42 protein-coding genes, 15 tRNA genes and 3 rRNA genes (2 of these 60 cut by a window edge) are annotated in these 57,671 nt (G+C 44.3%); 17 read left to right on the top strand and 43 right to left on the bottom strand.

The window, feature by feature from the left end; all coding sequences use genetic code 11:
* The 9 genes from NST34_RS04340 to NST34_RS04300 form a co-directional block, all read right to left on the bottom strand.
* Nucleotides 1-1,235 carry the 5' portion of a class I SAM-dependent methyltransferase gene (locus NST34_RS04340; protein ID WP_341127242.1) on the bottom strand. Its footprint begins 835 nt before the window's first position, so 1,235 of the gene's 2,070 nt are visible here — the first part of the coding sequence; the start codon lies at nucleotides 1,233-1,235; the stop codon falls past the left edge of the window.
* 127 nt (nucleotides 1,236-1,362) lie between these two features.
* Nucleotides 1,363-2,238 carry a radical SAM/SPASM domain-containing protein gene (locus NST34_RS04335; RefSeq protein WP_341127241.1) on the bottom strand — a complete coding sequence of 292 codons (876 nt, stop codon included), beginning with the start codon at nucleotides 2,236-2,238 and terminating at the stop codon, nucleotides 1,363-1,365.
* Nucleotides 2,239-2,257: 19 nt separating this feature from the next.
* Nucleotides 2,258-3,244, bottom strand: coding sequence for a Gfo/Idh/MocA family protein (locus tag NST34_RS04330; protein ID WP_076299094.1), 987 nt, complete (start codon nucleotides 3,242-3,244; stop codon nucleotides 2,258-2,260).
* Between the two features lie 261 nt (nucleotides 3,245-3,505).
* Nucleotides 3,506-4,894, bottom strand: coding sequence for a threonine synthase (gene thrC, locus NST34_RS04325; protein WP_042185043.1), 1,389 nt, complete (start codon nucleotides 4,892-4,894; stop codon nucleotides 3,506-3,508).
* A 103-nt stretch (nucleotides 4,895-4,997) separates the two neighbouring features.
* Entirely contained in the window at nucleotides 4,998-5,501 is a 504-nt protein-coding gene (locus NST34_RS04320; protein WP_076283838.1) for a CYTH domain-containing protein, read from the bottom strand.
* Nucleotides 5,502-5,731: 230 nt separating this feature from the next.
* A complete protein-coding gene (locus NST34_RS04315; RefSeq protein ID WP_341127240.1) occupies nucleotides 5,732-6,718 on the bottom strand; it encodes a phosphotransferase in 987 nt (328 codons plus the stop codon).
* Between the two features lie 76 nt (nucleotides 6,719-6,794).
* Nucleotides 6,795-7,343, bottom strand: a complete 549-nt coding sequence (locus NST34_RS04310; protein ID WP_149646405.1) for a GNAT family N-acetyltransferase — start codon at nucleotides 7,341-7,343, stop codon at nucleotides 6,795-6,797.
* Between the two features lie 90 nt (nucleotides 7,344-7,433).
* Entirely contained in the window at nucleotides 7,434-8,408 is a 975-nt protein-coding gene (locus NST34_RS04305) for a phosphotransferase enzyme family protein (protein WP_076299090.1), read from the bottom strand.
* A 180-nt stretch (nucleotides 8,409-8,588) separates the two neighbouring features.
* The gene (locus tag NST34_RS04300) at nucleotides 8,589-10,640 is read right to left on the bottom strand and encodes a beta-galactosidase (RefSeq protein ID WP_341127239.1); all 2,052 of its coding nucleotides are present in this window, start codon (nucleotides 10,638-10,640) and stop codon (nucleotides 8,589-8,591) included.
* A gap of 170 nt (nucleotides 10,641-10,810) precedes the next feature.
* Between NST34_RS04300 and NST34_RS04295 the strand changes: the two genes are divergently transcribed.
* A complete protein-coding gene (locus NST34_RS04295) occupies nucleotides 10,811-11,644 on the top strand; it encodes a helix-turn-helix transcriptional regulator (RefSeq protein WP_076283833.1) in 834 nt (277 codons plus the stop codon).
* 70 nt (nucleotides 11,645-11,714) lie between these two features.
* Here NST34_RS04295 and NST34_RS04290 read toward each other — a convergent pair whose 3' ends face one another.
* Both NST34_RS04290 and NST34_RS04285 read right to left on the bottom strand, forming a co-directional pair.
* The gene (locus NST34_RS04290; protein WP_076284135.1) at nucleotides 11,715-12,680 is read right to left on the bottom strand and encodes an alpha/beta fold hydrolase; all 966 of its coding nucleotides are present in this window, start codon (nucleotides 12,678-12,680) and stop codon (nucleotides 11,715-11,717) included.
* A gap of 227 nt (nucleotides 12,681-12,907) precedes the next feature.
* Nucleotides 12,908-15,460 (bottom strand): beta-mannosidase, encoded by a 2,553-nt coding sequence (locus tag NST34_RS04285; protein WP_341127238.1) that lies wholly within the window; start codon nucleotides 15,458-15,460, stop codon nucleotides 12,908-12,910.
* A gap of 320 nt (nucleotides 15,461-15,780) precedes the next feature.
* On the opposite strand from NST34_RS04285, the gene NST34_RS04280 reads away from it, so the two are divergent.
* The 6 genes from NST34_RS04280 to NST34_RS04255 all read left to right on the top strand — a co-directional run bounded on the left by NST34_RS04280 (nucleotide 15,781) and on the right by NST34_RS04255 (nucleotide 23,105).
* On the top strand, nucleotides 15,781-17,133 hold the full coding sequence (locus NST34_RS04280) for an ABC transporter substrate-binding protein (RefSeq protein ID WP_341127237.1): 1,353 nt from the start codon (nucleotides 15,781-15,783) through the stop codon (nucleotides 17,131-17,133).
* Nucleotides 17,134-17,240: 107 nt separating this feature from the next.
* Nucleotides 17,241-18,134, top strand: coding sequence for a carbohydrate ABC transporter permease (locus NST34_RS04275; protein ID WP_042185025.1), 894 nt, complete (start codon nucleotides 17,241-17,243; stop codon nucleotides 18,132-18,134).
* A 2-nt stretch (nucleotides 18,135-18,136) separates the two neighbouring features.
* Nucleotides 18,137-18,970 (top strand): carbohydrate ABC transporter permease, encoded by an 834-nt coding sequence (locus tag NST34_RS04270; protein WP_076283830.1) that lies wholly within the window; start codon nucleotides 18,137-18,139, stop codon nucleotides 18,968-18,970.
* Between the two features lie 30 nt (nucleotides 18,971-19,000).
* Nucleotides 19,001-20,854, top strand: a complete 1,854-nt coding sequence (locus NST34_RS04265; protein ID WP_341127236.1) for a sensor histidine kinase — start codon at nucleotides 19,001-19,003, stop codon at nucleotides 20,852-20,854.
* Nucleotides 20,855-22,354, top strand: coding sequence for a response regulator transcription factor (locus NST34_RS04260; protein ID WP_341127235.1), 1,500 nt, complete (start codon nucleotides 20,855-20,857; stop codon nucleotides 22,352-22,354).
* Nucleotides 22,326-23,105, top strand: coding sequence for a spermidine synthase (locus NST34_RS04255; RefSeq protein ID WP_081393042.1), 780 nt, complete (start codon nucleotides 22,326-22,328; stop codon nucleotides 23,103-23,105). Before NST34_RS04260 ends, NST34_RS04255 begins: the two co-directional genes overlap by 29 nt.
* An 83-nt stretch (nucleotides 23,106-23,188) precedes the next feature.
* Here the strand turns inward: NST34_RS04255 and NST34_RS04250 are convergent, their stop codons facing one another.
* From NST34_RS04250 to NST34_RS04230, 5 genes are all read right to left on the bottom strand, one after another.
* Complete coding sequence (locus NST34_RS04250) at nucleotides 23,189-24,076, bottom strand: sugar phosphate isomerase/epimerase family protein (protein WP_076283826.1); 888 nt, start codon at nucleotides 24,074-24,076, stop codon at nucleotides 23,189-23,191.
* 38 nt (nucleotides 24,077-24,114) lie between these two features.
* A complete protein-coding gene (locus NST34_RS04245; RefSeq protein WP_149646394.1) occupies nucleotides 24,115-25,143 on the bottom strand; it encodes a LacI family DNA-binding transcriptional regulator in 1,029 nt (342 codons plus the stop codon).
* Between the two features lie 68 nt (nucleotides 25,144-25,211).
* Entirely contained in the window at nucleotides 25,212-26,786 is a 1,575-nt protein-coding gene (locus tag NST34_RS04240; RefSeq protein WP_341127234.1) for a DUF3502 domain-containing protein, read from the bottom strand.
* Between the two features lie 75 nt (nucleotides 26,787-26,861).
* Nucleotides 26,862-27,758: a carbohydrate ABC transporter permease gene (locus tag NST34_RS04235; RefSeq protein WP_197071264.1), complete on the bottom strand. Its 897-nt coding sequence runs from the start codon at nucleotides 27,756-27,758 to the stop codon at nucleotides 26,862-26,864.
* Nucleotides 27,759-27,786: 28 nt separating this feature from the next.
* Entirely contained in the window at nucleotides 27,787-28,722 is a 936-nt protein-coding gene (locus tag NST34_RS04230; protein ID WP_231573385.1) for an ABC transporter permease, read from the bottom strand.
* 535 nt (nucleotides 28,723-29,257) lie between these two features.
* On the opposite strand from NST34_RS04230, the gene bglX reads away from it, so the two are divergent.
* The 4 genes from bglX (at nucleotide 29,258) to NST34_RS04210 (ending at nucleotide 34,266) form a co-directional block, all read left to right on the top strand.
* A complete protein-coding gene (gene bglX / locus NST34_RS04225; protein ID WP_341127233.1) occupies nucleotides 29,258-31,417 on the top strand; it encodes a beta-glucosidase BglX in 2,160 nt (719 codons plus the stop codon).
* Between the two features lie 30 nt (nucleotides 31,418-31,447).
* Nucleotides 31,448-32,416 (top strand): metallophosphoesterase family protein, encoded by a 969-nt coding sequence (locus NST34_RS04220; RefSeq protein ID WP_341127232.1) that lies wholly within the window; start codon nucleotides 31,448-31,450, stop codon nucleotides 32,414-32,416.
* A gap of 194 nt (nucleotides 32,417-32,610) precedes the next feature.
* Nucleotides 32,611-33,363, top strand: coding sequence for a 3'-5' exonuclease (locus NST34_RS04215; RefSeq protein ID WP_341127231.1), 753 nt, complete (start codon nucleotides 32,611-32,613; stop codon nucleotides 33,361-33,363).
* 111 nt (nucleotides 33,364-33,474) lie between these two features.
* A complete protein-coding gene (locus NST34_RS04210; protein ID WP_341127230.1) occupies nucleotides 33,475-34,266 on the top strand; it encodes a MerR family transcriptional regulator in 792 nt (263 codons plus the stop codon).
* 81 nt (nucleotides 34,267-34,347) lie between these two features.
* Here the strand turns inward: NST34_RS04210 and aroD are convergent, their stop codons facing one another.
* Nucleotides 34,348-35,112 carry a type I 3-dehydroquinate dehydratase gene (gene aroD / locus NST34_RS04205; RefSeq protein WP_341127229.1) on the bottom strand — a complete coding sequence of 255 codons (765 nt, stop codon included), beginning with the start codon at nucleotides 35,110-35,112 and terminating at the stop codon, nucleotides 34,348-34,350.
* Between the two features lie 45 nt (nucleotides 35,113-35,157).
* Complete coding sequence (gene rbsK, locus NST34_RS04200; protein ID WP_341129504.1) at nucleotides 35,158-36,072, bottom strand: ribokinase; 915 nt, start codon at nucleotides 36,070-36,072, stop codon at nucleotides 35,158-35,160.
* Nucleotides 36,073-36,349: 277 nt separating this feature from the next.
* Between rbsK and glgP the strand changes: the two genes are divergently transcribed.
* Nucleotides 36,350-37,966 (top strand): alpha-glucan family phosphorylase, encoded by a 1,617-nt coding sequence (gene glgP, locus NST34_RS04195; protein WP_341127228.1) that lies wholly within the window; start codon nucleotides 36,350-36,352, stop codon nucleotides 37,964-37,966.
* Nucleotides 37,967-38,215: 249 nt separating this feature from the next.
* The gene (gene katA, locus NST34_RS04190) at nucleotides 38,216-39,673 is read left to right on the top strand and encodes a catalase KatA (RefSeq protein WP_341127227.1); all 1,458 of its coding nucleotides are present in this window, start codon (nucleotides 38,216-38,218) and stop codon (nucleotides 39,671-39,673) included.
* Nucleotides 39,674-39,829: 156 nt separating this feature from the next.
* Here katA and NST34_RS04185 read toward each other — a convergent pair whose 3' ends face one another.
* Nucleotides 39,830-40,024 carry a sporulation protein Cse60 gene (locus NST34_RS04185; protein ID WP_042184993.1) on the bottom strand — a complete coding sequence of 65 codons (195 nt, stop codon included), beginning with the start codon at nucleotides 40,022-40,024 and terminating at the stop codon, nucleotides 39,830-39,832.
* A 394-nt stretch (nucleotides 40,025-40,418) separates the two neighbouring features.
* Here NST34_RS04185 and NST34_RS04180 point away from each other — a divergent pair, with 394 nt between their 5' ends.
* Nucleotides 40,419-40,874 carry a GreA/GreB family elongation factor gene (locus NST34_RS04180; RefSeq protein WP_060625163.1) on the top strand — a complete coding sequence of 152 codons (456 nt, stop codon included), beginning with the start codon at nucleotides 40,419-40,421 and terminating at the stop codon, nucleotides 40,872-40,874.
* A gap of 101 nt (nucleotides 40,875-40,975) precedes the next feature.
* Here the strand turns inward: NST34_RS04180 and NST34_RS04175 are convergent, their stop codons facing one another.
* From NST34_RS04175 to NST34_RS04080, 20 genes are all read right to left on the bottom strand, one after another.
* Nucleotides 40,976-41,440 carry a YdeI/OmpD-associated family protein gene (locus NST34_RS04175; RefSeq protein ID WP_341127226.1) on the bottom strand — a complete coding sequence of 155 codons (465 nt, stop codon included), beginning with the start codon at nucleotides 41,438-41,440 and terminating at the stop codon, nucleotides 40,976-40,978.
* A 103-nt stretch (nucleotides 41,441-41,543) separates the two neighbouring features.
* Nucleotides 41,544-41,614 (bottom strand) — tRNA-Gly (locus tag NST34_RS04170).
* Nucleotides 41,615-41,626: 12 nt separating this feature from the next.
* Nucleotides 41,627-41,700 (bottom strand) — tRNA-Pro (locus NST34_RS04165).
* Nucleotides 41,701-41,730: 30 nt separating this feature from the next.
* Nucleotides 41,731-41,807 (bottom strand) — tRNA-Arg (locus NST34_RS04160).
* A gap of 8 nt (nucleotides 41,808-41,815) precedes the next feature.
* A tRNA-Gly gene (locus NST34_RS04155) sits at nucleotides 41,816-41,890 on the bottom strand.
* Nucleotides 41,891-41,896: 6 nt separating this feature from the next.
* Nucleotides 41,897-41,980: transfer RNA gene (locus NST34_RS04150), tRNA-Leu, on the bottom strand.
* Nucleotides 41,981-41,995: 15 nt separating this feature from the next.
* A tRNA-Lys gene (locus tag NST34_RS04145) sits at nucleotides 41,996-42,071 on the bottom strand.
* 7 nt (nucleotides 42,072-42,078) lie between these two features.
* Nucleotides 42,079-42,153 (bottom strand) — tRNA-Gln (locus NST34_RS04140).
* Between the two features lie 16 nt (nucleotides 42,154-42,169).
* Nucleotides 42,170-42,247, bottom strand: a tRNA-Asp gene (locus NST34_RS04135).
* A 25-nt stretch (nucleotides 42,248-42,272) separates the two neighbouring features.
* Nucleotides 42,273-42,349: transfer RNA gene (locus tag NST34_RS04130), tRNA-Met, on the bottom strand.
* Between the two features lie 72 nt (nucleotides 42,350-42,421).
* A tRNA-Met gene (locus tag NST34_RS04125) sits at nucleotides 42,422-42,498 on the bottom strand.
* A gap of 17 nt (nucleotides 42,499-42,515) precedes the next feature.
* A tRNA-Val gene (locus tag NST34_RS04120) sits at nucleotides 42,516-42,591 on the bottom strand.
* Nucleotides 42,592-42,597: 6 nt separating this feature from the next.
* Nucleotides 42,598-42,669: transfer RNA gene (locus NST34_RS04115), tRNA-Glu, on the bottom strand.
* A 16-nt stretch (nucleotides 42,670-42,685) separates the two neighbouring features.
* Nucleotides 42,686-42,778 (bottom strand) — tRNA-Ser (locus NST34_RS04110).
* 5 nt (nucleotides 42,779-42,783) lie between these two features.
* Nucleotides 42,784-42,859: transfer RNA gene (locus NST34_RS04105), tRNA-Asn, on the bottom strand.
* A 3-nt stretch (nucleotides 42,860-42,862) separates the two neighbouring features.
* Nucleotides 42,863-42,939 (bottom strand) — tRNA-Ile (locus NST34_RS04100).
* A gap of 58 nt (nucleotides 42,940-42,997) precedes the next feature.
* A 5S ribosomal RNA gene (rrf, locus tag NST34_RS04095) occupies nucleotides 42,998-43,114 on the bottom strand.
* 73 nt (nucleotides 43,115-43,187) lie between these two features.
* Nucleotides 43,188-46,116, bottom strand: a 23S ribosomal RNA gene (locus NST34_RS04090).
* A 231-nt stretch (nucleotides 46,117-46,347) separates the two neighbouring features.
* Nucleotides 46,348-47,905: ribosomal RNA gene (locus NST34_RS04085) — 16S ribosomal RNA — on the bottom strand.
* The 16S, 23S and 5S rRNA genes sit together here with 15 tRNA genes alongside, the layout of an rRNA operon.
* A 472-nt stretch (nucleotides 47,906-48,377) precedes the next feature.
* On the bottom strand, nucleotides 48,378-52,706 hold the full coding sequence (locus tag NST34_RS04080; RefSeq protein ID WP_341127225.1) for an S-layer homology domain-containing protein: 4,329 nt from the start codon (nucleotides 52,704-52,706) through the stop codon (nucleotides 48,378-48,380).
* Between the two features lie 167 nt (nucleotides 52,707-52,873).
* Here NST34_RS04080 and NST34_RS04075 point away from each other — a divergent pair, with 167 nt between their 5' ends.
* A complete protein-coding gene (locus NST34_RS04075) occupies nucleotides 52,874-52,999 on the top strand; it encodes a DUF4023 domain-containing protein (RefSeq protein ID WP_052404154.1) in 126 nt (41 codons plus the stop codon).
* 112 nt (nucleotides 53,000-53,111) lie between these two features.
* Here the strand turns inward: NST34_RS04075 and NST34_RS04070 are convergent, their stop codons facing one another.
* Entirely contained in the window at nucleotides 53,112-53,816 is a 705-nt protein-coding gene (locus tag NST34_RS04070; RefSeq protein WP_339244981.1) for a hypothetical protein, read from the bottom strand.
* Between the two features lie 187 nt (nucleotides 53,817-54,003).
* The gene (locus tag NST34_RS04065) at nucleotides 54,004-54,525 is read right to left on the bottom strand and encodes a GNAT family N-acetyltransferase (RefSeq protein ID WP_076300319.1); all 522 of its coding nucleotides are present in this window, start codon (nucleotides 54,523-54,525) and stop codon (nucleotides 54,004-54,006) included.
* Nucleotides 54,526-54,689: 164 nt separating this feature from the next.
* Here NST34_RS04065 and mbcS point away from each other — a divergent pair, with 164 nt between their 5' ends.
* Complete coding sequence (gene mbcS / locus NST34_RS04060) at nucleotides 54,690-56,285, top strand: acyl-CoA synthetase MbcS (protein ID WP_341129503.1); 1,596 nt, start codon at nucleotides 54,690-54,692, stop codon at nucleotides 56,283-56,285.
* A gap of 80 nt (nucleotides 56,286-56,365) precedes the next feature.
* On the opposite strand, the gene NST34_RS04055 is transcribed toward mbcS, so the two are convergent.
* The gene (locus tag NST34_RS04055; RefSeq protein WP_341127224.1) at nucleotides 56,366-56,944 is read right to left on the bottom strand and encodes a hypothetical protein; all 579 of its coding nucleotides are present in this window, start codon (nucleotides 56,942-56,944) and stop codon (nucleotides 56,366-56,368) included.
* An 11-nt stretch (nucleotides 56,945-56,955) separates the two neighbouring features.
* Nucleotides 56,956-57,396 carry a HEAT repeat domain-containing protein gene (locus tag NST34_RS04050; RefSeq protein WP_340974174.1) on the bottom strand — a complete coding sequence of 147 codons (441 nt, stop codon included), beginning with the start codon at nucleotides 57,394-57,396 and terminating at the stop codon, nucleotides 56,956-56,958.
* Between the two features lie 227 nt (nucleotides 57,397-57,623).
* On the opposite strand from NST34_RS04050, the gene NST34_RS04045 reads away from it, so the two are divergent.
* Nucleotides 57,624-57,671, top strand: the beginning of a protein-coding gene (locus tag NST34_RS04045) for a DUF4358 domain-containing protein (RefSeq protein ID WP_042184975.1). Its footprint extends 441 nt past the window's final position; the window shows 48 of its 489 coding nt (coding positions 1-48); its start codon is at nucleotides 57,624-57,626; its stop codon lies beyond the right edge, outside the window.

Genomic DNA, 57,671 nt, shown 5'->3' with positions numbered 1-57,671 from the left:
AAGTAGGTATCTTCATTATGAAAACGGTCGAAGGCGTCCCTGCGTAGCTCGAACAAGTCGAATAACAGCAATACAGCACGTTCATACAAGGGCGATTTTTCAGCTTCCATACAGAATTCGATCAGCTTCTCTGCCGCTGCCGAGAATTGAAACTGAAAAAACACCGTGTCTGGCAGATGTTCCTTAGCGTATGGACGAAGCATTAGATGAGGATTCTCATCAGGTAAAGTCCCTTTTTCGATATCCTCCCATCTAAGCTCCGATAAATATTTTTCTATAATCCGCTTCTTATAAACATTGATCTTCTTAACACCCTTGTAGTCATAGTAAATACTGTTCATAACCTGCTCGAAGCTGATATGACGTAGGGGTTCATTCTGAGCCCTTTGAGCTGCAAGCAACATCACCTTCAGAAATTGCTCCAACGAGAAAGTCTGCATTGCAGATTCCACATACCAGAAGATAGTGTTACTTAAAGACTCCAACCGTTCCGCATGGAAGCCTTCCTGTGTCAGCTTTGCCCACTCCGTAGTGAAATCCTCTCCTCTAGAGATCGGACCTAGCCGCATTCTGCGCAGTCTTTCTTTCATCGGCATTGGACTAGCAAGTTCACCGGATGCAATCAGAGTGATAAGCTGTTTCACTTCATGCTCTACATTCAGCCATAGCTCGGGAGATACAGCTCCGATGATGCAATGATTGAGTACGGTTAGCAAACGTTCAAGTTCCTCGGCAGTCAGTAACTGTTCCTCCACAAGATCACGAAGCGGCTTATTTACTTCCGGAGGCACCTCCCCACGGATTTGCTGTCCTATCAGTCCATGGGTTTCAATAAGCCGATGAACCAGTGCGCTTTTGTCAGAGACCGTACCGCTCAAATGTTTCCCGTATAACTGCGCGGAGCCAATGTTATGTACAAAACAGTTAATGCCTTCCTCCTGCCAAAGTAACCGCTCCTTCAATGTGCCACCCTTAGCTGCTTCTGACCAGATTAATGTTTCTTCCACAAGCTCTTTGATCCAAATCGAACGGGGAAGCTGGTCTAGCAGCTGCAAACTGCGTTCCACATAATCCAGCACGGGATTCTTGCGGTCCAACTCCTCCAGAGATTCCACACGCTCCAAATTTACAATCTGCTCCTCGGCTTGGACAATAAGCTTCAGCCAGAGGTTATCCTCCAAATGATCTTGTATTCCTTCACGGTATAAGGTGATAGCTTCCAACGATTTCAGCATATACTCCTCCTTCGCTCCAAAGTGGAGACTATATAGACTTATTATTATATATACACTCCCGTTAATTAAAAAACAGAACCAGGATTCATGAAATTGCCATGTCCCGATTCTGTTTATATTCCAATCCTCAAGTTCCGAACCGTTGCCGATATCCGCACTTGCGGCACAGCTCTTCTACTGCCTCTCTACGAGAGAACCCGTAAAACAGATTGTTCGCTCGCTCACCCTCTACGATTTCTGAGAATGGAGTCTCATGAATGTTGCCGAGGTTAATGAGTCCTTCACCATCCAGACAGCACGGTACAACGGTACCATCCACAAGGATTGCCGCTTGGCTGCGTAGTGCATGACAGAACCCTTTTCCGTCATCTTCCGGCTCGTTCAGTGCAGGCCAACGGAACTCATGGTCCTGATTGAGATATACCCGTGGGGCAACCTTGACGCCGCTGCCAGGTACAACCTTTTCTTCGATCTTGAAATCAAGGTTAAAGGCTTCCTCCAGCACAGCAAGAGTCTCACGGTTCCGATTCTTCTCCAGATTGGTCAGATTATCCTCCGTCAAATTCCACAGCCGGAAGGAAATAATGACCCCTTGCGCGGAGGCTTCCCGTACAAAAGAAATAATCTCCGACAAATACCCTTCGCGGTTCTCAGATCCTTCATGCCCATCAAAGCTATGCAGAGAGAAGTTCATCTGTCGAAGTGCAGGTTTGCCGAGAATCTTAGGGCCAGCCTTATGAATTAACGTACCATTGGTAGTAATATTGACCTTGAACCCTTTGGCATGTGCCGCATCCAGCAGCTCACCAATCTTGGGATGCAGCAATGGCTCACCTTTTACGTGAAGGTAAATATGATTACTATGTGGCTTAATTTCATCTAATATCGTATTAAAAGTATCGAGCTTCATAAAGTTCTTCGTTCGGGCGGTTGGTGGACAAAAGCTGCAGGCTAGGTTGCAGACGCTTGTTATCTCAATGTATACCTTTTTAAAAGTCTTCAAGTGCTGCTCCCCATTCTATTTATAGATCTGCGGCATAGCGGAGGCCGATCTGTGCTCTGGCTTCCTCCATAACTTCTGCTACTGCCAAGGAATTGGCATGTGTATTAACTCTGCTTTCCCGTTCACCATTCTTAATTAAGTTGATAAATTCCTCAACCTCATAATACATAGACTCGAATACCTGAGGCTGCGTAAGCTCCTCGACGGTTCCGTCGCGATAATGAATCTTTACTTGGTAAGGTTGGTTGATCTTATCGATCACCATTGTACCACTTTCCCCTTGAATCTCAGCTGGCAAATAGGAATCAGCGATCTTGGAATGCATCACAACTGCATCCATATCATCATATTGCATGACAATACTTCCTTCTCCATCCACTCCAGAAGAGAGCATTAGACCCACAGCCTTTACAGACTTCGGTTTCCCGAATAACACTACCATAGGATACAAGCAGTAAACACCAAGATCCATCAACGAGCCATTAGAGAAGGCTGGGTTAAAAGCATTTAATACCGTTCCCTGTCTATAGGCGTCATATCTCGATGAGTATTGACAATAGCTTGCAAAATAACGACGTACTTGGCCAATCTTATACAAATTGTCTCTGATCACTCCGAAATTCGGCATGAAGGTCGATTTCATTGCTTCTACCAACAACACATCATTGTTCTGAGCGGCTTCAATCATTGCTCTAAGCTCCGCACTATTTGAGGCAGCTGGTTTCTCACAGAGCACATGTTTGCCATGATTTAAGCACATAATCGCCTGCTCAGCATGCATGGAGTTCGGGCTTGCAATGTAAATAGCATCGACATCTTTACTGGAAACCATATCTTCCAAATTCGTATAAATTGTAGCTCCAGCATATTTTGCAGCAAAGGCCTGACCTTTCTCCATTGTGCGGGAGTACACGGCTGTCAGGATAAAGTCCTCATTCTCCAAGCCGGCTTGCACGAAGCGGTCTGTAATAAAGTTTGTTCCAATGACCCCGAAACGAATTGTCATGATAATCCCGTCCTTTTTAGTTCTTACTAAAGCTCTATATGCTATTTTCTCACTCTCAGGGTAGTCATGTCTACTTTTCAGGACAAATTTCCGACAAATTCCGATAGATCCACCTTGTGAAAAAAAGCACCACTCCTTCATCTTTTGTCGATATCAAACTATTCATAGTAAACAGCGACATTATTTGTCGAAAGATGCAGTAAAGAGGCTCCCATTCTTAACTTAAGAACAGGAGCCTGCTGAGCCATATGGATTTACAACTTATTTATAAAAAGCCTGCAATTGACGCACAATTTCATCCTTGTCATGATCCACTACGGTTTGGTGCTGTGGCATCTCGAACAACGCTTTAATTTGTGCCGGGAATTCCTGCTTAATGTCAATCAGAGTAATCGCCTCATCAAACTTAGCTGGATGTGCGGTCGCAAAAGTAATCCCTATCTCATCCGAGCCATTAAAAGCTTCGTAAGCTGCGATTCCACATGCAGTATGCGGATCAAGTAGGTAGCTATATTCTTTTTGATATTTAGCAATTGTATTCAAGCATTGATCATTCTTCACGCCAAGCGCTGCAAAATCCTTCTGCACCTGCTGAAGCGCCTCGCCTTCAACCGTAATCTTGCCCTCGGTTTGCAGCTTGGACATATACGCGGATAGTTTCTCGGAATCCTCGCCTACCAAATAATATAGATAACGCTCAAAATTGCTCGCCACTTGGATATCCATCGAAGGACTGTATGTGCTTGTGAAGCTGCCCGGTTTGTATTCACCCGTGTTCACGAAACGCTCCAAGATGTTATTTTCATTCGTAGCAATAATCAGCTTGTTAATTGGTAATCCCATTTGCTTCGCCAAATATCCGGAGAAAATATTACCGAAGTTGCCGGAAGGCACGCTGATGTTAATCTTCTTCTCGCTGCTGCCATCGACATGCAGATACGCATAGAAATAATAGACAGTCTGCGCCAGAATACGTACAAAGTTAATGGAGTTGATCGCACGCAGATGATAGCGACTCTTAAAGTCGAGATCCGCGAACAGATCCTTAATCACCTTCTGGCAATCATCAAAGTTACCATGAACAGACAGGTTCAGTACATTACTGTCATCAACCGTAGTCATCTGCAGCTCCTGCACTTTACTAACCTTACCATGCGGATGAAGAATACAGATCTTGATTCCTTCTTTGCCGCGGACACCCTGAATCGCAGCCGCCCCAGTATCCCCCGAGGTTGCTCCGAGGATGTGGATGATCTTGTTCTGCTTTTTCGAAATATACGAGTACAGCTCACCCATAAACTGCAGTGCTACATCTTTAAAGGCAAAAGTAGGGCCATGGAACAATTCCAGTACATACAGGGAATCATTCACTTGGTGAATAGGCGTTACTTCCGGCGTGCGGAAATTGCCATAACTAGTATTGACCATTTCCTGCAAATCTTCTAAAGGAATCTCATCATTAGTGTAATAGGCGAAAATCTTCAGGAACAATTCCTGGTAGCTAAGACTTCTCCACTCTTCTAAAGTAGCTGCTGAAACGACAGGAATCTCGGAAGGAACCATCAATCCGCCGTCATCGGCAAGTCCCATCAACACCGTATCGATAAAGCCTTTAGGTTCCACATTGCCTCTTGTGCTTATATACTTCATGCTCATCCTCCTGAACCCCTCTATATACTATATATAAATATAAGTTTCACTTAATCGTTGCCTGTTTTCCCTATATACTACCACGTTTACGCGCTAAAGTCCGTTAATTCTTTGTCTTATTTTGCAGCTCTTTCCAGACGGTTTTGTTGCTGTACTGCCGTTCCGTGCTGACATCCTTGCCGAACCATTCTGGCGCCTTGAAGCTTTCCGCTTCCTCCAAAGATTCAAATTCAACCTCCAGAACGGACAATTTCAACTGAGAATAGACGTCGATCTCAACCGTTGTGCCATTCCACACCGCCGTAATCCGCTCTTTGACCAAGGCTACCGCATTAACCGCTTCAATCATCTGATTATATAAACCCTCCGAGATAAAATATTCGATCTCTTCGCGTTTGATCCCTTTGCCATCCTTAAACGTGTGTGTATACGTTACCTCACCTGAGTCCAGATCCGTAATTTTACGCACACGCAGCTCTTGTCCGCCGTCTATCGCCAGATACGTCTGATCGATATTATGCCGGGTCACAATCTTCAATTCGCCTTCTTGAATAAGCTGCTCCGGAAATTCCGGCAGCAGAAACTTGCGTTCGATCTCCAAAGCCATGATGTTTCGCTCCTCTTCGTGCCATTTATTTTATATTAATAATCATCATAGGGGTGAGACAAACCCAAGTCAATGTAGATTATGGGGAAAAAGGTCTTGTTCTTATCGAATTACCTCAATAATAGAAACAGCGGCAGTCATGGACGTGGAGACAAAGCCCTAGACTGTCGCTGTTTAGTTGAGCTATAGTTACCCGTTAGCTTAACGAATAGTGGTTAATTTTACGCTGTCTAAAGATTTCCTAACAAAGCGGACATATTTTTTTGATTTTCCGCAAGCCAAATCATTTCCTTCGCAAAGCGAGCTGGCGGTACACTATGTTGATCCATGTTAGCATTAATCCACCATGTGCTTTCCATATACCACAACAACTGTAATGAATGTGTTAAATAGCCCTCTACCACGTCGCGTTCCTCACTGTACCCTTCCATAAACGCCGAAGCCAGGGAGACATCTAAATTATCATCTAAGGCACATGACATCACAGCACGAGCTACATCAAGCTGCGGATAGTCATATTTTAGTCGATCAAAATCTAGAATTGCAGATAATCCGTTATCATTAAATAAAAGATTATCTACCCAAAGGTCACGATGTGCCCATCCTGTTTGAAGTAATTCGAGTAGTTCTATATTCATTTCTTCAGTAGCTTTAAATTGAGTTTCTATATCAGCAAGCAGCTGAGGTTTACCAAGTCCCTTAGTCTTTTCCCAAACGGAGTTCCAATGTGCTAAACGCTCCTCACGACTTGGAGGAATAAATTTCGGTCTATTTTTAATGCCAAGTGTCCCGTCATTTAACAGTCGATGCATTTTCCCTGTTGCTCGACCTAAATCGTATATTTGATGGACATTGATTTTACCTGGTGAAATTAGTTTTCCCTGGCAATACTCCATCACCAGGAAGCGTTCTCCATTATCAGATTCAAGCAAAATATTTTCACTCTGTGATAGCACTTTGGGGCACGCTAGATCTTGGTCATACAATCTAATCTGTTGAGAGAGTGCTAACAATATCTCCTCTGACTTATATAATTTATATCTTTCTTTATTGTATTGTTTAAGTAACAATTCCCCTGCATCCGTCGTAACTTTCCACTTTAAGTTTAACCAGCCTCGTTTTATCGAAGTAGTTTCAATTACATTCAAACCGAATAAACGATGAAATGTTTTTAGTAGGTCATCCAAGATCATTTCCTCTGTTAATATTGTCTCCATCTGGTCAACTCCTATATTTATAGTGTATAAGTTTTTATTCCTTATGGAGACCTATATAACCTCTGGGATTAAATAATCAATCTGTTATTAATTTTGAATACATATTGAGATCTATAAACTTCCCGTTTACTCTTTCATACCTTCTTAAGGTTCCCTCAAACATAAAGTTCAGCTTTCGCAAGACTTTTACTGAATTCACGTTTTCGGGTTCCACTTTTGCTTCGATTCGATTCAGCTTCAAAGTTGAGAATGCGTAATCTAACAAAGCACTTATAGCTTCTGAAGCATAGCCTCTTCCCCAAAATGCTCTAGCAATGTCATATCCAATCTCCGCTTTCTCATTTTCAAAGTCTAAGGAATTAAAACCACAAGAACCTATGATTTCATTGGATTCCATTTCAATTATAGAGAAACGAATAGCTTTGTTATCTAGAGAAAATTCATCAAGAAGTTTTATCATATCTTTTGCCTGATTTTCATCAGTAAAACTATCAATATTCATGAACTTGGTAACCTCTGGATCAGACCAAATTTTAAACAAACTTGGCGAATCCGATACCTTCATTTTTCTTAAATGTAATCGTTCTGTGTGTAACTCTGTAGTTAACATTATTTTTACCTCCATTAAATTTTAATAGTTGGTTTAAAAATAATGATCTCTGCGCATAGTTCAGTCCCTTCATTTTTCATTCCCCATTAGAATATCACACCATCGTTAAAACGAATAATATACCTCTTTTCCCTCAAGAAAATCGAGGCATAGGGTACTGCATATTTTGGAGGCATGCTCTTTTATCCAACCGTTCCTCTCAGAGTCATGAATAAAAAATACGTAACTAATAAAAATATCCATAAATATTTGTCCTTCAATGTACCGAATCTCATCAAGCGAAAAGCTTGATTTAGAAGCATAACCCTCCAAAAGCGTTTTGCGCAGCTCACTTTTCAACATGGAAGATGCAGAGCCCAAATCAAACAGGTAGTAACCATAACCAAATAAACAATAATCTATTAAGATAGGATTTTGTTCTGACACAACGACATTGCCCAGTTGAAAATCAGCATGAATGAATCCCCATGAGTTGTCCCTAGCGTCTAGCTCTGCTAATTGTTCTTTTACTACGAGTAGAACGCTACTAATAACTTCGTAATCCTCCTGATTAAGGGCTCCTTTGTCTGTTCCCTCTCCAAGTTCTATTAAAGTTTCATCAATCTTTGTGACATTGTATACAGGTCTATGTAACTCCAAGGGCATTAGCGTTCGTGAGAATTCATGTAAACTAGCAAGATTTCTACCTAATCTATAAACAATCTGTTCAATGTTATCTTCATCTTGGGTTAGCGTCGAGCCTTCGATCCATTCTAAAAGAGTGGCCAAACTAGTACCAAATTGCTCCGAACTATATTCAGTAACCAGTTCCCCTTTTTGATTTAGAACAGGTCTTTGAACTTTTAGTATGTTCTTCTGATCGATTTCTCGCAGAAAAAACATTTCTGCCTGTAATCCATCTCGGGTATGTTGTAAGCCTGAGAACCCTTCAGATATTGGTTTATGTATACGTAACAAATAATTCTTGTTATCCGTTTTGTCGGTCACTTTAAATGTAATATTCTCATTATGTCTAATGAATTCAATGATGGGATCGATGAACGAATACTGCAGCAATACTTTCTCAGCTTCAATGATCATAAGACTTCCCTCCTTCAAATCTAGAATATTCTTTATATTGTACCTGTTGCTCGTTGTATTTTGTTGGAATTAATAACTATATTTAAAAAGTATCCTTTTGAATATCTTCTATAAAAAAATAGAGTTACATATTAGTTCTCTAATACGCAACTCCATTAATATCATTATTTATTCATAGCGTTAATATAATATCAATACACCAAAGCCTTCCATAGTAACCTCACCCGATAACGTTGTCCCGCTCAGTAAATCCATTTTGGTCTCATGAAGATGGATCGCGACAGGAGCTTCACTATAATTAAGCAAAAAAGTATAACTGGAAGAAGTCCCGTTACGAACTTGCAGCTCTACATCTTCAGGGAGCACCAGCCAATCTACTGGCGACTGCAGGCTGACTTGATCTATGATTATGGACGCTGCTTGTTCATTAAAGACTGCTCCGTAATACCAAACCTCGCCTTTGCCGCGACGATTTCTTGTAACCGCCGTTTTTCCCGCATAATAGTCCGAGGCATAGACCGCCATGACTTCGACCGAATCATCCTCAATCCGGAGAATATCATTAAAATCATCTGCCCCAGTAACCCCTTCTGCCGCACCCGACCAGCTAATCGTCGTTGGCTGACGACTACCTTTAACCATTGTGAATTCTTCGACTGTGATCCCGCATAGATCTCTAGCAGCACCTGGGAAAGGACGCATATAGCATTGGCCGCGTTCATCCTTATAGCCGGTTCTGCATCCGAAGATCAGTTTTCCACCTTGCTGAACGTATTCATCCAGAAGCGACGCTGTCTCATCTGTCATAATTGCCGGGTGAGGATAGATAAGCACATCGTACCGTGCGAGCTCTTCCAGCGTCGTTTTTTTGCGTAAATAGAGTACGTCATTCGGGATATGCTTCCGCTGGAGTGCCTTGTACCACTCCTTATTGCTCTTCCACATAAATGGACCATGCCACACATCATACTCTCCATCCCACTCATTAGCATAATCACGAACAATAGCAACGTTAGCCTGATTACGGGTGCCGATAAGTGCTTGCCCTGCCCCCGCCAGCTCTTGACCAATCTGTCCCGCTTCCCGTACTCTTCGGTTCGGCTGGTTATGGTAGTCGTTAATGCCATGCCAATAAATTTCATTGCCCATCGTGGCTGTCCGCCAGCGGAAATACAGCACCATATCTGCGCCATGAGCGATCGATTGATAGGTCCATAACCGCATCTGTCCCGGCTTCGGAGATGGCATATCCATCCGGTTCACCCAGCCACCCGGTCCCGACTGCTGCTCCATAATACAGAAATTAGGGGAAATAGAACGGACAACAGATAATGAAAGTCCCCAGCCTCTGTCATTCAGCGGACTCCGCTCATTCGGATCATAAAAAATAGTCGAGAACTGCGGATAGGAATCATAGCTGAAGAAATCCAGTAATTCATCCGTCAATTCATGGCTGTCGAGATGCCCGAACAGACCGTTCGTTGTTACCCACTGCTTAGGTGCAAGTTTACGGATGATGTCCGCTTGGTTTTCGGCAAAAGAAATCGTATTATCCGATATAAACCGCTTTTCATCCAAAGCCTGATGGGGATTGGGCTGCTTGGGTGACGGGGTAGGACGCGGAAGATACACCTGAGACCAATCACTATAACTCTGATTCCAAAAAACAGCCCCCCAAGCCTCGTTTAGCCGCTCAAGCGTGACATATTTCTGCTGCAGCCATTCCCGGAAAGCCTTATGGTCACTCTCTGAATAAAATTCACTGATCTCACAGTTGAGCTCATTATCAATTTGCCAACCGACCACACCTGGATGATTGCCATAATGTTCAGCCATCTGTTCCGTAATCCTAGCACACAGCTCACGGTATTTGGGGCTACTGTAATTATAATGACGGCGCATGCCATGCTGAAGGGTAACACCTTCATACGTCACGTTTAATACTTCTGGATACTTATGGGTCAGCCAAGCTGGAGGTGTTGCCGTCGGCGTACCGAGCACAACCTGAAGACCATGTTTATGAGCTAAATCAATCGCCCGATCAAAGAGCCCGAACTGAAATTCACCCTGGACTGGTTCAAAAATAGACCAAGCAAACTCCCCGATCCGAATGATTGTAAAGCCTAGTTCTCGCATCCGGCGATAATCGTCCTCCCACATACTTTCCGGCCAGTGTTCCGGATAATAACAGACGCCAAGCTCGAATTTTTCTGTTGCGACAGGTTTCTTCATGATTACCTCCAAAGTATTAAAAATATGCTTTCAGTATTTCATAATTCTATTGTAGTATCAGTATTAATAAGGCTTATATAACAAAATATTGCGATCATATAACTATCTTGCGTTAATTACCTTAATCCAACTAGCGCTCTGATGCGCGACAGAAATGAGTGCCATATAACATGAAGAAACAATGGTATTTGCCGACGCCAGCTTTTTCAAAATATGTCTGTTATCCTGAATTTTTGGGACATTACAGTCACTTTCCACAGCATACCGAGAGAAGAAGTGAAGGATTCCTGGGAAGCTATAACCTGCATTTAATCTTTGGTGGGGAGGGTTATGTCTTCCATGAGGGCGAACGTATTCCGATGAGCAGAGGACGAGGGTTTCTTTACCCTAAAGGGGCCTACCAGCAGTACGGCTCTGATCCCGGAGAGCCTTGGGATGTTCGTTGGGTTCATTTTAGCACTCAAATTGTACTCCCCTTATTAGAAGAAGTGGACCAGTCTAGTGCATACCTGTTCACTTTTGATTTGGACGCTAAGCTGGACGAGCTATTCGAGGAAATGTACTTGCTGAGCGCTTCCTATGTAACACGTAGTGAGCCAAGGCTATCCGCGCTTCTGTATGAGCTTCTAGTGAAATTGCTACAGAATTCCGAACCGCTTCACGGCTCAGTACCGCACGAGGTCAGGCAGTCTATCCGCAGTGCCGCAGATATCATTCATGTCGAATGTGCCCGTCCTTGGTCACTGGAGTCGATGGCAAGACTAACCGGGTATAGCAGCTATCATTTTCTACGGCTGTTCCGAATGGTTATGGGCAAAACACCAAACCGTTATTTAACGGATTGTCGACTGGCCAGAGCCAAGCTTCTACTGGTTTCTACTGGACTCTCCATTGCTCAGGTTGCGACTCAGTCCGGTTTTGCCCAGTCCAGCTATTTCATTAAAGTGTTCAGAACGTTCGAGGGGATGTCCCCCGTAAAGTACCGTCAGGCTTTTGGATCATAATTCCTTAAACGAGAAAAAACCGAACGACAATCAGAGAAAACCCTGAAGTTCGTTCGGCTCAAACAGTCATTTACTTAGCTTCTTCCATAAATACTCTGAAGTTTTCTACGATCTCTTTTGCTTTAGTACGATATAAATAATGTCCTTCTTCAAATGTCAGCACTTTTCCATGTACAGAGTCTTTTACTTGCTTTTCATGCTCTGGTATCCATCTATCCGTTGCTGGTTGATTCGCTTGTATAAAGAAAATAAGAGGAAGATTTTTAGGAAATGTTAAGCTTTCAGCTGATTTAAAATTAGAATACATCATTCCAGCTTCATTTAATTGGGTGGGATTAAATATGTTTTTGCGATTGATCAGTCTCATTTGTTCTTTTGTTTTATCATCAAATGGTAGTTCAGCAATTGGGTCAGCACTAAATTTCATTTGCAATCTGATTAAACCTGATTTTTTGAGCAGATTTATAGTTCTTAATTCCGAAGCTTCGATCTTCCTCTCGCTTATCGATGGAACACTACTATCAAGCCCGACAAATGCACTCACTTCATTTTCATACTTGTTAACATAATCTAGTCCATATATGCCTGAAATAGAGTGGCCCATTAGAATATAACGGTCAATATTAAGAGCCTGTAAAGCTTCATGAATTTCACTTACAATATTCTCCGTGCTGCGCTCCTTTTTGGTCAGATCACTTAATCCATACCCAAAAGGCTCAATCATGACAACTTTGTAAAACGGCGACAGTTCATCTATTAATGCTTTAAAATCAAGAGCTGGCGCTGCTGTGCCATAACCCGGTAGTAGCACGACTGTTTCTTCACCTTTTCCTTGAATATAAACATTCATGTTTTTCCCATCTACGGGTACTAACTGACCATAGGGTTCTATTTTATTTTGTTCCGATTTATTGCTGATCAAATTAACTGTATAGACAATAGCGAGAAAAAGCACGATTGCGATGATTATTGCTCCTACTACTTTAAGTAGTATGTTTAGTATTTTACTTGTTCTCGTGCCCGCCTTCATTTTCATTCTTTCTTTTATTTCCACTCGTATCTTCTCCTGTCATCAGCTGTGTTTTGGACTAGCATAACTAACTGCTAAGCTAAGATTAACCAATGAAGATGTACTCTCTATGACGTTAACATGAACGGAGTATGAATAGGAAAAACAACATTTATACCAGCACACAAAAAAACAAACCAAGAGCCGAGCTCATGGCTTGTTTCCTTTTGAAAAAAATTATCTCTCCTTAAGATTTACAGTAAATCTTCGCTCACAAAATCAACCATCGATTGAACCTTCAGTCCCTTAGGAGCTCCTGGAATCCAGTCCCTTCCATCGTTCCCGCGTTCCGAGAACGTTATCGTCTTGGGCTGCCCTGGGAGAAGATCAAAGTAATTGTCAGAGAATATTCCTTCATCTTCTGAGGTCAGGTATACGCCTCTAGCTAATACATCGCTTGTCACAGTGAAGCTTAGACCTCCGCTATCTGGAGTTTCCATTATGTTAATTACTGAACGCTGCAACCGAATTTCTTTTTCCGGGATAAAATAGTGCACCTTACGATCTATCATCTCGCCATTAGCCTGCAAGCTGATCTCAAGCAATACATCGTTCGATCCATGACCTTCTAACAGTTCCGTCACTGGAGACGAGAATACGATAGCCGCTGAATCGGCTCCCAGCTCAACGGGATGTGTCCACTCACGCAGTACCGAACCGTTAAACTGATACAATTTAAGCCCCAAATCAGCGGTGACTGCTGTTCTTAAATCAGATACGACATGAACGTCAATCCGCTCACGGTCTGTACCGTCAATAGACAACAGAACATCTTGAAAGCTTGAGCGCACGGTATATTGCAATGCTTTCCAGCGTCCGTTGTAATCCATCCCCGCCCAAGAGGCGACCGGCCAGCAATCATTCATCTGCCAGTATAAAGTGCCCATACAGTAAGGTTTATTTCTTCTGTGACTTTCAATCGCGATTCGAATCGCTTCGGCCTGCAGAATTTGACTCATATACAGAAATGCTTTAAAATCCTTCGGCTGCGGCAGATACATATCCATGTATTCCTTGATCAGCAGGTTTCCGCGTCCATTCTTCTGATGCGCCAGCATCACCTCTGAGGTAAGCTCCAAATCCTGCTCTTCAGCATAGCTCATTACGGTCTTTAGTTCCGGGAACGACTGGAATCCGTATTCACTCATAAAGCGGCCAACCTTGGTATTATAATTCTCAAAAGGCTCAATCCCGTGCCACACGCCCCAGTAATGCACATCCCCATCGCCCACAATCCGCGTCGCGTGTTGATTCATATCTCCAGTCAAATTCCGCATCGGTGAAGACGGCCAATAGTCCACACCTGGATGGAACGCGGCTACAGCCTCCGGTAGAATCCGGTGGAATATTTCCTCATAATCAGCCCACATTGTAGCTCTTTGCTCCGCGCTGAGTTTTTCTTTCCAGCCCCAGCCCATATTTTCCTCGAACTGTGACCAGGCCGAATCAATCTCGTTATTGCCACACCATAAGGCGATGCAGGGATGATTGCGCAATCTTTTGACGTTATACTCAGCCTCTTTCTTCACATTCGCAAGAAACGCTTCATCCCCCGGATACATGCTGCAAGCGAACATGAAGTCCTGCCAGACCAACAGCCCGTATTCATCACAGAGCTTGTAAAATATCTCCTCTTCATAAAAACCGCCACCCCACACTCGCAGCATATTCATGTTTGATTCTGCGGCCGTGGCAATTTCATGCCGATACCGCTCTTCGGTAACTTCTGTGATGAAGCTGTCATTCGGAATATGATTGGCACCTTTGGCGAAGACCGACACACCATTCAGTACAAAAGAAAATGAAGCCCCTTTCGCATCATGCTCCCGAATCAATTGAATGCTGCGGAGACCGGTTCTTACACTTTTGCTAACTTCAACTTCCTTACCTTTCACCAAATCCGCTTGGAATGTATATAAATGAGGCTCGCCCAGCCCTCTACACCACCAGAGCTGCGGCTGATCTACCACGATATCCATCTCTATTTGTTGCTTGCCACTCTTTAAGGAAACCGCTTGCATCGACTCTAAACCATCAGCACTCATTCGCAGCATTCCCTGCCATGCCGCAGGAGCATCTACTTCAATAATTGCGGTTAATTGAGCCTCTTCCTTTGTGATCACATTTTGGCGGATATAGAGATCTATGATTTGAACTGAATCACGTCCCTTAAGGGCCGCTTTACGCCATATTCCACTAGTCAAGAAACGCGGACCCCAATCCCAGCCGTAATGATAAGGTGCTTTGCGGGCAAAAACACTAATCCGCTGTTCCTCTAGTCCCCCAAGCTCGGATTGATCATTCGGTGCAGGTAACGCATACCCCAGCCTCTCTAGCTTAGGTAGATCCTCTTTAACTACAGAGCGGAATCTCACTAGTATATGGTTTTCACCAATCTTCAACTGATCTTTAACATCCACTCTCCACGCCAAAAACATATTGTCTGCAGCGAGCACATGTACATTATTCACATACACGTCTGCATATGTATCAAGACCTTCAAAAATCAGTTCTGTGCAAGTAAGCTCCAACCACTCTTCACCAAGCTGCAAAGTGGTTTGATATTCCCAATCCTTCTTATCAATCCACTGTAGGTTATGTTCATTTGTTCCATAGAAGGGATCTTCAATCTTTCCGTTCTTCAGTAAATCCGTGTGGACCGTGCCTGGCACAGTAGCCGGAAGCCACTCCTCGTCACCACAGCTTCTAAATTCCCACTTCGCAAGATTCATCTCTAGATGTTTCATAATATCCTCCTAATTGCTAAAAGTTTTGTAGAGCATATGCTTCTCCAAGTGACTTCGTACAAAACTCACTTCGAAAGCGTCTGCTTAAGTTTTGTAAGCCTATTCATCTTTCAAAATAACATACCTCTTCTAGCATTTCATTGAATCCACTTGTTATTCTTGGTATTTTGTTATCCATTCGTTAGGTATACACTAATTATAATCGTTCAAACAAAACAAATAAAGACAATAAATAATAATACAATACATTTCTAAACGCTTTATTTAAAGCTATAATGTTCATGTAAACGCTAACAAAATAATGAAAAGGGGATTAAGTTATGAGAAATAAGTTATTTTCGTTATCTTTTGTTATGGTTATGATTTTATCATCAACGCTTGCTGGCTGCGGCTCGAACAATGGCAACAGCACCAATAACGGGGCTTCTGCAACCGATAAGCCCGCAGCGACTAACACAGAGACTACCGGCGGTGACACGACAAGCAACGCAACAGCCGAACCTGCAGCAGGAGCTGACATTAGCGGCAAAATCACCTTCCTGACTAACAGAACAGACATGATTGGCAAAGAATACGATGAATATTTAAAGCGCTTTAATGAAAAATACCCGAACGTTAAAGTCGAATTCGAGGCTTCCCAGACCGACTATAATCAACAGGCTAAAGTCAGAATGGCCAGCGGCGAGCTTCCTGACGTTATGTTCATTCCTACCATTCCTAACTCCGACTTACCAAAATACTTCGCTTCACTGGATGATCTCGGCCTGAACGATCAAATCACTTTTAAAGACTTCAAATCCTTTGATGGCAAGCTGTACGGAATTACCACAGGGAACTCTACATCCGGGATTGTTTATAACAAAAAAGCATTTACGGATGCTGGCATCACAGAAACCCCTAAGACTTGGGATGAATTCCTGACTGCCTGCGAAAAGCTGAAAGCAAAAGGTGTCATTCCACTGTCCTCTAACTTCAAAGATAAATGGCCACTGGGTACATGGGCTTATGATACTCCGCGCCTAATTGCAGGCAACCCCGACTTCCCTAATGAGAAGCTGAACTCTGAAACACCATTTACCATGGACAACGGCTATGGTAAAGCCTTTAACCTGCTCAAGGAGCTCAACGAAAAAGGGTATCTGGAAAAAGACATCAACTCCACCAACTGGGAGCAATCGAAAAAAGACATCGCTTCTGGTAAGTTCGCCATGTACTATCTCGGCAACTGGGTCATTAACCAAGTTATTGGAGTAGGAGCTCCTTCAGACGATGTTGGCTTCTTCCCGTTCCCTTATGACAATTCAGGTAAACCATCCGCTACTCTTAGCCCTGACTTCTTCTATGCTGTTGCTAAAAACAGCAAAAATTTAGAAGCTGCCAAAGCTTTCGTAAAATGGATGATTGAGGATTCCGGCTATGAGGACTTCGCGGGCTTTATCTCCCCACTAAAAGGAAAAGAATCTAATCTGGCTCAGCTAAAAGAATTCCAAGCTACCGGAGTAGAGTTAGTAGAAGGAACTGTTGACGATGCGAAGGTTACTGAAATCGGCAACAAGGCACAATTAGATCTCCCTGCTGTTGTACAGGAATTTGTGCTTGCCAAAGATCCGCAAACTGTATTAGACAAATGGAATAAAGCCTGGGCTAAAGCTAAGAAAGATCTCGGCTATTAATACAAACTTTTGACCAGAAGTACAACACGGTGCAAAATGGATTATCGCCCTTACGGATAGTCCATTTTGCCTTTCCATACCAAGCTTTTATGAAAGAAGGGCTAGCGATGTTCGGAACACTTTCCTATAACAAACAAAAAATGATAATCATCGTATCATTCCTTACGATCCCATTGTTGCTCCTTGCGACATTCACGTATTATCCAGCGCTTAAGCTGATCTATTACAGTTTCACCAATTGGGATGGCTATAGCCCTGAGAAACCATGGGTCGGACTTGCTAATTACCGCGAGGTCTTCTCTAATCCTGATATTTTCAAAGTATTTACACATAACTTTGCTTACTTCGCTATGGGAATTGTTCAGAACATAGTCGCCATTTATTTTGCGGTTGTTCTGAATAGTAAGCTCAAAGGGAAAAACGCATTCCGAATCTTACTTTTCCTTCCTTACATCATGAACGGAGTTGCTGTTGCTTTTATGTTTGGTTATGTCTTTGATACTACTAACGGATCTCTGAATATGTTCCTGAATAGCATCGGTCTAACCGGACTAGGACAGACCAGCTGGCTTGGAACAGAAGGACTGGTCAACTATTCTCTGGCATCCACAGGATTTTGGCGTTTCATGGGTTATAACATGGTCATCTACATCGCCTCCTTGCAGGCCATACCAAACGATATCTATGAGGCTTCAAAGATTGATGGTGCTGGACCTTTCCAAACCCTTTGGAGAATTACTTTACCGAATATGAAGCCAGTCATTCAGCTTAACTTATTTCTTACCGTCACAGGAGCACTGGAAGTCTTTGATCTCCCATTCGTATTGACCAAGGGTGGTCCTGCAGGCGCCAGCGAAACTTACGTACAGAAAGTTGTAGACACTGCATTTGCTTACAACAACTATGGTCTCGCTTCTGCCATGAGTATTATCTTGCTCTTCTTTGTCGTCATCGTACTATTAGTACAGCAACTAGTTCTTAGCCGGGGAGGAGACAAATAGACATGACAAACTCCAAATTCCACTTTACAGATGTTATTAAATACTTCTCGCTAATCATCGGCGTATTTGTCGTGCTTTTCCCTCCTTATGTAGTTATCGTAAATGCCTTCAAATCGACTGATGAATTTAACAGTAGTAGCTCCATGGCACTGCCAAAAAGCTTTTTTAATTTCGATAATTTCATTGCGGTGTTCCAACGTGGAGGTTTACTTAACGGATTTGGTAACGTATTAATTATTATAGCTATTACTTTAATTCTGAACATTCTATTTGGAACTATGGTAGCATTTGTACTGGGACGCTTCTCTTTTAAATTAAAACCTGTTGTCTTTGGTGCTTATCTAATAGCTACTATCATTCCTAGCATCACGACGCAAGTAGCCACTTTTGGTATCATCAAAAGCATGGGGCTTTATAATACACTCGGCGCCCCTATCGTGCTATATATCGGAGCAGATGTGATTCAAATTATTCTTTATTTGCAATTTATCCGTAACATTCCCGTGGATCTAGATGAGAACGCGATGGTAGAAGGTGCATCTCTTTTTAAAATCTATCGCTCTATTATTTTTCCATTATTGACGCCGGCTACGGCTACTTTGATTATCTTGAAGACGATTAGTATCTATAATGACATGTACATCCCTTATCTATATATGCCAAAACAAAGCCTGGGCGTAGTTACGACGATCCTGATGCGTTTTCAAGGGGTCAATTCGGGCGAATGGAATTTGATCTGTGCGGCCATTCTGCTTATCCTGCTCCCCACAATAATTCTATATTTCTTCCTACAACGTTACATCTTTGAAGGCGTAACCAGCGGCGCAGTTAAATAAGGCAGTTCACTTTAAGAAAGGATAACGCAAATGGTATCATTCATCCGGCTAGCCTTACGAAAAATGTGGTTGTTCCTTGCCAATCTTCCGATGGAGCGAAAACTGATCGTCGTATTTGTCTTTCTGATCTCGCTTCCAATCACTTATGTTAGTTATTTGTCCTCCCGCTCCATGTTCAATTCTGTTCTTGTGAATGCAACGGAAGGCGCGAACCAAATGACATCGAATGCCTCTGATACCATTGACCGTTATGTTGCCGATCTAAAAAGATACACAGCGCTACCGCTGTATAACACCGATGTACAATTCTACCTAACTCAGCAAAATACCGACTGGGATAAAAGTACTGGCATGGCGATGTTCCTGAGCTACTTGAAGCATACGAAGGAAGAGATCATCGCCGTGTACATGGTGGATCAGTACGGTTCTGTTTTTTATGATAGAGTCCCCGGGATCCGCGAGCTGTATCCTGAAGAACGACTAGCCGAATGGAAAACCTTAAGTGAAGAAGCTGGGGCCGCTCCTGTCATTCAAGGCAGACATACGATACGTATAAACTCCAATGTCCATAGAGAAGTTTTTAGTGTACTTCGCACCATTAATTCTGTAAGCACGCTAGATAATATAGGAATTCTCGTATTTGATGTAGACATCAACTTGTTTAAGGGGATCATTGATCCCGTAAACGCAGTTACACAAGGCAACACACTAATTGTAGATAATACCGGAGAACTGATCTATGACGGCGAAGACGCCTCAGACTCGATGCAAACCGGCGAGGGGCAAAGTCTGAACACGCAGCTTTTGCTGCAGCATGTGAATCAGCAACAGGATCATTTTCAAGTAGAAATGAATGGTCAGTCTTATCTTGCAGTGTATACTGTCTCGAAACAGACAGGTTGGACGACTATGGTTACGATTCCTTTGGCCCGTATCCTGTCACCTGTACAGAAGAATCGCAATGCTCTTATATTAACTACACTGATCATTATTGCTTTTGCACTTTGTGTTGCGACGTTCATCTCACATGCGCTGACCAAACCCCTTAAATCTTTAGTCCGTCTAATGAAACGGGTACAGCACGGTAATCTAGATGTCTGGCAGCACTCCAAATATAATGATGAGATTGGAATGCTTGGCAGTCATTTTAATCGAATGATCATAAGGGTCAAGGATCTGCTGCAGGAAGTATCCCTCACCGAGAAGCGTAAGCAGAAGGCTGATATGAGGGCACTTCAGAATCAGATCAATCCCCATTTTATTTATAATACGCTGGAGTCTATCCGTATGCTGGCAGAGAGCAATGATGACCCACGTGTAGCGAAACTCACCTATTTGCTTGGACTTCAGATGCGTTACAGTATTGTCCGAAGCGAAGAAGCCGTTACGATCAGACAAGAGCTGGATCATGTACGAAATTATTATCATCTGCTACAAATCCGGTTTCCAGATAAGTTCAATCTACACATTGATGTGCCTGAGAAATTTCTACATTTTCCTGTAATCAAGCTTGTCTTCCAACCCATTGTGGAGAACGCAGTTTTTCATGGCTTAGATCAAAAAGTAGGTCTCGGTACCTTAAGCATCACCGCATGGAGTGAGCATGGAAATGTCGTATTCTGTGTAGAAGATGATGGCATCGGTATGGATGCAGCTACCCTTCGTTCCTTAAATAATAGTCTGCAAAATGGGACTGAAAGTGAAATGTTTGGTATTGGCCTACGAAATGTGAATGAGAGGATCCGTCTGCATTACGGCAGCTCATTCGGGCTCCTTGTAGAGAGTAAGCTCGGAGTGGGTACTCGTGTTACGCTGCGCATTGAGGACATTACCTTCACTACTCATAATGAAGATGATATGAATTACAGAGAGGAGATGCTCTGATTGCTGCGTATTGCAATTGTTGACGATGAAATCCTGATCCGCGAAGGTCTGGCTCGAATGATCAGCAAAGAAAATACTGAATTTCTGGTCATCGGCACCTACTCCGATGGGAAACATCTACTTGACGAGTTACCTTCACTTCAACTTGATGTTGTGATTACTGATATTCGTATGCCGCAAATTAACGGCTTGGAATTAATTAAACAATTAAAAGGCAGTCACCCACAAATCCGCTCCATTCTAATGAGTGGATTTGTTGAATTTAATTATGCCAGAGAAGCCATACGCAGCTCTGCAGTAGACTACTTATTAAAGCCAATCGATAAGGAGCAATTATTCGAGCTGCTTTATCAATTGGAGGAAGAGCAGCAGTTCTCTCGTGACAAGGAGGTACGTCACCGTTCTGGTCTCTTACTGACCCTTCTTCAAGGCGACGAGCCCCCTTCACCTTTGCTTTTGTTGAGCCTTACTTTGCCCCAGCCTTATTTCTCAGTTTTTGTGTTCAAAGGAAGATCAAGAGAACCCGTCTGTTTTTGTGTAGACCGTCTGCGGCAAGAGATGGCATTTAGTATCGACAGCCTAGAGATTCAAAATGGACTGCATGTCTGTATCCTGTATTCTACAAAGCAACTCTCAGACAGCGATAGGAATGAAATCGGCGACAGGATCCGTATCTCTGCCAATGGTATGATACTGCATGTAGGTACTAGCAGTTCCTATAACGATACCGCCAAGCTTAGACAAGCATATCTAGATGCTAAGTTAGCCTGCAGCATCGGCATTTATAATCCTGACCGATTGCACTATGCAAATATTCAGAACATTCAGCAGTCTGAGATAAATATCCTTGAGCCTTTTAATGCGATCAAGGAACCATTAATCCATGATCTGCAGATCCTGAATATGGAGGGTGCTTTAGAGCGCGTGCATAACTTATTCTCAGTTCTGAAATCACAACAAGCTATGCCTCATCAAATTCTCCGTGTCTGTCGATGGGTTATTGAATCTGCGCAAAAAGAATTGCAAGAATTTGAGGCCCTCTACAAAGGTGCACCCTATCTTGGGCTGGATGAAAGCATCGCGTCCAGTATGAGCTTCAGTGAAATCGAGCGTAGTTTCACCAACCATTTCTCAAGCATTCTATTTGAGATCAGAGCCCATCGCCTAGAGATGTCCGGTACAGCTGTAGAAACCATAAAGCGCTGGATATCAGCCAACTATAATCAACATGCGGATCTGAACACCTTAGCGAATATGGTTTTTTTGACACCAAGCTATTTAAGTAAGCTGTTCAAACAAGAGACTGGACTTACATTAACGGACTACATCACGGAAATCCGGCTACGCAAAGCCAAGCATCTGCTCAAGAATGCCCCTGACCTAAAGATTCACGAGATTGGAGCAGAAGTTGGATATGGCGATCCTGCCTATTTCAATAAGCTTTTTAAACGTGTAGTCGGCGTTACACCCAATGAATATAAACGAATTTCTATCGTATAAGGAGTTTGATCACTTGCAATCACAGATTCACACGAGCAGCGATAATCATGAAATCACCGTCTATGACACCACAGAACTATACGGTGAACAAGGTGCGTTCCGCGTCATGCAGTTTTCCAATCAGGCCATTCAAGGTGCGCTGGATCTCAATCATCCAGAACGAATTGTGTTTGAATATCCGCGAGCCATCATTCACTTGATGGAATGCAATGCTCCCTCTTTCGAGGATGCCTTTCTTATAGGTCATGGGATTGGAACGATTGCTGGGCATTTTCTAGACAAAAGATTTAAAGTAGCTGAGCTAGACAGCGAAGTAGTCGAATTAAGCCGCCGCTATTTTGGATACATCCAAGATAACGTAGTGATCGGTGACGGACGTCAGATCCTTGAAGGTGAAGAACCACAGAAATATGATTACGTCATCTTGGATGCTTTCACCGCCGCGGGCACGCCGAGGCACTTAATCTCCAATGAATTTTTCAGCATCGTGTATTCAAAATTGAATGCCGAAGGGTATCTCCTAATGAATCTAATGGGAAAAGGTGAAAATGACCCACATATTAACGCGATTCACACCACGCTCGCGGAAGAATTCACCTATATCAAATCCTTTTCACTGCCTTCAGATGGGGCAGCGGATATCAAAAACATCATTATTATAGGTGGATTTAAGCCGATCCGCTTTCAAGCTCGCCACATGGCAGGCTTTAAAGAAATCCAGCTTGGGCAAGGATATCTTATTCAGGATTAAAGTTATGCAAATAAAAATGACCTCATCCTCCACTTCACTGTGGGTTTTGAGGTCATTTTTGGGTTGTTACTATTTGATATCCTTTACACCGGATTAGGGACAAAACTGCCACCTCGGCAATACTTCAAATAATTTAGCGCATGTACTTGTCCAGTCATTTCTAGTTCACCCTGGTAGACAGGATCATGCCAGCCTTCAATATCAATAGTTCCCTTATAGCCGGCTTGGCGCAGAATCGAGATGATATCCACCCAGTTCGTATCTCCGAAGCCAGGCGTCCGGTCCCACACATAAGGCTTAGGTCCGTGAATTCCGTATTCCTTGACGATATCCCAGGCAATAGTGGCATCCTTGCCATGTACATGGAATACCTTATTCACCCATTTGCGTAGCTGCGGAATCGGATCAATGAGACCTATCAGCTGGTGGCACGGTTCCCATTCCAGACCAAGATTGTCTGCCGGTACAGCATTGAACATTTTCTCCCAGGCTGAAGGATTGTGAGCGATGTTCCACTCTCCGGCCTGCCAGTTTCCACCCATAGAGCAATTTTCAAAAGCAATTCTTAAGCCACGATCGGCTGCCCTTTTGGACAATTCACTAAACACCTCTGCAAATCTCGGAATCGACTCGTCAATCGAAGAACCTGGAAGACGTCCAGTGAATCCGCCGATAATATCTGTGCCGAATAAATGCGCATGATCAATCAATCGCTCCCAGCTGGCGAGTGTGTCAGCGTTGTCGCCTGTTCCTGAAAGTGGATTGCCATAAATCCCAACAGAAGAGATGACAAAATCATGTTCAGCAGCCAGTTCCCTTAGTCGTGCAGCTGTTTCTACAAGATTGGTTTCACCTGTGGTCTGCCAAAAGTTCAGGTTAAAGGATTCAAAACCATGCTGAACGATTTGCGGAATCACGGTGACGGCCTCCCCGCCACGAACCAGAGTACCTATTCTCAATGTGTCTTGCATTTGGGTTACCACTCCAATGATAGCGTTTATAGTCAGTATTAAACCTTAAGTGTTTTGAGCATCTTGCAAGAGCCTCGCTTGAGCAATACCGCATCGTAGACAATATGCTGATGACCTGACCGTCCAGAAATTAGATCAAACAGAACGCCCACACTGGATAAAGCCATTTCTGTACCCGGTTGGCTGATCGTATCAAGTGAAGGATGAAAATATTCAGCCATTTCGATCCCGTCAAAGCCAATGATTGAAATATCATCCGGAATAGACAACCCTGCGGTAAGTACCGCTTTGGCAGCACCGATAGCAATCGTGTCGGAGGCTGCAAATATTGCGGTTACTCCCTTATTCCTTTTAAGCAATCTTCGCGCTGCATCAAATCCAGAGCTAGGACTGTATTCACAATCTTCCACAAGCTGTGCATCATAAGGCAAATTATGTTCTTCCAGTGCTTTTTTGTAGCCTAAATAACGCCGGTTGCCTGTCGTTTCATCCAGTAATGGGGATTTGGCTAGAAAACCAATATTCTCATGCCCAAGTGATATCAAGTAAATGGTGGCCTTATAAGCTTCCTTCAATTCATTAATGGTGACACTGGAAAAAATATCAGGGTCCACCTCTTGTGTGGAGGTGATCGTCGTCAGTACAAATGGGACCGTCAGCTGCTTGAATTTCTCTTCGGAATGATTGTAAGTTCCGCCCATGAAGATGATCCCGCATAGATTCTTTTCTTTGGTCAGCTGAATCGCCGCATTAATTTCATCCGTTCCATCCTCTACCTGATGAATGAGGAAAGGGTACCCTCGCAGATTAGCCTGCCGCTCGATTTCTTTGATCATATTAGAGAAGAACGGATTCGTAATCCCCTTAACCATAAGTGCAATGTTCTTAGACTCCGTAGTTTTTAGATTTCTCGCATTGGAATTGGGAATGTAATTGTATTCCTTAACAACATTCAGAACCTTTTCCCGTGTAGCCTTGCTCACCAGCCCCTTATTGTTGATGACCCTGGAAACCGTCGAGATGCCCACACCGGAAATCCGCGCGATATCCTTGATATTTACGTCCACTATACTCCCCCACTTATAAGTAAGGGAGCTATATGCTACTATAGCTCCCTTACACCTTTTAACGTTCTTTAGTTCACTGGAACAAACTCAGCCAATTGCTTTTCTACTTCGGCAATAACCTTGTCAATTCCTGCTTTTTTCAGTTGCTCACGGTATTCCGCTACAGCAGCTTTAGGATCTTTGCTTGTTTTACCAAGCATCAATTGAATACCAAGCTGGGAATTCACGTTGGAGATGGAAGCAATTTCTGTAGTTACATTCGATGGATCAAAGCTAAAGCCATTGTATGGATCATCGATAGCGACTTTATCCCACTCTGCAAACAAGGAGTTACGAATTGGGTTTTCTGTATCCGTAGGTACTACGAATTTGTCATTACGAAGTGACCAAGCAGCGAAACCTCCGCCGTCCGTTTTTTCGTTGAAGCCTGGAGGCTGCTTTTTAACACCATTTTCCATAACATATTGTTTGCCTTCAATACCGTTTTGGATGAGGTTGTAGTAGCTTTCGTCAGTCATGAACTTCTCGATTACCATCAAAGAGCGCTCTGGATTCTCGGAGCTCGTGCTGATTACAGTCGAGTTGTCAACGCCCATCTTACGTTTGATCTTCTTGTTGGCTTCCGCAAAGGTAAAGAATGCAGTTTCTGCCTCTGGTTGTGCCTTCAAATCTGCACCGTATTGGCCGATCCAGTCCTGAGCATGAGTCAAATAACCTGCGGAGTTTGCTGCTCTGAAGTTATCTTTACTTCCAAGAGTTGCAGACAGTACATCTTTGCCCCAGTACCCTTTATCTGCCCATTCACGCATCTTCACAGCCCAATCTTCGAATTCTTGAGTGTATGCTGGATGGAAGACGGTCTTGTAGTCCTCTGGACTTTTCGTCACAAGATTCAGTTCATTCAAAGATATACCAGGTGCGTTAAGCCACATTCCTGTAGTATCTACGAGCATTCTGAACATATTGGCCGCATCTTCAGACTTACCGTTAATTGGTGGGAAGGACTCATTGGCAACAACATTATCCATGTATTTAACCATATCATCGATTGTTGTAATTTTTTCCATGCCATATTTTTTCAGCAAGTCTACACGATAGGCATAACCATTCGGTGTATATTCGCTATAAAGACTCGGAACACCATAGATTTTACCTTTGTATTTAGTATTTTCCCATACACTAGCAGGGATTTCTGCCTTCAGCTTAGGAGCAACTTTATCGAGCATATCGGTAAGGTCCACTAGAGCGCCTTCACTAGCCAATGTGAAATAGGATACTGGTGCTCCAGGAGATGCATGAGACATATCAAACTGCTCACCAGAAGCAAATAGCAACGGATATTTCGTATTGATATCCGGCCAGTCAATATACTTCACTTCAATTGTAGCGTTAAGATCAGCCTTAAGCTTTTTGTTAATCTCAGCAAGAATCGCCTTATTTTGAACGCCTTCACTGCCCCACAGGTAGTACACCAACTTAGCTTCTTTAGAAGTATCTACTCCTCCTGTATTCGTTGAAGCTTCTGGTGCCTTCGTAGCTGCCGGATCATTACTTGCCTCGTTGTTCTTCGATGAACAGGCTGTCAATGCCCCAGTAAGCATGAGTACAGCAATTAAAGAAGACGCAATTTTTTTACCTTTCATTAGGTAAGCCTCCCTTTTCTTTTCTATTTATGAATTGCATTTATAATAAACGCGCCTTCGAAAAGGAGACGTCCATTAACCCTTTACAGCCCCAACGGTGAGGCCTGTTACGAAATAACGCTGTACAAATGGATAGAGAAGAATAATTGGCCCGGTGGCTAGCACAGCTGTAGCCATCTTGATGGATTGCGTTGGAAGATCAGCCGTATTGATAACTGCCCCCGAATTGATTAGTGTACCGAGATTCGTCTGATTGACCATTCGCTGCAAAAAGTATTGGAGTGGATATTTCGTCGGGGAGTCCATATATAACATCCCGTTGTACCACTCATTCCAAAAGCCTATCGCCGAGAAAAGCCCGATGGTAGCTAAGGAAGGAACCGCCAGCGGAATAAATATCCGCCAATAGATATGGAAGTCGCCAGCACCGTCAATGGTAGCAGATTCATATAAGGAATCCGGAATCGCCTTCATGAAATTACGCATCAGGAAGATCGACCAAGCGCCAACTACAGCCGGTAGAATCATGGCAAATAAGTTATCTTTCATATGCAGGTGCTTGACCATCAGGATATACGTTGGAATCAAGCCACCGCTGAAGAGTGTCGTAAAGTAAATTAGAAAGGAAAAGAAGTTGCGATACTTGAAATCCTTGCGGTTAAGCACGAAGCCAGCCATCGACATCATGAACAGTCCAAGGACCGTACCCACTACGGTTATAAAAATAGTGATCTTATAAGCATTTACCAATTGCGTAGAGTTGTTAAACAACAATTCGTAAGCCTTAAAGGAAAATTCTTTAGGCAGCAACTTGTAGCCCTCACGGACAATCTCCTGCTCGTTCATGAACGATGAGGAGATCATTAGTGCGAAGGGAAATACACAGAACAGTGCAAAGATACTAATGCAGATATAGCTAATCACTTTTATGATAATACTTCCGGAATCCTGTTTGATTTTTTGAGTTTCCATATTCATCACCCCTGTTTCGTGTCTGGTTTTAGAACAATGCGCTGTCAGGCTCGACCTTGCGTACAATAAAGTTAACTACTAGCACCAGAATCAGGCCAAACATGGATTGGTAGAAGCCCACCGCGGCGCCCATAGAGAAGTTGAATTGTCCCACCAGTGAACGGAAGACATAGGTATCGATAATATCCGTCTGCGGATACAGCACCGAGTTCGTACCGATCAGATTATAGAAAAGGTCAAAGGAGCCCTTGAGAATTCCACCCATACCAAACAGTAAAAGCAGAATAAAGGTTGGCTTCAGAATCGGTAAGGTCATATAACGGATCCGCTGCCAGGTAGTGGCTCCGTCCATATAAGCAGCCTCGTACAGATCATGATTAATCCCTGTGATCGTTGCCAGATAGACAATCATTCCATATCCGGTAGCGGCCCAGATCTTGAAGGCTACAATGATATATTTCCATATGCCCGGATCAGAATAAAACTCGTAACGGTCTAGCCCCATTCCAGTTAGCATCGTATTGATGAACCCGGAATTGAAATTGAATATATTGTAGGCAAACACACCGACGATAACCATAGAGATAAAGTAAGGTAGGAGAATAACGGATTGAGACACTTTCTTGAACCACTTGCCCGAGATCTCCGAAAGCATAATGGCAAACACAATTTGAATAATGTTACCCAGAGCTAGGAAGACGATGTTGTAGAGCAGTGTATTCTTGGTAATATTCCACAGATCGCCATTCTGAACCAGAAATTCGAAGTTTTTCAGACCGATAAAGTTACTTCCGAAAATACCCTTATTGAGCTTGTAATCTACGAATGCGACGTAAGCGCCAGGCATTACCGCATAGTGAAAAATAATGAAGTATAGGATTACAGGCAGCAACATTAGAAAAAGCACTTTGTTCTTAATGACTTCCCGGACAATATTTCCACCCGCAAGCTTAATTCTTGCCAATGAGCCCACCTCCAATTTGAAAGATGCATTTCATCACATGCATAACTTAGCTTCCTTTCTTGTCCCGCAACCAGCTTGAAACTGATTGCTCATCCTTTATGATAAAGCGTATCGGATGATATAGAAACGTTTCCATAATTTCTTTGAAACTCCCTGTACGAAAATCATACTCCCTAGATGTATGCGCTGTCAATTCATTTTATTTTTGTTTTTCTAGTAATAAAAATCACATTTTACAACCTAAATATAATGAATCGGCCGATTTCGCGAAGATAATTGACTTTTTATGGTCTTCGGACTAAGATCGATATGTATCGTTAATGGAAACGTTTCTATTTGTTCTTTCACAGACATGTCAGTCTTATATATGATGTCTGACAATGAACTCCCCGTTCTTATCTATATCATGTCTCATCCAATTATATTTATCTGCGTGTGCACAGCGGCGAACTCAAATAGCAAGCGCTTTCTTATTGGTATAGCACATCTATTTGTCACAATAACTTTCAATGCGCTCACGAGGAAGGTGTTAACCATGACTAAACTGTTTATCCAAGATCTTGTGAACGATATGACTCTAGAAGAAAAGCTGGCACAATTAACCCAGCTAGGCCCTCACTATTGGGGTTTGGATGATACCGTAGATTTAACCGGTCCATTCAAGGAACTGAACATTAAGCCGCAGGTAATGCAGAACATCGGAAGCGTTCTGAACGGCATTGGAGCCAGGAATGTGATTGATCTACAGACCCGGCATTTGCAAGCCAGCCGTCAGAAAATCCCCTTACTCTTCATGGCGGATGTGATTCATGGTTACAGAACGATCCTACCGATCCCGCTTGCGATAGGTTGTAGCTTTGACATGGAGGCCTGTGAAAGGTTCGCTGAAATTGCAGCCAAGGAGAGCGCAGCTGCCGGTATTCACCTCACTTTCTCGCCTATGACGGATCTTGTACGCGATCCGCGCTGGGGACGGGTGATGGAGACATCCGGTGAGGACCCTTATCTGAATGCTCGTGTAACTGAGAGCATGGTACGGGGCTATCAGGGCAAAGACCTAAAAGAAAAAGGTCGTATCGCTGCCTGTGTGAAGCACTTCGCCGGTTATGGCGCTCCCGAAGGCGGTCGAGAATACAATACGGTAGATATGTCCCTCGGCGTATTACGTGAGTTCTATCTACCAGCCTATAAAGCTGCTGTTGATGCTGGTGTAGCCATGGTGATGGCCGCATTCAATACGATTGATCGTATACCTGCAAGCGGTAATTCCAAACTTCTCCGCGGGATTCTGCGTGAGGAATGGGGCTTCAATGGCGTTACCATCGCCGATTTCAATTCCGTAAATGAACTAATCCCTCATGGCGCTGCCGAAGATGGCCGTGAAGCAGCGGAGAAAAGTCTGGCTGCCGGACTAGATATTGAAATGATGTCCACCCATTATCTAAACCACGGCGCTGCTCTCGTCGAGGAAGGCAAGCTTGATATCTCCTTGATTGATGAAGCCGTTATCCGGGTGCTAGAACTCAAGGACGCTCTCGGCTTGTTTGACAATCCATTCAAGGATGCAGATCCACTAGTAGATGAGGCGCCCACGCCGAGCGCGGAGAATTTACAAGCTGCGAGAGAGCTGGGTGCCAGCTCAGTGGTGCTGCTGAAAAATGACAATAACGCTCTGCCCCTGAAACACGGTATGAAGATTGGATTGGCTGGTCCCTTCGCTACCTCTATTCATGTGCTGGGCGGCTGGTCTGGAACGGAAAAAGACCCGGCCGTATCACTCTACAACGGCATTTCTCAAAAAACATCTGCTGCGGATATTATTACGGCCATGACTGGTGAGCTGGGAAGCATGCTAGAGGGTGTTTTTGATGTGGAGGATGAAATCGAAGAAGCCTTTCAGCGCCTAAAAGATTGCGATGTAATTCTCGCTGCTGTCGGTGAGAATCAGCAGGATACCGGGGAAGGTGGAAGCAAAACCAATTTGCGCTTGTCGACCAATCAGGAGAAGCTGATCTGGCGTCTAAAAGATACCGGCAAAAAGATTGTTACCATTGTATTTAGCGGCCGACCGCTGGAACTAAAGCCTGTTCTTGAGGCCAGCGATGCTTTGCTGCAAGCCTGGTTTCTGGGTACAGAATCCGGAAATTCATTAGCTGATGTGCTGTTCGGAGATTATAATCCGTCCGCTCGTTTATCTATGAGCTTCCCTTACTCGGTTGGGCAAATTCCTGTTTATTACAATGCCTATCAGACGGGACGTCCCTATGATCCCCTATATCCCAATGTGCGTTATGTAACCCGATATCTGGATTGCCCTAATGACCCTCTTTTCTGTTTTGGCTATGGTCTGAGCTATTCCAGTTTTGATTACAGCAACTTCAAGGTTGATGCTGCCGAGCGGGTTGTTGCCTCCATTGAGGTGGAGAATACTTCAGACATCACCGGCAAGGAAACCGTTCAACTCTATATCCACGATGTCAGCGCAAGTGTCGTCCGCCCGGTCAAAGAGCTAAAAGGATTCCGACAAATTACACTCGCAGCGCATGAGAAACAAGTAGTTTCTTTCGAGATCACTAGAGATATGCTGATGTTCTACGGAAAAGACGATCAATTGGTCTTTGAACCCGGGGAATTTGATATTATGATTGGTAGAAGCTCCGGAGACCATTTCACCCAGCGGATCTGGATCGGCTAACTATATTAGACAGTAAGGGAGATAACCCCAATGAGACACAACTTATCATTTCAGCAAGATGGAACCTTGAAAATTGTACAATTCACTGATCTTCACTGGATGGATGGAAGAGCCGAAGATCAGCGTACCCGTGAACTGATGGAACGCGTGCTGGAAGCGGAACAACCTGATCTTGTCGTTTTCACGGGAGATCTAATTTACACCGCCCCTGTATCACCTGGTGAAAAGGCTTGTGAAGACCCCGCCCAAGCTTTTCGGGATGCTGTCGCTGCTGTAGAAAAAACAGGTACCCCTTGGGCCTTCGTATTTGGTAACCATGATACAGAAACCCTGATCTCCCGCAGTGAATTGATGCAGATTGCATTAGAACATCCCCACTGTCTGGCCGAAGCCGGTCCAGAAGATCTTGAAGGTACGGGCAATTACACGCTTGAAATAAAAGATCAGGATGGCCAAGCAGCCGCTGTTCTTTATTTTGTTGACTCGGGCAGTTACTCCGAGATGGAGCATATCCCTGGCTACAATTGGATTAACCGGAATCAAATCAACTGGCTAACTGCTGAATCCACTCGGTTGAATCCTAAAACTGCTGAGAACAGGCTGCCTGCATTGGCTTTCTTCCATATCCCGATTCCGGAATATCGTGAGGTCTGGTCTACACAAGTCTGTCATGGGTATAAGTATGAGCGTGTATGCTCACCTGAGGTTAACTCGGGATTATTCTCGGCTTTGCTTGAAATGGGTGATGTGCTTGGCACCTTCTGCGGACATGACCATATCAATGATTTTACGGGCAGCCTGTATGGCATACGTCTTTCCTATGGCCGTGCTACCGGCTACAATACTTATGGAAAAGAAGGCTTTATGCGGGGCGCACGCGTCATCAGACTGACCCAAGGCACCCAAGACTTCGATACCTGGCTTCGTCTTGAAGACGGATCTGTCCTGCTGGAACAGCCAATTCATCACCCTGAACCTACTTCCGTTCCAGAGCATTAATCGTCTTACTTTATTGTCTGCAATCATCTTTGCTCATTTATAGTAATAAAAGGAACCCGCATAGTGCAGGTTCTTTTTTATGTTCCAATATTAGCTTGTTCCCATATTCCCCATTACATCGCTTTTTTTGTTAAAATAGAGTAGTCGACGTATTAAGCACTACAGCGTCAGTCATGGAACGGAGGCAAGTACCTGTGGATTATATTATTCTGGACATCGAATTCAACGGCCGTAAGTTTGCCAGCGAGCACCCTATGGAGGTCATTGAAATTGGAGCTGTCCGGTTAGACTCTTCATTGCAGTATAAGGATGAATTCTCTTCCTTGATCAAACCCATATATTTCTCTACCCTTAATTCTTTTATTAAGAAAAAAACCGGGATCCCCCAAGAGGAAATCGATATTGCACCCCGCTTCCCGAAAGTCATCACTGCGTTTAGAGAGTGGCTCGATCTAAGTACAAACGGAGTTCTGCTGCTTACTTGGGGTGGCGAGGATATGAAGCGAATCATTCAGGATGTGCGCATGCACAAGATGGACGAATCCTATTGGATGTCTGCTACGTATTTGGATTTGTTAAAAGGTGTGCTGCGAGCACGTGGGCTTAGCAATGATATTAGTGTCGAAGGCGCTATGGCTTTATTTGAACTTGAACCGTCTGGATCTGCTCACCGTGCGTTGGATGACGCAAAGATGACTTCGGAAATCTTCCACGCTGTGTTTAAAGATCTGGATTTTGAGCGCTCACAGCATTACGTAGATACTTTTTCTAATGCCAAAGAACGCAAGACGGTCAAAGTCGCCATTAAAGCGATGAACTCACAAAAAATAGTACCTACCTGGGACCTTGTTCTCGAACATTACTTCTCAGACAAAACAACCCTAGCTGATCCTCGCAAATTAGAGGAATTACAGAATTATTTTGCGGTGCAGATGGGTCAAAAATAACTTCAACATCAGCAAATCATAGCAGCGGCAGTCTTCCCAATGATCTTCAGCGGGTAACTGCCGCTGTTTGGGATACGCTAAAAAAACATTTGACCTTCACGCTACGTAAAGGTGTACATTGAATTTGTGGGAGGTGATACTACGGAATACACAGTACAGAAGCTCGCTGAGCTAGCTGGAATCAGTACGCGAACCCTGCGCTACTACGACGAGTTTGGCATTCTTAAGCCGGCGAGAATCAACTCCTCGGGGTATCGTATCTATGGCCGCACCGAAGTAGATCTTCTACAGCAAATTTTATTTTATCGAGAGCTTGGCTTAAGTCTGGAACGTATCAAAGCTATTATGACTGAACCGTCATTCGACGGAACCAAAGCGCTACGGGAGCATCATGACAAGCTGCTTGAAAAGAGACATCAATTAGATCTATTAATCGCTAACGTCGAACAGACGCTGGCTCACCAAGAAGGGAGAATGATTATGAGTGACGCTGAGAAATTCGAAGGTTTTAAGCAAAAGCTGGTAGAGGATAACGAGAAGAAATACGGTCAAGAAATACGGGAGAAATATGGGGACAGCACCGTAGAACAATCCAACAAGAAGCTTAAAGGTATGACAGAAGAACAATATGCGGCTATACAGCAGCTTGAGGAGGAAATGTTCGAGACGCTCTTACAAGCGATGGAGCATGGAGATCCTGCCAGTGTATTAGCGCAAAAAAGTGCTGATCTACACCGCCAGTGGCTCTCCTTCTACTGGGATTCCTATTCCAAAGAGGCACATGCTGGAGTTGCGCAAATGTATGTTGATGATGAACGTTTTACCAAGTACTACGACAAGCATCGCCCTGGACTTGCGGAGTTCCTAAGAGATGCCGTTCACGTATATACGGGAACAAAATAATAAAATAGAAATAGAGCGGCACCGGAAATCCGGTCGCCGCTCTATTTCTATTATCCGGAACCTCACTGATAGCTCTAGCTCCTATAGACTGCGATGCAGCAGTGACAGTACATTTCGCAGCTCAACCACAGCTACCTGTCCAGGCGCAGAGGGCTTATGCGCCGCTCCAAAGGTAAGCGCTGAACCGAATATTTCACCGGCTAGACGGCTAATTACCCCAGCTCCCGCCATGGACATTGTAATAATCGGGCGATCTGCATATTGTTCTTTCATCATATGCGTAGCTTCTAGTAAAGTCAGTACATCCCCCGCATCCTGAGGCATCACCGCAATTTTAGGCAAGTCCCCGCCAAGCTCCTGTGCCTTGCGTAATCGCGAGATGATCTCCTCTTGAGAAGGTGTTCCATGAAAATCATGATTCGAGATAATGACAGACACGTTATGAGTATGAGCAGTCTCGACTAGTAGCTTTACATCCTGTTCCTCATTGAATAATTCAACATCAATTATATCTACTAGACCACTTTCAGCTGCAGCTATATTCAGTGCTATGTAATATTCCGTGCTAACCTGCTTCTCGCCGCCTTCTTTGGCACTCCGAAAAGTAAAAATCAGCGGTAACTCCGGAATTACAGAATGGATTTCTTTTAGTGCTGAATTGACCGCCTCTACGTCTTCAACTTCATCAAAAAAATCCGTCCGCCACTCCACTAAATCGGGACTAAGCTCTTTTAATGATTCGGCTTCCTGTTTCAGTTCAGACAAGGTAGCTCCAATCAACGGAACACATATTTTAGGGATTCCTTCGCCAATGATCACATTTTTAACGATTACTGTCCTGCTCATTATTTCAGCCCCTTATCCAGTCGTCTACTATAGATTCTGTATTGTTTATTTTACTGCCGATACATGTTTTAGAAACTGTTCAACCTCTGATAACTGCGGCAGCGATGGGATCGCGCCTTCTTTCCCTACAGCCAGTGCTCCAACAGCATTAGCGAAGCTCACTGCCTCCTCCAGCGTTTTGCCTAAGACCAATTGCTGGGCTAATGCCCCATTGAATGAGTCTCCGGCAGCAACCGTGTCTATCGCCTTGACCGGGAATCCAGGAACTGACTTAGCACCTTCAGCATTAACGATCAGTGCGCCTTTAGATCCCAAGGTTACGATCACATTTTTAACACCTTTTTGCAGCAAAATACGGGCTGCCTGCTCAGCAGTCTCTAAACTATCTACAGTCATTCCAGTCAAAATTCCCGCTTCTGTCTCATTAGGTGTCAGATATGATACTTGACCCAGCATCTCGTCTTTAAGCACTCTAGCTGGTGCTGGATTCAGAATGACCGGAATTCCATGACGATGTGCAATGGCAATAGCATGCTCACTCATCGCCAGTTCCATTTCAAGCTGCATCACAATCATCTCAGCCTGGCTGATTACAGTCTCTAACGCCTGTATATCCTCTGCAAAGAGATCAATATTCGCTCCGGGTACAACGATAATCCGATTCTCTCCATCTTCTTCAATAACGATTGAAGCTACACCTGTTGCCTCCGTTTCACTCACTGAGATATGTTCTATATGAATACCTTCTTGCTTAATAATCTCAAGCATTTCGCTTCCAAAGGTATCTTTTCCGACGCTGCCGATCATACTAACCTCAGCACCCAGACGTGCTGCGGCAACGGCTTGATTCGCTCCTTTTCCACCGGGAGATAGAGAAAATGCTTGTCCCATAAGCGTTTCTCCTGCATTCGGTGCCCGGTTCGTACGTACTACCATATCCATATTTAAGCTTCCAATCACAACTATACCCAACTTATACACCACCAATAATTATTTCTTCAATCTCTTTATCTTAGGGTCTTCCCTTCACTTTATCAATCACTTCCGTTGATTTTGCCCCTAATTGGCTATTTTCACCAAATTGACGTTATGCTTTTGTAGATAAAGTGTGCTAGAATGATGGTGCAATCGCTTCCACAACGATTGATGACTGTTTTTTGAGCAAACGTTTGCATCGTAGATAATGCCAGCAGCTTTACTGCAATTCAATCTAATCCGCGATTAGGAGGCTTATCAAGTGAACGAACAAAAATTACCATCAGTAGCTTATTTCAGTATGGAGTACGGGTTACATTCCGATTTTAAAATGTATGCCGGAGGGCTTGGAATTCTCGCCGGAGACTACATTAAGGGAGCTAAAGACATCAATGCTCCTATCATCCCTATCGGGCTGAAGTGGAAACAAGGTTATACGGATCAAAAAATTGATGCGAACGGTAATCCATACGACTCCTATCACAATTATGTTTATGATTTTCTTGAAGATACAGGGGTGAAGGTAACCGTAAAAGTCAGAAAGACCGATGTGGTGTGCAAAGTATGGAAGACTGATTATTTTGGCAACAGCACGTTGTATTTACTGGATACGGATATCCCCGAGAATAATGATGCATGGATTACTGGACAATTGTACGGCTGGTTCGGTGAGGAACGGATCGCTCAAGAGATCGTACTCGGGATCGGCGGAGTAAAAGCTATGCGTGCTCTCGGCATTCCGATTGATGTCTATCATTTCAATGAAGGCCATGCAGCCTTAGCAGCCATCGAGCTCATTCGTGAGAAGATGTCCGGAGGCAGCACCTTTGAGGAAGCTTGGAAAGCTACTCGGGAAGAGGTTGTGTTCACTACACATACGCCGATAAAAGAAGGCAACGAAACCCATCCACTCGACCGCCTAGAGTATATGAGTGCATTCAATGGCTTAACCCGCGACCAGATGGAGCGTATCGGTGGTGAGCCGTTCAACATGACGGTTGCCGGTCTGCGACTCTCCCGTATTTCTAATGCAGTGGCTCAGCTTCATGCGGATACAGCCAATAAGATGTGGAAAGAGGTTGCCGGAAGATCGGACATCATTGGCATTACTAATGCCATTCATACCCCTACCTGGGTAGATGAAAGAATGACACAAGCCTATGAACAAAATGGCGATTTATGGGCAGTGCATAAAGAAATTAAGGGTGAACTGATTGATTTCATCAAAGAACGGTCCGGCATTAGTCTAAATACTGACAATCTACTCATTGGCTTCTCACGCAGAGCTGCTCCTTATAAACGCAGTGACCTGATCTTCTCGCAGCCGGAAATTATTGAGCCTTATCTGGAGTCCGGCAAAATACAAATCGTCTTCTCTGGCAAAGCCCATCCACTCGATGATAACGGCAAAAAAATCGTCAGCAATTTAGTGGCGATGATGAAAAAATATCCGAAGAGTGTTGTCTTCTTGGAGAATTACGATATGACTATCGGCGCACAGCTGACACGCGGTTCTGATATTTGGCTCAACAATCCGCGTAGACCACTGGAAGCAAGTGGTACCTCCGGGATGAAGGCAGCCATGAACGGCGTATTGAACTGCTCTATTCTAGATGGCTGGTGGCCGGAAGCCTGTATAGATGGCGAGAATGGCTGGCAGATCGGAGACGGCTTCGAGACTACTGACTTCGAGGTTCTGGATAAGCATGATAGTGATGCGCTATACGATACCCTATTGAATCGAGTACTCCCAACCTATTATGAGAATCGTGAACAGTGGGTACAAATGATGAAGAAGAGTATCGAAACCACTCGCATCGAATTTGCCACCAAAAGAATGCTGGATGAATACTATAACAGAATGTACATTAAAAACTAAGTACAGAAAACGGATATTCCTATATCAAAATAGAACAGCGCACCCTCCAGTGATGGTAGAGGTGCGCTGTTTCTTTTTTAACTCTGCTTAGTAATTAATCACTCTATCTATCATATATATTGAATGGGACGACGATTACCACATACTGTAATGTGTCAATTATTCAAAAAGTGTTGCATTTTCCCCAAAAAACATTAATATAGAACTTATACTAAATCTAAAATCAAATCTTACGAGGTGATTCTATTAATGAGCTCCAATAATAATAATCTTACGACCAGCTGGGGTGCTCCAGTAGGCGACAATCAAAATTCAATGACAGCCGGTGATCGTGGTCCTACTTTGCTGCAAGATGTCCATCTGCTTGAAAAATTAGCCCACTTTAACAGAGAACGTGTTCCTGAACGTGTCGTTCATGCTAAGGGTGCTGGCGCTCATGGGTATTTTGAGGTCACTCAGGATTTAACTCAATATACAAAAGCTAATTTTTTATCTGAGGTAGGCAAGCGTACCCCACTGTTCATCCGTTTCTCAACGGTAGCTGGGGAGCTAGGTTCTGCTGATACTGTAAGAGACCCACGTGGTTTTGCTGTGAAGTTCTATACCGAAGAAGGAAACTATGATCTCGTAGGTAACAATACACCTGTATTCTTCGTTCGTGATGCAATCAAGTTCCCTGACTTTATTCATACACAGAAGCGTGATCCACAGACACACTTAAAGAACCCTAATGCGGTTTGGGACTTCTGGTCTTTATCACCGGAATCTCTACATCAGGTTACGATTTTGATGTCAGATCGCGGAATCCCAGCTACGTTGAGACATATGCACGGGTTCGGAAGCCACACCTTCAAATGGGTAAATGCCGAAGGCAATGCCGTCTGGGTGAAATATCATTTCAAAACAGAACAAGGCATTAAGAACCTTGCTCCAGATCTTGCCGCCAAAATAGCTGGGGAGAACCCAGATTATCATACAGAAGACTTGTTCAATGCTATTGATAAAGGAGAATTCCCAGCGTGGAAGCTCTACGTGCAGATTATGCCGATCGAAGATGCGAACACTTATCGCTTTGATCCATTCGATGTAACCAAAGTATGGTCGCAAAAAGATTATCCATTAATTGAGGTTGGCCGCATGGTACTGGATCGCAATCCAGAGAATTACTTCGCGGAAGTAGAGCAAGTTACGTTCTCTCCTGGCTCTTTCGTCCCTGGTATTGAAGCTTCTCCTGATAAATTGCTACAGGGTCGACTGTTTGCTTACGGCGATGCTCATCGTCACCGTGTAGGTCCTAACCATAACAGCCTGCCTATCAACCGTCCAAAAGTAGAAGTGAAGAACTATCAACGTGACGGTGGCATGGCACTCGGCAACAATGGCGGATCCGGTGCCTATTATGAGCCTAACAGCTTAGGCGGACCTAAAGAAGCACCACAGTACAAAACATCACCTTTCGAAGTATCTGGAAATGCCGACAGTGTCTCCTATAATAGTGATGACCATTATACACAACCTGGTGACTTGTATCGCCTGATGAGTGAAGAAGAACGTACCCGTCTTGTTCAAAATATCGTAGGCGCTATGACACCAGTTGAAAGTAACGATATTAAACTTCGTCAAATTGTTCATTTCTATAAAGCTGATCCGGAACTGGGACAGCGTGTTGCATCCGGTTTAGGATTATCCGTCCCAGGCGAATTATAAGAATGTAATTGCACTTATACAATCAAAGAGGACCTTTACCCGTAAATGGGAAAGGTCCTCTTTTTTCATAAGAAAAGCTAAAACATATAATATATAAGAACGATCACGATGCATAGCGTGGAGACAACAGATAAGCACGAAAAAAAAGTATTCCAGTTATTGCCCTTCATTTGTCTTATACACGACCAGTATACTGCTTCTTTGATGCTCTGCCCCATCACGTGAAGATTTGACTACCGAACCGTAACAGATATTCACAACCTGTTCCTCACGCAGCCCTGCCAAGAACTCATTCGCCTTATTCTCAGCATACGAATTATCAGCATCTACAAACTCTTTTACTTGAATCATCCTGATCTCTCCTTTAATAAATTATAGTTACTTTTTATGTCTAGATTCTATAGGTGAACTCAACGAAATGTACATGGCGTATCACTCCCCTGGTAACATTTAATGTAAAATTATCTTCGAAATATAGTATAGGCATTCCGCAGTTTTCTACGAAATGCCTATAACATCAGCCTATCATAGCACCCAACTATACAATAGTCAAACGTTTTAAATACAATATTTAGTAAGAATTTATTGCCTTTGCAAAATGGATTGGATTTACATATAGAAGCTGTTATACTGATCAGAAGGTTCCCTCTAGGGGACCTCTATTTGTATAGGAGGGATTTTAATATGGCAACGCGTCATAACAAATTTGCAAAGAATGTGCTACTTAGAGGGGGTGAAATCTACTATGAACCATAGTCTAATTTATGAAGGCTCAAGGACACAACTGGTCCAGCAGCTTATTTATTTTGATGAGGAAAAAATCGCATTTCTAAATCAGTATTTCCCGGAACGAAGCAAACAAAGAAGTAATGCTGAAACGCTGTTGTCCCGTTATTGCTCCGAGCTGGAACAATTACTTTCCCGTTTCAATGGTGAAGAATTGAATTCACTCGTATTGATTGGAAGTCAGCTTCAGCTACGCTACTTAGACGACAATACTACAGATACCTACACCATCGTATTTCCAAACCAGGCAGAACCCAATGATAACAAGATTTCAATGTTCTCGCCTATTGGCATGCAGCTGCTGTTAGCTCAGATCGGCAGTACATGTCAGCTAGCTATTCCTTCAGGTGAGTTATCAGTAAAAATCGAAAGTATTAAGTTTGTGAATTGTGGTGAGGTGGCCGTTCTTATTTAAGCCCACTCGCACATATCACCAACATTAACAGCGTCCCTTTCCAATCTTATGGAAGAGGACGCTGTTCATCTATTCAGCCTGTTAAGCACTTCTTCATACTTTTATTTGAGCCTCAATCCTTCACCCAGTTTACTGACTGATTTTTCGATACGAGATGCTCTGGTTTCAGGTCTTTTCGCCGTTTCGATCCAAGATACATATTCCTTCTGATAAGAATAAGCCAGACCGTTATAATAAGCTTCTGCCTGCTCATGGCTACTCAACGCATCAAGGAAATCCTCTGGGGCTTCTACCTCCCGTAATTGATGATCTTTTTCCATCGTCACATGCACAATATCACCAGGTTGAGCTTTGGCTAGATCCCGTAGTTCCTTCTTTACCACCATAAAATGCTTTCCGTTTCCATGGGGCATAAGCGTTCCTCTATAGGGGATTCCATTTACACTTCCTTTTACCTGTATTCTGGACTTTGTTTCAAATATTTGTTCGGCATCAAAAGGGACGTTAAGATAAGTCCAGCTCCCACTTGCATCAGGTCGCACTAATTTAGCTTCAAATTCAAACATTGCTACCTCCTCAACTAAAAGCTCTAAGTTCTATTGTATCCATATGAATGTAACTATACAAAAAAAACACCTGCCTATAATAGACAGATGTTTCTTAATTATAAGCGGGTGATGGGAATCGAACCCACGCTATCAGCTTGGAAGGCTGAAGTTCTACCATTGAACTACACCCGCAAAGGTATAAAATCGGGATGACACGATTTGAACATGCGACCCCCTGGTCCCAAACCAGGTGCTCTACCAAGCTGAGCTACATCCCGTCAAAACATGTAATTACTTAGTAATAAAAATGGCGCGCCCTGAGAGATTCGAACTCCCGGCCTTTTGATTCGTAGTCAAACGCTCTATCCAGCTGAGCTAAGGGCGCAAAAATTATGGAGCGGAAGACGGGAATCGAACCCGCGACCCTCGCCTTGGCAAGGCGATGCTCTACCGCTGAGCCACTTCCGCAAAATATGGTGCGCGTGAAGGGACTTGAACCCCCACGTCGTGAAACGCCAGATCCTAAGTCTGGTGCGTCTGCCATTCCGCCACACGCGCACACTTTAAAAATAATGGTGAGCCATGAAGGACTCGAACCTTCGACACCCTGATTAAAAGTCAGGTGCTCTACCAACTGAGCTAATGGCTCTCATAAATGGCTGGGGATATAGGATTTGAACCTATGCATGACGGAGTCAAAGTCCGTTGCCTTACCGCTTGGCTAATCCCCAACAATAATTAACTAAATGGCGGAACCGACGAGATTCGAACTCGCGATCTCCTGCGTGACAGGCAGGCATGTTAGGCCAACTACACCACGGTTCCATAGACATAATGCATAAGAGTAAATTGGTTGCGGGGGCAGGATTTGAACCTGCGGCCTTCGGGTTATGAGCCCGACGAGCTACCGGGCTGCTCCACCCCGCGTCATTTAATAATTATATACTATTCATTTACACTACGCCAGCTAGTCCCAAAACATCATGCTTAAGGAAAATTTGGTTGCGGGGGCAGGATTTGAACCTGCGGCCTTCGGGTTATGAGCCCGACGAGCTACCGGGCTGCTCCACCCCGCGTCGTTCTTAAATGAATATGGTGGAGGCTGAGGGGATCGAACCCCCGACCCTCTGCTTGTAAGGCAGATGCTCTCCCAGCTGAGCTAAGCCTCCATGTTATGACCCGTATGGGATTCGAACCCATGTTACCTCCGTGAAAGGGAGGTGTCTTAACCCCTTGACCAACGGGCCATGCTAATAAACTTTGTGGCGGAGAGAGAGGGATTCGAACCCTCGAGACGCTTGTGGCGCCTACACGATTTCCAATCGTGCTCCTTCGGCCAAACTCGGACACCTCTCCATAAATGGCTCCCCGAACAGGACTCGAACCTGTGACAACTCGATTAACAGTCGAGTGCTCTACCAACTGAGCTATCAGGGAATATGGTGGGCCTTAGTGGACTCGAACCACCGACCTCACCCTTATCAGGGGTGCGCTCTAACCAGCTGAGCTAAAGGCCCTTTTTAAGACACATCAATATTAAGGGCAAAAAAAATACCACGGGTAATGTGGTTGTCCGCTTGGCGACGTCCTACTCTCCCAGGACCCTTCGGTCCAAGTACCATCGGCGCTGGAGGGCTTAACGGTCGTGTTCGGGATGGGTACGTGTGGAACCCCTCCGCTATCGCCACCAAACGGGCATTTACAGCGTAAATGCTCAGGCTTGATGCCTGAAAACTGAATCCGAATTGAATTTGCGTATTAAGTATAGGATAAGCCCTCGACCGATTAGTATTGGTCAGCTCCATGCATTACTGCACTTCCACCTCCAACCTATCTACCTCGTCGTCTTCAAGGGGTCTTACTAATTGGGAAATCTCATCTTGAGGGGGGCTTCACGCTTAGATGCTTTCAGCGCTTATCCCGTCCGTACGTAGCTACCCAGCCATGCTTCTGGCGAAACAACTGGTGCACCAGCGGTACGTCCATCCCGGTCCTCTCGTACTAAGGACAGCTCCTCTCAAATTTCCTGCGCCCACGACAGATAGGGACCGAACTGTCTCACGACGTTCTGAACCCAGCTCGCGTACCGCTTTAATGGGCGAACAGCCCAACCCTTGGGACCTACTTCAGCCCCAGGATGCGATGAGCCGACATCGAGGTGCCAAACCTCCCCGTCGATGTGGACTCTTGGGGGAGATAAGCCTGTTATCCCCAGGGTAGCTTTTATCCGTTGAGCGATGGCCCTTCCATGCGGTACCACCGGATCACTAAGTCCGACTTTCGTCCCTGCTCGACTTGTAGGTCTCGCAGTCAAGCTCCCTTATGCCTTTGCACTCTTCGAATGATTTCCAACCATTCTGAGGGAACCTTGGAACGCCTCCGTTACTCTTTAGGAGGCGACCGCCCCAGTCAAACTGCCCGCCTGACACGGTCCCCGTACCCGATTAGGGTACTAGGTTAGAACCTAGATACGATCAGGGTGGTATCCCAACGGCGCCTCCACCGAAGCTTGCGCTCCGATTTCTACGGCTCCCACCTATCCTGTACAGATCGTACCCAAATTCAATATCAAGCTGCAGTAAAGCTCCATGGGGTCTTTCCGTCTTGTCGCGGGTAACCTGCATCTTCACAGGTATTAAAATTTCACCGGATCTCTCGTTGAGACAGCGCCCAAGTCGTTACGCCATTCGTGCGGGTCAGAATTTACCTGACAAGGAATTTCGCTACCTTAGGACCGTTATAGTTACGGCCGCCGTTTACTGGGGCTTCGGTTCATAGCTTCGGGTTACCCCTAACCACTCCCCTTAACCTTCCAGCACCGGGCAGGCGTCAGCCCGTATACTTCGCCTTGCGGCTTCGCACAGACCTGTGTTTTTGCTAAACAGTCGCTTGGGCCTTTTCACTGCGGCCCCCTCGTGCTATTCACACTACCGGGGCACCCCTTCTCCCGAAGTTACGGGGTCATTTTGCCGAGTTCCTTAACGAGAGTTCTTCCGCGCGCCTTAGAATTCTCTTCTCGCCTACCTGTGTCGGTTTGCGGTACGGGCACCTTCTCCTGGCTAGAGGCTTTTCTTGGCAGTGTGAGATCATGACCTTCGCTACTGTAATTTTCGCTCCCCATCACAGCCCAGCCTTAATGATGTGCGGATTTGCCTACACATCAGCCTCACTGCTTAGACGGACATATCCATCAGTCCGCGTCACTACCCTCCTGCGTCACCCCATCGCTCATAGCGGATTACGGTGGTACAGTAATTTCAAACTGTTGTCCTTCGACTACGCCTTTCGGCCTCGCCTTAGGTCCCGACTTACCCTGAGCGGACGAGCCTTCCTCAGGAAACCTTGGGCTTTCGGCGGATCAGATTCTCACTGATCTTTTCGTTACTCATACCGGCATTCTCACTTGTATGCTGTCCAGCGCTCCTTACGGTACACCTTCAACCCACATACAACGCTCCCCTACCCCAGATACATACGTATCTAGCCATAGCTTCGGTGGTGTGTTTAGCCCCGTTACATTTTCGGCGCAGAGTCACTCGACCAGTGAGCTATTACGCACTCTTTCAATGGTGGCTGCTTCTAAGCCAACATCCTGGTTGTCTGTGCAACTCCACATCCTTTCCCACTTAACACACACTTGGGGACCTTAGCTGATGGTCTGGGCTGTTTCCCTTTTGACAATGGATCTTAGCACTCACTGTCTGACTCCCGGCAATAAGTATATGGCATTCGGAGTTTGACTGAGCTTGGTAATCCTTGCGGACCCCGCACCCAATCAGTGCTCTACCTCCACTACTCTTATACCGAGGCTAGCCCTAAAGCTATTTCGGGGAGAACCAGCTATCTCCGAGTTCGATTGGAATTTCTCCGCTACCCCCACCTCATCCCCGCATTTTTCAACATGCGTGGGTTCGGGCCTCCAGTGCGTGTTACCGCACCTTCACCCTGGACAGGGGTAGATCACACGGTTTCGGGTCTACGTCCACATACTCAATCGCCCTATTCAGACTCGCTTTCGCTGCGGCTCCGTCTTCTCGACTTAACCTTGCATGTTAAACGTAACTCGCCGGTTCATTCTACAAAAGGCACGCCATCACCCATTAATAGGGCTCTGACTTTTTGTAAGCACACGGTTTCAGGTTCTATTTCACTCCCCTTCCGGGGTGCTTTTCACCTTTCCCTCACGGTACTGTTTCACTATCGGTCGCCAGGTAGTATTTAGCCTTAGCAGATGGTCCTGCTGGATTCATACGGGGTTTCACGTGCCCCGCACTACTCGGGATCCGTCTCGGAGAGAACACAGTTTAGGCTACAGGGCTTTTACCTCTATCGCGGGCCTTTCCAGACCTCTTCACCTACCATATTCCTTTGTAACTCCATGTGAGACGTCCCACAACCCCTAAGAGCAAGCTCTTAGGTTTAGGCTGTTCCGCGTTCGCTCGCCGCTACTGACGGAATCACTATTGTTTTCTCTTCCTCAGGGTACTTAGATGTTTCAGTTCCCCTGGTCTGCCTCTACATCTCCTATGTGTTCAGAGATGAGTAACTGCGAATTACCACAGCTGGGTTTCCCCATTCGGACACCCCCGGATCAAAGCTTGCTTACAGCTCCCCGAGGCAGTTTCGTTGTTCGCCACGTCCTTCGTCGGCTCCTGGCGCCTAGGCATCCTCCGTGTGCTCTTATTAGCTTAACCTTGATTTTTCCTAAGAAAAATCTCACTAATAACATTTACTTGTTTACACAAGTTGCTAAAAGATGTTCTAAAACGCAAATTCGTTTCGGTATCCAGTTTTCAAGGATCAAGTCTTACTGAGAGCTTAAACTCTCAAAACTGAGCAACGAGTGAGTAACAGGCCTAAACCTGAGATTTGGAAGTTTAACTTCCGATTTGAATGTCTTCATTGCAGAAGACGATTCTCCATAGAAAGGAGGTGATCCAGCCGCACCTTCCGATACGGCTACCTTGTTACGACTTCACCCCAATCATCTACCCCACCTTCGGCGGCTGGCTCCCTTGCGGGTTACCCCACCGACTTCGGGTGTTGTAAACTCTCGTGGTGTGACGGGCGGTGTGTACAAGACCCGGGAACGTATTCACCGCGGCATGCTGATCCGCGATTACTAGCAATTCCGACTTCATGCAGGCGAGTTGCAGCCTGCAATCCGAACTGAGACCGGCTTTGATGGGATTGGCTTCACCTCGCGGTTTCGCTTCCCGTTGTACCGGCCATTGTAGTACGTGTGTAGCCCAGGTCATAAGGGGCATGATGATTTGACGTCATCCCCACCTTCCTCCGGTTTGTCACCGGCAGTCACTCTAGAGTGCCCAGCCTTACCTGCTGGCAACTAAAGTTAAGGGTTGCGCTCGTTGCGGGACTTAACCCAACATCTCACGACACGAGCTGACGACAACCATGCACCACCTGTCTCCTCTGTCCCGAAGGCCGCCACTATCTCTAGTGGATTCAGAGGGATGTCAAGACCTGGTAAGGTTCTTCGCGTTGCTTCGAATTAAACCACATACTCCACTGCTTGTGCGGGTCCCCGTCAATTCCTTTGAGTTTCAGTCTTGCGACCGTACTCCCCAGGCGGAGTGCTTACTGTGTTAACTTCGGCACCAAGGGTATCGAAACCCCTAACACCTAGCACTCATCGTTTACGGCGTGGACTACCAGGGTATCTAATCCTGTTTGCTCCCCACGCTTTCGCGCCTCAGCGTCAGTTACAGCCCAGAAAGTCGCCTTCGCCACTGGTGTTCCTCCACATATCTACGCATTTCACCGCTACACGTGGAATTCCACTTTCCTCTTCTGTACTCAAGTCACCCAGTTTCCAGTGCGACCTCAGGTTGAGCCCAAGGTTTAAACACCAGACTTAAATGACCGCCTGCGCGCGCTTTACGCCCAATAATTCCGGACAACGCTTGCCCCCTACGTATTACCGCGGCTGCTGGCACGTAGTTAGCCGGGGCTTTCTTCTCAGGTACCGTCACTCCGATAGCAGTTACTCTACCGGACGTTCTTCCCTGGCAACAGAGCTTTACGATCCGAAAACCTTCATCACTCACGCGGCGTTGCTCCGTCAGACTTTCGTCCATTGCGGAAGATTCCCTACTGCTGCCTCCCGTAGGAGTCTGGGCCGTGTCTCAGTCCCAGTGTGGCCGTTCACCCTCTCAGGTCGGCTACGCATCGTCGCCTTGGTGGGCCGTTACCCCACCAACTAGCTAATGCGCCGCAGGCCCATCCCTCAGTGACAGATTGCTCCGTCTTTCATTCTTTCTTCAGGAGAAAAAAGAAATTATCCGGTATTAGCTACCGTTTCCGGTAGTTATCCCAGTCTAAGGGGCAGGTTGCCTACGTGTTACTCACCCGTCCGCCGCTAAGTTATTTTGAAAGCAAGCTTTCAAAATAACTCCGCTCGACTTGCATGTATTAGGCACGCCGCCAGCGTTCGTCCTGAGCCAGGATCAAACTCTCCAATTAGTATTGAAAAGAGCGATATGCTCATTTTGAAACATCTGACGAGAAAATTAATTCTCTAATTTTGGATTTCACTTTCGTGATTTCCTACTCACTCGTTGTTCAGTTTTCAAAGATCAAGTTCTCGTTGGCGCCGTTTAATGTCTCAGCAGCAACTCTTATACTATATCATGTTCGGCTATTTAATGTCAAGCTCTTTTTTTAACTTCTTTTTCGAGCTCGGCATGTGTGTTTCTCGGCCAGAAATAGAATATATCATGTATAGAGATTCATTGCAAGCATTTTTTTAAAATTCATATTATTTTGTATTCTGTTACTTCTTCATCATAATAGTCCACTTCCTTAGTGATGTTTTCCGGCAAAGTGATGGCCTCTTATACAAAAAGCATTAAACACAAAAGAGCCCCAGCAGATAAGCTGAGACCCCTTTGTTCGATACAAGCTATGCTTGAGTTCATTTCACGCAGATAATAGATTACTTCTGCCCTTTTTCTAATAATGCAAGGATTATGGTAACCGCCTCTGCTCTTGTTGCCTTCTGGTTAGGTGCAAATTTATTCTGCCCTATACCATTCACAAGGCCTGATTTCGCTGCCGCTGCAATATACGGCACTGCCCATGCTGGTACATCCTTAGCATCATTGAAGGTTAATGTCGCTTTAGGATCTACCGTAATACCAAGAGCGCGAACAACCATAACTGCTAATTCTGTACGTGTTAGCTCCTGTGTAGGACGGAATGTTCCATCATCATAGCCACTGATAATTTGCAGAGAAACAGCCTGTGCCACAAAAGACTTAGCCCATGCTGGAATCTTCGCAGAATCCTTAAAGCTTGAAGTGTCACCATTCTCCGGTAATTGTAATGCACGTGCCAGCATTGTGATAAATTCAACCCGATTCACTTTCTGATTCGGACGGAAAGTATCATCCGGATAACCACTAACGAAGCCAGCTGCTACTGCTTTCTCGATAACAGCAGCCGCCCAGTGATTGCTAGTATCCGTTAAAGATGGCTTACTAACTGGCGTCGCAGTTGGTGAAGGCGCCGTTGTCGGTGCTGGTGTAGCTGTTGGCGCTACTGTTGGTGTTGGTGTTGGTGTTGGTGTTGCTGTCGGTTTTGTTGTTGGTGCTGTTGTTGGTGCTGTTGTTGGTGCTGTTGTTGGTGCTGTTGTTGGTGCTGTTGTTGGCGCTGTTGTTGGTGCTGTTGTTGGCGTTGGTGTTGGTGTAACTCCACCATTCTCATCGCCCTTAACAATACCGAACTCTTCAAGAACATATGGTCTAGCCTCATTAACATTCTGATCAATCTCATAAGATACAGCTGTCAGCTTCCCTGCATCTACAGTGATACCAACAAAGGTCTGAACTTGACCGCGCATTGGACGCGTAGCATCACTTGGGTCCGCTCCGTATTTAGCTGCTGTATTCTCATTGGCTACTTCAAAGAGATTATAGTAAGCATCTCCCAATTCTTTCTTCATGTTCTTATAGTAAACCTTCGCTCCTGCCGTAGCTGGAATCAGATAGATTGTTCCATCTGGGTTTACTGTGTACTCTACCGTTTGACCATTGAAGCTTTCCTTGATTTTCACTGTGTCTGCTGCAGTTCCGTCAGCCTTGATTGGCTTGGTTCGTGCATAGATATGATCGTGACCTTGAAGCACCAGGTCAATACCCAGTTCAGCCATCATTGGAGCGACTTTCGCTCTTTCTCCATTAGCGCCCATAATATCTTTGTCAGTAGCGTGGTTAGAGGTTGTGTATGGTCCTTTATGCATAGCGACGATAATCCACTTCGCTCCAGCAGCCTTCGCTGCTTTTACATCGGCCTTCATCCAATCCAACTGTGCTTTGCTGAAGTTAGCATATTCATCCGAATTCTCATTCGTGTTCAAGACTACAAAGTGCGCATTGCTGTAATCATAGGAATAGTATGCTCCTGTTTCTGTTGGTGAGCCTGCAGCTTCCTTAATATTGTAGTGCTCATAGAAGGCATTCGCTTTATCCTCATGGTTCCCCGCAACTGGAACAATAGTCGTATTTAGCAAGGTTTCCTGCGAATGGCCAAGCAACCAATTCCATTGTGATTCATTGGTTCCAGTATCTACAATATCTCCGTTAATCGCCACAAACTCAGCATTCGGGAATGTCGTAAGTGCTTTTGCCATCGTTTCTCCAGAAAGAATAGCCTCATCTTCGGTCTTAGCTTGTGTGTCCGCCAGATCGATGAAAGTAAATGCACCTGTCTTAGCAGCTGTTTCGAAAGTTCCCACTGCACTCCACAATCCCAGTGCTTTATCACCTACACGGAAGTAGTATTTCGTATCAGCCTTAAGGCCAGAAGCTTCAGCTTTATGAACTAATTCATCCTTTGAATTTCTGGAAACAGCTGAACGTCCTGTAAACTCAGCAGCTTTTGTAAAGTCTGGAGTAACGCCCGTGTTCTCTACAACCTGCAGGTCGTTTCCTGAAGATTTCAACGCTGTGTACCAAGTGAATCCTTTTGCACTCACTGGGTCGCCGTTAAAGGTAACTGTAACTTTTTTGATAGAATCGGTAGAAGCAATTTTAGCTTCTGAATTGGTTCTGTCACTTACCGCTTTGATAACAAATTGATAGGTTTGGTTCGGATTAGTATTTTCTACAGTGTAACTATAAGAAGTTTGACCTTCCGTATTAGGAACACTGAGAGTCCAGTTTGCAGATATCAGATCATTTTGCTCATAAATGCGATATCCTGATACCGGTGCACCGGATGCAGGCGCATCCCAAGTTAACGTGATTTTACCGCCATCTGCTACAGTAGCTTTTGCATTTTGCACAGGTTTAACAGCTACATCAGACTTATGAATGCTGTATTTATCATACAAGTCAGTAGATCCACCAGTTGTCGTGGTGTAGGCTTCGTATGAAAATTCATTATTCGTTACAGTCATTCCTGTGAACATTTCCTTACCAGGCTGCTCGTATTTAGCTGCAAAAGGAAACGGACCTGCGCCAACATTATATTTTTTATTACCCGCTGCATTTGTAATCAGGTATAACGTACCCTTAGGATCAGTTACCACTCCGTTTTTGTCCGGCTTAATATCCGTCAACGGCTGATTGTTGTACATTTGATAGCTTCTAGTATAGGTGTGGTCATGTCCTCCGATAACCATGTCAATACCAAGCTCATCAAATACCTTTGTCAAATTAGCTCTGTAATAGAGTACATCTGTATCATTTGTGTGACTGGCAACTGAATAAGGTGATTTATGCAAAAGCACAACCTTCCACTTCTGATCGCTTTTCGCGGCTTCACTGCGCAGCCACTCTACTTGTTTTTTGTAAATTTCGTTATTCTCAAGACTCGAGCTAGCACCATAATATTCTGTATTAATAACCATAAAGTGTGCTGAACCGTAGTCAAAAGAATATACAGAGCCATCTGGTTTTGCGCCCGTATTCGAGACATTAGGTAAATTAAAATGAGTTGTGTAATTGCTATAACTCTTACTTTCATGATTACCTACCAGTGGAACCAATGGGATATTTGCTAGAATATCCTTTGGTTTATTGAAGAACCATCCCCATTGCTCCTCAATATCACCGTTGTCTACCAAATCACCGGAATTCAGAATGAATTCACTTGTCGGGAATTTAGCCAATCCCTCTTGAAGGGTATGATTCCAAATTTCAAAATCACCTTCAGTTGTTCCTTGAGAGTCCGTTGTATATAAGAACTTAAATGCCTGATTACTGGAGCTTTCTGTTGTAAACGTTCCGATGTCACTCCAATTGTCAGCTTGTCCATCCCCAGCACGGTAAGCATACTCCGTTCCCGGCTGCAGATGATCAGCAATGACCTTATGGCTAGTCAGTACAACTGGTTTTTTAGCTGACTTATCCGCTTTGGTCATATACACGCTTGTTGTAACCGATGTTCCTTCGTAAGTTTGAACACCTACCGGGAACTGACCGTCCACTAATTTAGAAGCTTCTACTACTTCAAGCTTGGTACCCGTCACACTCTCAGGTGCATACCAGTTGAATCCCATACTAGTCTGAGGGTTTCCGTTAAAAGTCAGTGCGATGGACTCAGGCTTACCAACTCCAGGTTCTACAGGCTCTACTACCGGATAAGCAATCAGGTTCATATCCCAATAGAGGTCAGAGCTACCATCACTTGACTGATGCACCTCAGCTGAAAGCTCATTACTTCCGTCCTTCAAGTTAGCCTTTACTACTTCGGTAAGGTCTACCTTGGTATATTCGTTTGGATCACTTAAGTTAGTTGAACTTTTTGTTTGAAAATTAATTTCGCCCGCTGGCATAGCCTCACGGTAAATTTCTTTACCGTTCAAATATAGTACAGCTCCGTCATCAAATGCGAAATTACCCAAGATTTTATCGGATTTCGCAATCTCTTCCTTATTCACCGTTACGTTTGTACGGAAGTAAGAAGTACGATATTTCATACTCTTATTAGAACCGTAGCTTATATTTGTGTTCAGAGCACCAAATTGCTTGCTGCTGACTCCGGATCCACTATCTTTATAACCAAGCGGCGCTTGGCCAGACGCCCATGTTGAATCATCGTACACGGACCGCCATACCGTCCCTTGATCTGTTCCGTGATCTAGATACTTCCACGTAGAATTCCCTGCCAATAATGTAACAGGCTCTAACGATTGTAATTGCAGTAGTCCAGCATCCCCATTGCTGTCTTCAGCATAAGCTGGTATTCCTGTGAATGTAATTCCCAGTACCATAACGAAAGCTAAGGTCATGGATACAGCTTGTTTAAATAACCTATTCATAATCAGTCTCCCTTACTGTTCTATGAAATGCTTGCATCCATTTATAGTAACTATTAAATATTTTCGCAATGTCTTTATAAACATAGAAGTTTGTAAAGTACATCGTGTATGTATTCTTACAAAAGTGGTTACAGTAACGGCAAGGTTGCCAATCAAGGAGGATAAACATGGACGATACTCATGCTTTTGTAGAAAAAGTACATGACACCCAAAAGAAAGCTGAAAAGAATAAAGAAAATCACGGTAAAAGTACACCAAGTCAAAAGCTGCCAAATAAACAGCACAGTAAGTAAAAGCGTTTAAATCGTTGGCTCCCAAACACGACAAAGAAGCAGCAAGCCTCTCCAACTATGGGAGACTTGCTGCTTTACTTTTTAAGGCACAAAGATAAGTGCTAATGAGGGCTTATTTCGTCCATTTCACTACATTTACTGCTACTTTTTCTAATTGCGTCTTACTCAGTGTTTTATTCGGGGAACTAATAGTAACAAAACGATCATCCAGTTTATAGGTCAAGAACAACGAATCGGTGGATGGACTATACCATTTAGCTTCGGTTCCGTTAGAGAGCTTTACGGTTTCACCTTTATATTCGTAAGCGTAATCACGAGGAGAAATGTTCACCTTCATCTGCTTAAACAGAAAGTTCACACCATCATCTGAACCCACTACTTTTTGAAATGCGTCTCCACTCACCATTTGAGTAGGTGCATAGGCTGTTTCGAAACCTTGGAAATTGGCGAAGGCTTTAACAATCTCTTCTTTCTGAGTGTTGCTGTATTGTACAGGAGTCAGAGAAATAGTGTCAGTCACCGAGCCTCCTGTACCAAGAATAACCTGATTGTTCACCGCATCAAAGGTCACAGGCACCTTCATCACATCAGCAATCGCACGTACAGGAAGATAGGTTGTATTGTTATACGTAATTGGTGCCAGTGCATTTCCTTTATTATCAACTGGCGTATAAGCCGTGCCATTCACCTTAAATCCAATGCTGTGATTGAGATATGCCGTAATTTTCTGAAGTTTAGTTCCTGCGTACACACCGGCTGATCCTGTGACTACCATCCCAAACACCATTGTTGCTATAATTATTTTTTTGTTTTTCATAAGTAAGCCCTCCTAGAAAGTTCAATCTTTGTTCTTACTTTAGCTCAAACAAAATAAGATTATGTCTCTAAGTTGTTTCTTACTTGTACCCATTTTGTAATTAAAAAAATCAAAATATCATTAATTCAAAAAAAATAAAAACAGCAACCCGCTTGTCCTAAAAAGGATCGTACGGATTGCTGTTAGATTAACTTTGATACGGCGTTGTAACCTTATACACTTCTGTATATAAAATTTCTCTATAAAGATTGAATTCTTCTACATCGACAGGGTTAGGGTAAGTCATAATTTGAAGCGGTAAATCCGCATTTCCCTCACGCAGAGGGGGCTGCACATACGCATAAGGATTCAAATGGAAGCCCAGTCGCTCATAAAAGCCAATTCTCCGTTGTTCCATTTCACCCAGTGGCGGCTCTACTTCAAGAAGCACAGGCTTGCCCGACTGACGGATATATTCTTCCATCAGCTTTTTACCAATGCCCCCACCTCTTATACTTGGGTCCACGGCAATATGTTCTACAAATCGAAATCCTGGAAACTCCCAGCAAGCTATAAAAGCAATGATTTTCCCCTCAGCATTCACTTCGGTAATCAATCGGTAATGTGGAACATCCAATAACTCCTGTTGTCCCTCATAGGTTCTGATCTCGGAGGTAGGAAAAGAGGCTTCCATAATAGCGAATATTTCATCAAAAGTTGTGTGATTCATAACATAGTTCTCACTTTCTGGATTTATATTTACACAAGTTATCTTAACCTTCTGAACCCTATGATATCAAATTTAGGCATCAAGGTACTAGTACCTGGTACTAGGATAACGTGCTATACTAAGCATAACAGTTATACACATCTTGTTTTATATAGGAGAGGTTCATATTGGATAATCAGCAGTGGATCGCACCTGAGTACTACAATCTCACTTCGGAAATGGAACGTCATGCTCCGGAAAAGATTGCGCTTAAGTGGTTGAATGAACAAGGAGACTACGAGGAGATCACTTACGGAGATCTTCGCAAGCAAGCTAACCAGCTTGCCGGAGGGCTCGCAGCACTCGGCCTTCAGCAAGGGGATCGTGTTCTTGTAATGGTTCCCCGTCGAATCATCGCTTATGTCATTTATTTAGCATGTCTGAAGCTAGGACTTGCCATTATCCCTTCATCAGAAATGCTTCGCGCCAAGGATCTATCTTATCGTCTGCGGCATTCCGAAGCCAGAGCTGTTATTGCTTGGTCCGAGGTCACTGATGAAGTTAATAAAATCTCGGACGATCTGCCTGCTCTGGATTACCGTCTTTCCGTATCCGGCGACCCTGACGAGCTCGGTCATGGATGGCTAGATCTGGAAGGCCTAATAATTGATCAGCCAGATAAATTCACTGCAGTCGAAAGCCACCGGGACGATATGGCGATCTTGGCATATACCTCTGGAACAACTGGCAACCCTAAAGCAGTCGTTCACAGTCATGGCTGGGGTTATGCTCACTTACGTATCACATCGCCTCAATGGCTCGATATCAAAGAAACCGACACCGTTTGGGCAACAGCAGCACCGGGCTGGCAGAAGTGGATCTGGAGCCCCTTCCTAACCGTCCTTGGCAACGGGGCGACCGGCTTTGTATATAGTGGATCTTTTCATCCCAAAAAATATTTGCAGTTGTTACAAGATCACAACATCGAGGTATTATGCTGTACGCCAACCGAATATCGCTTGATGGCCAAATTAGAAAATCTCAATCAGTATGACTTGTCCCACCTTCGCTGCGCGGTTTCCGCTGGAGAGCCTTTGAATCAAGAGGTTATCAACACCTTCCAGCGGGAATTCAATATCACGATTCGTGATGGTTACGGTCAAACAGAAAGTACGCTTATTATCGGTACTCTCAAAGATACACCTATCCGAATAGGTTCTATGGGTAAGTCTATTGCCCCTGGTCTAATTGAAGTGGTAGATGAGGACGGCATTCCGTTACCTGCTGGAGTTGTTGGAGATATCGCAGTGCACCTAAGCATGCCAGCGTTATTCCATACCTATTACAAAGACCCTGGCAGAAAAGAAAGCTCTACTCACGGCGAGTTCTTCATAACTGGTGACCGGGCACGGAAAGATGAAGAGGGTTATTTCTGGTTCGAGGGCCGTGGAGATGACATTATCATTAGTTCGGGCTACACCATAGGTCCTTTCGAAGTAGAAGAAGCCCTTATGAAACATGCTTCGGTTAAGGAATGCGCGGTCGTAGCAAGTCCGGATGAAATCCGCGGACACATCGTTAAAGCTTTTATTGTACTAAAAGATGAGACCGCCGCTTCTCCAGAGCTTGTGAAGGAGCTGCAATCCCATGTTAAAGAGTGGACCGCTCCTTATAAATATCCACGCAAAATCGAGTTCATTCAAGATCTTCCGAAGACAACCTCCGGAAAAATACGGAGAGTAGAGCTTCGCGAGCAGGAGAAACGTGCTGCACAGGAGTAACATAACAGTAGATATTTAATATACAAAGAGCAGCTAGTCCGTAATAGGACTGCTGCTCTTCTTTATAGGGTATCAGCTTGTTACTCGGACCAATATTTCGCATCCGGGTTTAGAGCCGCGCCTACTTCGCCCTCTTTTACTAAATCGCAATCGAGGTAACCCTCTTCATCCAGGAAATAAACCTCCTGCTTGTAGAACTCACATAAAGTCTCCAGGAACTTTTCAGGTGATTCATACATAACAATCAGATCCCCAAAATCATGCAGCAGGTCACATACACGTTCCACACCATCTGCAGATTTATAGTAACAAATGAAGTCGCTACCGTAGTTCGTTAAGATCGGCAAGATAACGCCATCCACTTGATGGCCTTTTTCCTCCAATATTCCAGCTAAAATCTTCATCTCTGCTTCATATTCATTAATATGAATTAGACGATATCCTGGAATAAATTCGATCAGACTTGGTTCTTCTTCCTCACTGCTTGTACCCGAAACTGTGTTATAAATGGCCTTCAGCAGTTCAGGGGCTTCCGGAAAAATCGCCGTAATCTCCGCTTCATTATCACCGTTACCTAAGCTGGCAATATAGTCAGGACGTAAGTCAGCGGAAAGCTTAATATATTCTTGAAATTGTTCTGTCAATTTGTTAGTTTGCATGTTGTCATCCTTTACTTGTTCGAGGAATTCCACATCTTCATCAGCCAAGCGTCAAAGTCAGCGCCCTTTTCGCCTTCGTAAATATCGTACACGTCGATTCTCATCTTCTTCAGTTTCTCTTTGAAATCTTCGTACGAATGATCTCTTGGCAAGCTCTTCTTGATTCTCAGGAGTATTTTGGATACGCCTTTTACTAGCTCCGGTTTATTCTTGGACGGTACTTTAACATCTTCGCCGAATGCCTTCAGTTTAAGGTAAGCCGCTTCTTGAACTGTATATACAGGATCGCTCTCCATTAAACGCGTCAGGATATCGATAATTTGTTTGTGGTTCGTCTGTCCCAGTTCTTCAACAGCTTCTAGACGGGCTCTCCAATCCGCAGAGCGGTTGGCAGCTTTCTTTAATTCCTCGTAATTCTCCGGTAGTCCATTATTGTTCAGTTCTTCGATCATTCCGTTCAATCCCCTTCTATTCAAAACTATCTATCTAACATTAACAGTATAACCAACCATTGCGCAAGCTAAGAGAGGAAGATCTTTGCATGACCTTTTCCTTCAAACATATTTCCACAAAATTGGGGTAAAGTATTCGAAAGAAAGTGTCCCGCAACATTCTATAGACTCTTTACGTTAGTTAACTAGAGAAACGTAGATCAAACACACCAAGGAGAGTGACCTAATTGAAAAAACATACCTTCATTCTAGCGTTAACTATTGTATTAAGTGTA

It is taken from the genome of Paenibacillus sp. FSL H7-0714 (assembly GCF_038003765.1).
Taxonomy (GTDB): domain Bacteria; phylum Bacillota; class Bacilli; order Paenibacillales; family Paenibacillaceae; genus Paenibacillus_AQ.
Note: the sequence above shows the minus strand (reverse complement) of the source record. Positions and strands in the feature narration are given on the sequence as shown.

Excerpts from the sequence above, each read along its gene's own strand:
- NST34_RS04330 (WP_076299094.1), bottom strand. The coding sequence starts at position 3,244 with ATGACAATTCGTTTCGGGGTCATTGGAACAAACTTTATTACAGACCGC.
- thrC (WP_042185043.1), bottom strand. The coding sequence starts at position 4,894 with ATGAAGTATATAAGCACAAGAGGCAATGTGGAACCTAAAGGCTTTATC.
- NST34_RS04320 (WP_076283838.1), bottom strand. The coding sequence starts at position 5,501 with ATGGCTTTGGAGATCGAACGCAAGTTTCTGCTGCCGGAATTTCCGGAG.
- NST34_RS04315 (WP_341127240.1), bottom strand. The coding sequence starts at position 6,718 with ATGGAGACAATATTAACAGAGGAAATGATCTTGGATGACCTACTAAAA.
- NST34_RS04310 (WP_149646405.1), bottom strand. The coding sequence starts at position 7,343 with ATGGAGGTAAAAATAATGTTAACTACAGAGTTACACACAGAACGATTA.
- NST34_RS04305 (WP_076299090.1), bottom strand. The coding sequence starts at position 8,408 with ATGATCATTGAAGCTGAGAAAGTATTGCTGCAGTATTCGTTCATCGAT.
- NST34_RS04300 (WP_341127239.1), bottom strand. The coding sequence starts at position 10,640 with ATGAAGAAACCTGTCGCAACAGAAAAATTCGAGCTTGGCGTCTGTTAT.
- NST34_RS04295 (WP_076283833.1), top strand. The coding sequence starts at position 10,811 with ATGAAGAAACAATGGTATTTGCCGACGCCAGCTTTTTCAAAATATGTC.
- NST34_RS04290 (WP_076284135.1), bottom strand. The coding sequence starts at position 12,680 with ATGAAAATGAAGGCGGGCACGAGAACAAGTAAAATACTAAACATACTA.
- NST34_RS04285 (WP_341127238.1), bottom strand. The coding sequence starts at position 15,460 with ATGAAACATCTAGAGATGAATCTTGCGAAGTGGGAATTTAGAAGCTGT.
- NST34_RS04280 (WP_341127237.1), top strand. The coding sequence starts at position 15,781 with ATGAGAAATAAGTTATTTTCGTTATCTTTTGTTATGGTTATGATTTTA.
- NST34_RS04275 (WP_042185025.1), top strand. The coding sequence starts at position 17,241 with ATGTTCGGAACACTTTCCTATAACAAACAAAAAATGATAATCATCGTA.
- NST34_RS04270 (WP_076283830.1), top strand. The coding sequence starts at position 18,137 with ATGACAAACTCCAAATTCCACTTTACAGATGTTATTAAATACTTCTCG.
- NST34_RS04265 (WP_341127236.1), top strand. The coding sequence starts at position 19,001 with ATGGTATCATTCATCCGGCTAGCCTTACGAAAAATGTGGTTGTTCCTT.
- NST34_RS04255 (WP_081393042.1), top strand. The coding sequence starts at position 22,326 with ATGAATATAAACGAATTTCTATCGTATAAGGAGTTTGATCACTTGCAA.
- NST34_RS04250 (WP_076283826.1), bottom strand. The coding sequence starts at position 24,076 with ATGCAAGACACATTGAGAATAGGTACTCTGGTTCGTGGCGGGGAGGCC.
- NST34_RS04240 (WP_341127234.1), bottom strand. The coding sequence starts at position 26,786 with ATGAAAGGTAAAAAAATTGCGTCTTCTTTAATTGCTGTACTCATGCTT.
- NST34_RS04235 (WP_197071264.1), bottom strand. The coding sequence starts at position 27,758 with ATGGAAACTCAAAAAATCAAACAGGATTCCGGAAGTATTATCATAAAA.
- bglX (WP_341127233.1), top strand. The coding sequence starts at position 29,258 with ATGACTAAACTGTTTATCCAAGATCTTGTGAACGATATGACTCTAGAA.
- NST34_RS04220 (WP_341127232.1), top strand. The coding sequence starts at position 31,448 with ATGAGACACAACTTATCATTTCAGCAAGATGGAACCTTGAAAATTGTA.
- aroD (WP_341127229.1), bottom strand. The coding sequence starts at position 35,112 with ATGAGCAGGACAGTAATCGTTAAAAATGTGATCATTGGCGAAGGAATC.
- katA (WP_341127227.1), top strand. The coding sequence starts at position 38,216 with ATGAGCTCCAATAATAATAATCTTACGACCAGCTGGGGTGCTCCAGTA.
- NST34_RS04185 (WP_042184993.1), bottom strand. The coding sequence starts at position 40,024 with ATGATTCAAGTAAAAGAGTTTGTAGATGCTGATAATTCGTATGCTGAG.
- NST34_RS04180 (WP_060625163.1), top strand. The coding sequence starts at position 40,419 with ATGAACCATAGTCTAATTTATGAAGGCTCAAGGACACAACTGGTCCAG.
- NST34_RS04175 (WP_341127226.1), bottom strand. The coding sequence starts at position 41,440 with ATGTTTGAATTTGAAGCTAAATTAGTGCGACCTGATGCAAGTGGGAGC.
- NST34_RS04080 (WP_341127225.1), bottom strand. The coding sequence starts at position 52,706 with ATGAATAGGTTATTTAAACAAGCTGTATCCATGACCTTAGCTTTCGTT.
- NST34_RS04075 (WP_052404154.1), top strand. The coding sequence starts at position 52,874 with ATGGACGATACTCATGCTTTTGTAGAAAAAGTACATGACACCCAAAAG.
- NST34_RS04070 (WP_339244981.1), bottom strand. The coding sequence starts at position 53,816 with ATGAAAAACAAAAAAATAATTATAGCAACAATGGTGTTTGGGATGGTA.
- NST34_RS04065 (WP_076300319.1), bottom strand. The coding sequence starts at position 54,525 with ATGAATCACACAACTTTTGATGAAATATTCGCTATTATGGAAGCCTCT.
- NST34_RS04055 (WP_341127224.1), bottom strand. The coding sequence starts at position 56,944 with ATGCAAACTAACAAATTGACAGAACAATTTCAAGAATATATTAAGCTT.
- NST34_RS04050 (WP_340974174.1), bottom strand. The coding sequence starts at position 57,396 with ATGATCGAAGAACTGAACAATAATGGACTACCGGAGAATTACGAGGAA.